The organism is Micromonospora sonchi, from assembly GCF_014646235.1.
In the GTDB taxonomy this organism is placed as follows: domain Bacteria; phylum Actinomycetota; class Actinomycetes; order Mycobacteriales; family Micromonosporaceae; genus Micromonospora; species Micromonospora sonchi.
The window spans coordinates 1-56,575 of sequence record NZ_BMNB01000036.1; the positions used below are offsets into that span (position 1 = coordinate 1).

The window sequence follows — 56,575 nt, forward strand, 5'->3', positions numbered from 1 at the left end:
TTGACCATGCTCGCAGCTCTTCACTAGTGACCATCCGAACTCGACACTCAGATGATCACCGAAGGGCTGCGAGACCTCATCTCCGGGTCGGATCGACCACCGCACCCCGCTCAACTTCGAAGAGCCGGCATTACGTTCAAGCCCGACGACGTTGTGCCGCCCGGAACCCCTGGTTCTGTTCTCTGCATGAGAACCAAGAACGTTCAGTCGGAGTTGGACCTGTCGGATGTGTGGGCCGTCGACTCGTCCCTTGTAAGGCGCCAGAATCAGTTCCTACAGGAAGGCGACATCCTGGTATCCAGCGCCAACAGCTGGAACCTCGTCGGCAAGTGCTGCTGGATACCCCAACTCTCTGAAAAGTCGAGTTTCGGCGGCTTCGTTTCCGTCATCCGGGCGCAGACCAGCAGAGTGAACCCCCGTTACCTTTACCGCTGGTTCTCGTCGCCCCGAGTGCAGACAACAGTCCGAAGCTTCGGACGGCAAACCACCAACATCTCCAACTTGAACGTTGAGCGTTGCCTCAAACTTCCTCTTCCTCTTCCGTCGTTGCAGGAACAGCGGAGGATCGCGGAGGTACTGGATCGGGCGGACGAACTCCGCACCAAGCGCCGCGGAGCCCTCGCACGCCTCGACAACCTCACCCAATCCGTCTTCCTCGACATGTTCGGTGAGCCGTTCACCAACGAGCGGCAGTGGTTCGCGTCTTCTGTGGGCGATGCCGGCAAGGTTCAGCTTGGTCGTCAGCGGGCCCCGCAATACCAGACCGGGAAGTTCACGTCTCCCTATCTTCGAGTAGCTAACGTCCACGAGGACAGGATCGATCTATCCGACGTCCTCGAGATGGATTTCAATGAGGAAGACTTTGATAGATACCAACTTCACGAAGGCGATATCCTCTTGAATGAGGGTCAAAGCACAGAGCTCGTCGGACGCCCTGCCATGTGGCGAGGCGAAGGCGCGGGTTACTGCTACCAGAACACTCTTGTGCGCTTCCAGTCGAAACGTTCGATTGTCAACCCGACTTACGCCTTGGCCGTATTCCTCCGATATTTCCGGACCGGGCAACTCGCGAAGATCAGCAGCAAGACGTCGAACGTTGCTCACCTCGGTGCTGGCCGGTTCGCGAAGATGCCGTTCCCGATCCCGCCAATCAATCTACAAGAGAAGTTCGCCGAACAAGCCGAGGAGATTCGCAACCTGAAGTCCCGCCAACAGGCAAGTGATGCTGAGCTAGGCACCCTATTCGCGTCGTTGCAGGACCGCGCTTTCCGCGGTGCGCTGTGATTAGGTAGCTCGTTTTAAGGTCCCAGCACTGCAGTCGACGCATTCCCACACGTAGAAGCGCTCGGCCCCTATGCCAGGGGGAGCGCTTCTACGTATGCCTACCAATCGGTCAGCCGTGCTTGGCTACGCGGGCGACGAACCCCCGCCAGGCGGCCGGCGTGAAGGCCAGCGCCGGGCCGGTCGGGTCCTTCGAGTCACGGACGCCGACGACGCCCGGAAGGTTGTCGGCTACCTCCACGCAGTCGCCCTGGTTGTTACCGCTCTTCGTGCTCTTGCGCCACCGTGCACCGGTCAGGTCCATGATGCTGCCGCTTCCCTAAGCAGGTCCAGAGAACTCCCACGGGGCAGGGCCTCGCCCCGGATTCGCTCCCACCGTCGATCAAGGGTAGCAAGGTCGGCCGGCTGTTCGATGATCTGCGCAGCGGCCTGACTGTCCACGTACGCCACGCGCGTCCCGTCGCGCATCTCCGCGATGGTGAACGGCCCACCGAGGCCCGGATACATGCCGACCTCTGACGGGACGACATGGACCTGTACCGAGGAAAGCTGGGCGCACTCAACCAGGTAAGCCAGTTGCTCCGCCATCAGAGCGCGGTTGCCGTACGCGTTTCGCCGGAGAACTCCTTCATCGAGGACAGCGATGTACAGCGGACCGCCGTGCCTGCGGAGGATCGCCTGACGTGCGATGCGCCCTGCCGCCATCTCGTCCACCTCATCCGGCGAAAGCCCTTCGCCTTCCACAGTGGCCCGGGCGTACGACTCGGTCTGTAGGAGGCCCGGCACCCACGCGAGTTGGTACGCCCGCAGCGCGACCGCCTCGCGTTCGATCTCGACCCATGGCCGGAACCACACGGGCTGGCGTCGCTTAAGAACGTCCGGCCAAAGGTCCCCTACGTCCTGGCCGAGGATGCTTGCGACCCTTGATCGATGGCGCGGGTGCGGCACGCGTCCAGGACTCATCCATCGCGCGGCGGTCTTCGGATCTACACCGACTTGAGCAGCGAGACTTTCAGCCGTCTCGCCAGCCTCGGCCATGGCTTGAATAAGTCCGTGATTCACCCAGGCTCCTCGATAGACGTTTCTGACGTCTATCAATTCTAGGGCAACGCCGTGTAGGCGTCCCGTCACTGGCGTGAGGGTTGTGTGTAGACGGCGTGATCCGGTGGAGGTCCGCAACCCGCCGGTCGTGCTGTCGGGGCCGCCCCTGGGCGAGCAACCGGGGCGGCGCTCTCCAGACTGCGAAGGAGGTCCCGCCCGTGCGTCTTCGGTTCTGGCGTCGCAAGCCTGTCCCGGCCCCGGGGCAGCGGTTTCGAGCGAACGGGGGCCGCTGGTGAGCGCCGACTCGCTGTCCGCCGTGGCTGTCGAGACGGTGATGATGCTGGTCGGTGCCGTACTGCTAGGGTTTCTGGCCGGGCTGTTTGCGTTCAAGGTGAAGTCGCGGTGGTGTCCGCGCTGCGGCGCGTCCACCGATGCCGTACCTCCGGAGGGCCGGCGGTGACCGCCCCCGACCGGCAGGAGCGTCGTGAGCTGCCGATCGGGCGGCGGGTCGCGCAACTGCGGGTCCGGCGGGGGATGAGTCAGCAGGTCTTCGCCGACCGGATCGGCAAGTCGAAGAGCTGGGTCGACAAGGTCGAACGCGGCGTACGCAACCTCGACCGGCTCTCCGTGATCAACACGGTCGCCGGGGTCCTCGGGGTTGCCCCCGATCTCCTGGTCGGTCGCCGGGCCCGGCAGGCGACCGTCACCGAGATCGCCGCCGCCGTGGAGCGGGTACGCGAGGCCCTGGTCCGCTACGACATTCCCGCCATCTGCGTCGCGGACCTTGGCCGGCAGGTCGCCTACGCGTACACCGCCTATCAGCACGCCCAGCATCCCCAGGTGCTGCGGATGCTGCCCGACCTGCTCGCCGCAGCCCGCCACACCGAAGCGGCCGACGGACCAACACCCACCGCAGACCTGCTGGTACGGGTGTACCAGCTCGCCGCTCAGATCATGGTCAAGCTCGGCGAACCCGACCTGGCGTGGCTCGCCGCCGACCGCGCCATGACCATCGCTGGCGGCGACCCGCAACGCACCGCCACCGCCGTTTTACCTCTCGCGCAGGCCCTACGCGCCCAGCGGCGTGGCCGCCTGGCGTTGGCCGTCACCACGACCGCGCTGCGTCACCTCGACCCGGCACCTTCCCCCGACGCCCCACCGGACCACGCCGCTCTCGCCGGAACCCTGATGGTCGAAGCCGCCCTCGCCGCCGCCAGCTACGGCGACGCGATCACCGCCGGCAACCACACCCACCAGGCCGCCCGACTCGCCAAGGGTCACCACGACAGCGACGGGTTCGGTCCGACCACAGTGGATCTTGCCCGTGCCCTGGCCGCCACCAACCTCGGCGACCACGCTCTCGCCATCGCCATCCACCTGACTGCCACCCGCAGCGACGATTGGCACCGACTCCCCGCCGAACACCGCGCCGCCCACCTCATCGACATGAGCCGCGCGTACCTGGCGATTGGCGACCACCATGCCGCCGCATGTGCCCTGGTCATCGCCGACCAGATCGCCCCCGCTGAGACCCGAATCCGACCAGTCGCCCGCGCTGCGCTGACCGCCGTCCTCCGCGCCGGCCCCACCCCCGCCGACCTCACCCGCCTCGCCACCACGATCGGCCTGACCTCGGGCAGTACGTAGCGTCTACACCCTTGAGCCTGGTGGTCTTCCTGCCTAGCAGCCCGCCTACATGTACTCTGCTGCGACTTCCTCCGCTTCCGCCACGAACTCGTCGAGTTCGGCCGGTGTCAGCTTCTTCTCTTGTAGTAGCTGTCCAAGGACGAAGACCTCGGCAGCGAGCATGGTCTCGGCGGGGATGTTGTCGACCAACTCCGGCTCGCCGAGGGCGGCGCGGATGAGACCTTCCATTTCCAGTCCCGGCAGGCTGTCTCCGTCTGCGTACCTGGCACGGGTGCTGGAGACCCAAGCGGCAACATCGGTGGGAGTGGTGCCGGGGGCGAAGTGCCGGTTGACCGCTAGGGTGAACGCCGCTCCGATGACCTGGAGGCCGCCGACCCAGCCGCTACGACCGAGTTCCGCGACGAGAGTCTCGGCAGTATCCCAGTCAGCTCGGGCCAAAGCCCGGACCAGATCGCTGAGTGCTTGAACCTTCACCTCTTCAACCTCGCTATCGTCTTGCCGATCGCGTTCGCGAACCATCGCGCCCCCATACCTGCCAGCAGGCCGACCACCACAAGGTTTCCTGCCGCCTCCGCGCTGTCAATCTTCGGCCGTGGTGTCGTGCCCGGGATCGTTTGAGTGCCGGTTCCCGATGAGTGTGTCCCGGCAGGCCCCTTGGGATCACGGAAAAGTTTGATCAGCTTTTGGGTGGCCTCGGTCGCGTTGGTTGCGTGGTCTTGAAGTTCGTCAGCCTTCCGTGCGGACCTGTTGAGCACTCCTCGCATCCGTTCTCGGGCGAGGGCGCGTCGGTCGCTGTCGGCCATGAGTTCTTCGCCGGACGGTGGCCCGGATGCGGCGGCTGGTTGCGGCACCGACCCCGGGACGATGACGTTCAGGTACGCGCCGACCTGCCGGGCCGCGTCGCTGCACAACCGGGCGAGCCGGTGGGCCTTGTCGGCGCCGGTACGGCTATGAGTCACCGCCGCGCGTAGCGACGGATGATCGGAGCCCCTGCCCACCGTCGTGTACCGCGCGTTCGCCTCGGCGACATCCGTCGCGGCGCGGGATGCCCGTACCGCGAGTGCATCCAGATCCTCCACGGCGGACCTGAGTTGGGCGACGACCTGGGCGAGCAGGCCGCTCATCCCAGCACTTTCCGGTACGCGCTGCCGCTGTCCTGAGCGGCAGCGATGGTCCGCAGGGTCAGCTTCACCTCGCGTATCGCGTCGGCGATGGCCTTGCGGGCCTGTTCCGCCTCGGTCCGCTGGCTGTCGTGCAGGGTGGCGAGCACGAGCCCGGAGACCTCGTCCAGGGCCGTACCGATTCCTTCGATCGTGGTCTTGCCCTGGTCGAGTAGTTGGTGCGCTTCGTCGAGGGCCGCCTTGACCTCGCTGATGCTCACGGGTCAGCCAAGGATGCTGATGTATTGCCGGGCCGCCTGGGTGCTGCCCTGGAGGACCGTCGCGGCTTCGATCAGCCGCTGCTTGCTCTGCTCGGCCGCCTGGGCAAGTTCGGCCTTGACTTGCTCGATGCTGGCCATGCCGTCCTTCCGGTCCGCTGGCGTGGGGCGCTAACGCCCTTCACGTTCGGTAGCGGCGCAGACACTACCCAACATGAATAGCCTTCCGCAGCCCCGCTCCCAAGGCGAGGGGGTGGCACCTTCAGCGATTCGATCACGAATCACCGGACCAGCAGGGCCTGCGCGGTGAGCCAACGGTACAGCGTCATGGCCAGTTCTACGGGCTGGTCGAGCTGGACCAGGTGGCCTGCCCCATCGATCAGCTTGAGTTGGGCGCCCGGGATGAGTTCGGTCAGGCGGTGGGCACGGTCGACCGGGATCCAGGTGTCGTCCGTGCCCCACACCACTAGGACCGGCAGGTCCAGACGGGGGTAGCGGTCCTGGATCTCGTCGGTGTAGCTCTGGTCCGCCTGGGCGATCTGCCGGTAGAAGGCGGCCTGCCCGGTCGCATCGAGCCACGGAGACACGAGTACCTGCATCTGGTCGGGTGTGAGACCCCGGTGGCTGGCTCCGGCGATGTAGGCCCGGAGCGCTCCTTCGTGGACGGCGGGCGGCATCGCGCTGAAAGCCTCGGCGTTGTCGCGTACCAGCCGGAAGAAATCCGACCCCCAGGGAGCCAGCGCCACCACGTCGACCAGCGCCAACGACGCGAACGAAGAGCCGTGCAGGAGACGAGCCCGCAACGCGACGGCACCGCCGTAGTCGTGCGCCACGACATGCGGGGACGGCAACTCCCAGTGCGAGACGAGGTCGGCCAGCAACTCACCCTGGACATCCAGCGACACCCGGTGCTCTGGCAGCTTCGAGGAGAGCCCGTAACCGGGCATGTCCCAGAGGTAGACCGTGAACTGGTCGCTCAGGGCCTCGGCGTAGGGGCCCCACAACTGGGAGGACCACGGCGTGCCGTGACAGAACACGACGGCGGGCCCAGCACCCGTCCGACCCCATCGGACCGTACGTCCGCGCCACTCGAACTCTTCCGTCAGATCCATCCGGCCAAGGTTGCCAGACGGTCATCGGTGATATCCCTCCATCCCCTATCCCCCACCCGCCAACCGGAGAACGCCTGTAGCTGCCAGGACAACTGGACCTCCGACTTACGGCCCTGAATTCCCCCCATCCGACCGGAGCCGCCCAGCACACCGCGCGATTCGAACGAACACCTCCCCGTTGATCATGAGGTTAGCGGCGTTCTTGATCTCCAAAACTGCCGCTAACCTCATGATCAACGGGGAGGCGGGCGGGGGTGGTGTGAGAACATCGGGGCTGCTGTCGATCGTGGGGGTTGACGCTGGGGATGAGCAACTTTCAGTTCTTGCGGGGTGAGTGGCCCGAGTTGTTCCGGGAGGCGGCCAAGGCCGAGCGCAATACGGTGATTGATCCGCGTACCGCATGTTTTTATGCCCGGCGGACGTTGGAGCACACCCTCACCTGGTTGTTCGAGGTCGACAGCACGCTCGGGCGGCCGTACAAGAAGGACCTGGCGGGGATGATTCACGAGCCCTCGCTGCGGCACCTGGTCGGGCCGGCGCTCAACGCCAAGATGGACATCATCCGCAGGCAGGGCAACTGGGCGGTACACAAGACCGCCCCGGTGAAGTCGACCGACTCGCTGCCGGTCGTACGGGAGCTGTTCCACGTCCTGTACTGGGTGGCCCGCCACTACACCCGCGACCAGGCGCAGGTGCCGCCGAGCGTGCTCACCTTCGACGAGACGCTCATCCCCCGCCCGACCCACGGCAGCCCGCAGCAGGCCAGCCAGGCCGAGATCAAGGCCCTTGCCGAGAAGCTCGCCGCGCAGGACGCCGCGCTCGCCGCCGAACGGGAGAAGAACGCCAGCCTGGACGCGGAGCTGGCGAAGCTACGCGCCCAGATCGCCGCCGCGAAGGCCGCCAACGAGTCCCGGCCCGACGACCACGACTACGACGAGGCGCAGACCCGGGACCTCTTCATCGACGTACTCCTCAAGGAAGCCGGCTGGCCGCTCGACCAGCGCCGCGACCGGGAGTTCCCGGTCACCGGCATGCCCGGCGGCAGCGGCACCGGCGCGGTGGACTACGTGCTCTGGGGCGACGACGGCAAGCCGCTCGCCGTGGTCGAGGCCAAGCGCGCCCGCCGGGCCGCCACCGCCGGCCAGCACCAGGCCAAGCTCTACGCCGACTGCCTGGAGCAGGCGTACGGGCAGCGCCCGGTCATCTTCTACAGCAACGGTTACGAGCACTGGCTCTGGGACGACACCGCCTACCCGCCCCGCCCGGTCCAGGGCTTCTACACGAAGGCCGAGCTGCAGCTGCTGGTGCAGCGACGGGAGAGCCGCCGGCCGTTGTCCGAGTTGGAGATCAACACGCGCATCGTCGAGCGGCACTACCAGAAGCGGGCGATCCGGGCCGTCGGCGAGGCGTTCGAGCTGCACCACCAGCGTCAGGCGCTGCTGGTCATGGCCACCGGGGCGGGCAAGACGCGGACGGTCATCGCCCTGGTCGACCAGCTCATGCGGGCCAACCGGGTCAAGCGGGTGCTCTTCCTCGCCGACCGCAACGCCCTGGTCAGGCAGGCGGTCAACGCCTTCAAGGCGCACCTGCCCGAGGTCGCCACGGTCAACCTGGTCACCGAGAAGAACACCGAGGGCCGGGTGTATGTCAGCACGTACCCGACCATGATGGGCCTGATCAACGAGACCGCGAGTGGCGTGCGGCGCTTCGGCCCCGGCCACTTCGACCTGGTCATCATCGACGAGGCGCACCGGTCGGTCTACCAGAAGTACCGGGCGATTTTCTCCTGGTTCGACGCGCTGCTGCTCGGCCTCACCGCCACCCCGCGCAACGAGATCGACCGCAACACCTACAGCCTGTTCAACCTCGAAGACGGCGTCCCCACCGACCACTACGACCTGGACGAGGCCGTCGAGGAGAAGTACCTGGTGCCGCCGCGGGCGGTGGTGGTGCCGCTGAAGTTCCAGTGGGACGGCATCCGCTACGACGACCTCAGCGAGGAGGAGAAGGAACGCTGGGACGCCCTCGACTGGGGCGAGGACGGCCCGCCGGACGGCGTCGACCCGGACGCGGTCAACAAGTGGCTGTTCAACGCCGACACGGTCGACAAGGTGCTGGAAACCCTGATGACCCACGGGCACAAGGTCGCCGGCGGTGACCGGCTCGGCAAGACAATCATCTTCGCCAAGAACAACGACCACGCGCACTTCATCCAGAAACGGTTCGACGCAAACTATCCCCATCTGGCGGGCCACTTCGCGCAGGTCATCACGCACCAGGTCGACCGCGCGCAGAGCCTCATCGACAACTTCTCGGTCAAGGAGAAGGCCCCGCACATCGCCATCTCGGTGGACATGCTCGACACCGGCATCGACGTACCCGAGGTCGTCAACCTGGTCTTCTTCAAGGTCGTACGGTCGAAGTCGAAGTTCTGGCAGATGATCGGCCGGGGCACCCGGCTCTGCCCGGACCTGTTCGGCCCCGGCCGGGACAAGAAGGACTTCTTTGTCTTCGACTGCTGCGCCAACTTCGCGTACTTCAACCAGGAGGTGCCGGTCAGCGAAGGCTCGCTCGGCGAGTCGCTCACCCAGCGGCTGTTCAAGGCGCGACTCGAACTGCTCTACCGGCTCGACCAGCGACTCCCCTCCGGCAGTTCGCCCGCCGCGGCCGGCGGCGAGCCGGCCTCCGACGGCACCGGCAGTGAGGCCGGTCTGCGCTGGGATCTCGCCCACCACCTGCACGAGCGGGTCAGCGGCATGGACCTGGACAACTTCGTCGTACGCGCCAAGCGGCGGGCGGTGGCGTACTACGCCGACTTCGCCAACTGGCACCGGCTCACGCCGGAAGCGGTCGAGGAGATCGGGCGGGACCTGGCCGGGTTGCCGACGGCGGTCACGGACGACGACGAGACCGCCAAGCGCTTCGACCTGATGCTGTTGCGCCTGCAACTCGGCCAGCTCGACGTGGAGCCGGCGTATGAGCGGCTCCACCGGCAGGTGCAGGAGATCGCCTCCGCCCTGCTGGAGCAGACCAGCATCCCGGCCGTACGCGAGCAGCAGGAACTGCTGGACGAGGTGGCCGGCGACGAGTGGTGGCAGGACGTCACCCTGCTCATGCTGGAGCTGGTGCGCCGCCGGGTCCGGTCGCTGGTCCGACTGATCGAGCGGAACAGGCGCACCATCGTCTACACCGATTTCACCGACCAGCTCGGCGAACTGACCGAGATCGCCATTCCGCAGGCGCGGGTCGGGACCGACCACGAACGGTTCCGGATCAAGGCGCGCGCCTACCTGCGCCAGCACGAGGATCACGTGGCGTTGCAGAAGCTGCGCCGCAACCGGCAGCTCTCCCCCACCGACCTGGCCGAGCTGGAACGGATGCTCGCCGACAGCGGCGCGGGCGCCGCCGAGGACATCGACCGCGCCCGGCGCTCGGCGGACGGACTCGGGCTGTTCATCCGGTCACTGGTCGGCCTTGACCGGGAGGCCGCCACCGAGGCGTTCGACGAGTTCCTCGTCGGGCGGACCCTGACCAGGAACCAGATCCACTTCGTCCACCTGATCATCGGCCACCTGACGCAGAACGGGACGATGGAGATCGGCCGGCTCTACGAATCCCCGTTCACCGAGATCGCCCCACACGGCCCGGAGTCGCTCTTCGCCGCCGACGACGTGGACCGTATCGACGAGATCCTCAAGTCTGTACGCGCCACCGCCGCGCCCGTCAGTGAAGTGGCGTAGCTGCGTGACTAGGCTCGGACCATGCTGACGCGGCTCCAGGTGCAAGGGTTCAAGAACCTGCTCGACGTGGATGTCGAGTTCGGCCCCTTCACCTGTATCGCTGGTGCCAACGGCATGGGAAAGTCGAACATCTTCGACGCCATCGAGTTCCTCTCCTACCTGGCGACCGGCTCGTTGGCCGACGCCGCCCAGCGGGTGCGGGGTACCGCTCGCGGGCGGGGCGGCGACCCGCGTGACCTGTTCTGGGACGGCTACCGCGAGCACGAGCACCGGTTCACCATCGCGGCCGAGATGATCGTGCCCACCGAGGTGGAGGACGAACTCGGCGAGCTGGCCCGCCCGGAGGCCACCTACCTCCGGTACGAAGTGGTCCTGGGCTATGAGCCGTCGCGCGGTGATCACGGTCTCGGTCGACTGCATCTGCTCCGCGAAGATCTGCGCCAGATCCCGAACGCACGGTCTCGACTGGCCTTTCCCGCGAGCCAAGCGTTTCTCGACGCGATGGTGATCGACGATGGCCGGAGCCGCGTTTTCCTCTCCACAGACACCGGCGACAGCGAACAATTGATCAACGAGCACACCCAGTGGAACCGTGTCGAGCGGTCGCGACCAGCCAGTCGGGTGACACGAACAGTGTTGAGCACAAAGATCACGGCGGACAACCCGACCATCTTGGCCGCAAGAAACGAAATGAAAAGCTGGCGTCGGCTGGCTCTGGAACCGTCGGCGTTGCGCACGCCGGACGGCACCACCGGCTCCGATTTACTGTCTGCCAACGGGCGGCATCTTCCTGCGACACTCCACCGAGTTGCGCATGCTCCGGAATGGTCGGCTGAGCCGGACCAGGTCTACGCGAGGGTGGCCGGCAGACTCTCCGATCTGTCAGGTCTCGCGGTCGAGGACCTGGAGGTCGAGTTCGACGAGGCTCGGGAGCTCTTCACGCTCTTCCTCACCGAACGGGGAGGCTTGCGACTTCCGGCGCGTGCATTGTCCGAGGGGACCTTGCGCTTCCTCGCGCTCTGCGTACTCCTTGAGGACACGGAGTTCACCGGTCTGATCTGCATGGAAGAGCCGGAGAACGGGATCCATCCGGCGAACCTGGCGGCCATGGTGCAACTGGTCCGCGACCTCGCCGTCGACCCGACCGACGTGCCCAGCGGCGACAACCCCTTCCGGCAGGTCATCATCAACACCCACTCGCCCGGCGTGGTGCAACTCTGCGACCCCGACGATCTGCTGCTAGCCGACGTGCGCCTGACGGCGGCTCCGGATGGCACAGCGGCGCGTGCCCTGTCCCTGCTGCCCTTCCGTCGAACCTGGCGGGCAAGGCGGGGAGGCCCGACCTTCTCGATGGCCGACATTGTCGCCTACCTCTCCGAGCCACCGCAGGCACACCTACGTCTTCCCTCGGACCTGACTGCATGATCATCCGGACCTACTCTGGCCTGTTCGTACCTGAGGGCACGTCGGACGAACCACTGGCTGCACATATCGAACGCCTGTTCTTCGACAAGGGCTGCCCACTCGCCCTGAGCAAACCAGACTTCGCGCGGCTGCCGAAGGTCGGCAAGGATGTAGCCTCACGGGTGAGGGCGGGGCTCAAACTCGTTGATGGCCCGGTCGACGTGATCGTCGTACACCGCGACGCGGACAACGCCGGCCAGGATGCCCGCCGACAGGAAATTGAATCAGCGGTGCGGTCGTTGAGAACCGCGGCCGATCTCGTCCCGGTCATTCCGATACGTATGACCGAGGCATGGCTGTTGCTGGACGAAGCCGCGATTCGTCATGTGGCGGGCAAGCCAGGAGGACGCGCGAGGTTGAAGCTACCGAAAGCGCATGAAGTGGAGTCGCGTGCCAATCCCAAAGGCATTCTCCGTGACTGCTTGCTGGCGGCGTCCGAGGCATCCGGCCGACGGCGCGCTGCGATGGACCGGCGCTTCGACGAGAACCGCAAGCAACTGCTGGAACGGCTCGACCTGAACGGGCCCGTCCTGCGGTTGGAGAGTTGGTGCAGCCTGATCGCCGACATCGAGGGTGTCGTCAAGCGGTGGAGGTCCGGCGTGGCTCGGTGATGCCGTCGGGTGGGCTTGACTTCGAGTGGGCTCTAAGCGGAACGCTGTCCGGCATGACGATCACACGGGTTCTGGGACGCAGCGGAATCGAGGTCAGCGCGATCGGCCTGGGATGCTGGGCCAAGCGGGTCGACCGGGTCCGCGCAGCGCTCACCGCCGACGGCCGTACCCTCGCCCAGGGCTCGCTCGGCTGGTTGCTGGCCCGCAGCCCGCGTACCGTGCCGATTCCCGGCTTCCGGACGGTGGCCCAGGTCGAGGAGAACCTCGCCACCCTCGCCCTCGGTCCGCTGCCGGACGACGCGTACCTCGAAGTGGAACGCCTCCTGGCGGATCTGCGTCCGGTCGACGCCGGCGCGGAGGCGTAACCGGGTCGGCGCCGCCTGGCTGCCGCGCGTACCCGAAGATGAGAGCATGCGGATCCTCATGGCCGGCGCGTCCGGCTTCCTCGGCACCCGACTGGTCGACCAGCTCGTCGCCGACGGGCACCAGGTGACCCGGCTGGTGCGCCGGCCGCCGCGCACGCCCGACGAGCGGCAGTGGCAGCCGTCGGCGGCGCAGCTCGACCCGGCGGTGGTGGCCGAGGCGGACGCGGTGGTCAACCTGGCCGGCGCCGGGGTGGGTGACCGGCGCTGGAACGACCGGTACCGGCAGGTGATCCGGTCCAGCCGGGTGGACACCACCACCACGCTGGCCATCACCATCGCCGGGTTGCCGACGGCCGACCGGCCCGAGGTGCTGCTGAACGCCTCGGCGATCGGCTGGTACGGCAACACCGGCGACCGGGTGGTCGAGGAGGACGCGCCGGCCGGCGAGGGCTTCCTCGCCGACGTGGCCCGGGTGTGGGAGGCGGCGACGCGGCCGGCCGAGGACGCCGGGGTACGGGTGGTGCGGCTGCGCACCGGGCTGCCGCTGCACCGCGACGGTGGGCTGCTCAAGCCGATGCTCTTGCCGTTCCGGCTGGGCATCGCCGGCCGGCTCGGCAGCGGGCGGCAGTGGATCCCGTGGATCTCGATGGTCGACTGGCTGAACGCCACCACGTTCCTGCTGGCCCGCGCGGACCTGGCCGGGCCGGTGAACGTGGTCGGTCCAGCGCCGGTCACCAACGCCGAGTTCACCCGCGAACTGGCCCGGCAGCTGCACCGTCCCGCCGTCATCCCGATCCCCGCGCTGGCGCTCAAGGTGGCCCTCGGCGGCTTCGCCCAGGAGGCCCTGACCAGCACCCGTGTCCTTCCCGGCGTGCTGACCCGCGCCGCCTTCACCTTCCGCCACCCCGACCTGCCCACCGCCCTCACCGCCGCCCTCCACCCTGATCGATGACCTGCGGTGTCGATCAAGAAGTTTGCGTCTGTCCGGGCCTCGGATCCAGACGCAAACTTCTTGATCAACTGGTCAGCAGCCGATGACCCAGTGGTTGGGGGCGGTCTGGCGCAGGGTGGTGGTGTAGAAGGTGTTGTAAAGGCCCATTCGCTGGTTGGAGCCGTTGGCGTAGGCGTAGCCGCCGGAGTGGTAGGCACGGCCGGCGGTGACGTGGGCGTAGTTGCTGGCGGTGACGCAGGTGGGGGCACCCGTGGGGCTGGGGGACGCGGTGGGGCTGGGGGTCGGGGTCGGCGTCGGGCCGCCGCCGTTCAAACCGAAGAAGAGCGCGTCACGGTACGCCGAGCAGATGGTGTCCAGGAAGTACGCGGCGGCGGTGCCGCACTGGTCCGCGCCGGCGCCCGGGTCGACCGGAGTGCCGTGCCCCATACCGGAGACCCGGTAGACGCGGACCACGTCGTTGCCGTACACCTCCAGGGTGGTGCTCGCCGGCAGCTGCGCGGTGCTGGTCGGGGTCTGCGCCACGCCGAGCACGTTGGTCCACTGGTCGCGAGACTCGGTGGCGTTCGCCGCCGCCACGGTGTAGTCGGAGGTGCCGTGCCAGACGGCCACCTTCGGCCGCGGGCCGGAGTAGCCGGGGTGGGCGTTGCGCACCAGGTCGCCCCACTGCGCCGGGGTCTTGTCGACACCGGGGCTCATGCAGGAGAAGGCGTTGATCATCCCGGTGGCGCACCGGTAGGGAACGCCGGCGATGATCGAGCCCGCCGCGAAGACGTCCGGATAGGTGGCGAGCATGGCCGCGCTCATCGCCCCGCCGGCCGACAGTCCGCTGACGTACACCCGGTTGGCGGCCGTGCCGTAGCTGGACCGGGCGTGGTCGACCATCTGCTTGATGGAGAGTGCCTCGCCCTGCCCCCGACTGGTGTCGCCGGTCTCGAACCAGTTGAAGCAGGAGCTGGAGTTGTTGGCCGACCGCTGCTCGGGCACGATCAGCGTGAACTTCCACTGGTCGGCGTACTTCTGCCAGCCCGAGTTGGCGAAGTAGCCGGTCGCGTTCTGGGCGCAGCCGTGCAGCAGCACGACCGCAGGAGCGCCCGACGGGAGGTTGTCCGGCCGGTAGGCGTACATGGCGAGGTTGCCGGGGTTGGAGCCGAAGCTGGCGACCTGGGTCAGGGACGCGGCCTGGGCGGGAGCGGCGACCGCCACCAGCGCGGCGGCGGCCAGGACCAGGCCGGCCAACATGCCAGCGAGTCGGCCGGTCAGGGTACGAGGACGTCGGCGCACGGGACCTCCTGGGAGTGTGAACTGGGTCACCGATGATTGCCGTGACGTTACGCAGCCATGTCATCCCGGTGACATGTCGACGGCTCACACATTCATCGACGTCCAGATGTGCCCCACCGTCGCGGCGTCGTGTCCCTCCCGGTGTCGTGTTAAGAGGGGGCCCTTTACCTACACCAGGCGTTAATAGGGGGCCCCTCCTTACACCGGGTCTGACCGGCGTGTCCGGGTGCGGTTGGTATCGTCCGCTAGTGCCCACCTCGCCGCCGCGCCGCGACCGTCGCGCCGATCTGATCGTGGCGTTGGTCGCGCTGGCCCTCGCCGTCTGGGTGACCAGCGGGCTGTGGCGGGATCCGAACGGCCGCGCGATCACGGTCAACTCCAGCGACCAGGCGCTCTTCGAATGGCTGCTGGCCTTCGGCGGCCACACGGTGAGCCACGCGCAGAACCCGTTCTTCACGTACCTGATCAACGTTCCGGACGGGGTCAACCTCGCGGTCAACACCTCGATCACCGTGTACGCGGTGGTCTTCGCCCCGCTGACGTACCTGATCGGACCGCCCGCCACCTTCCTGGTGATCCTCACCCTGAACCTGGCCGCGACCGCCGTCGCCTGGTACTGGCTGCTCTCCCGGCACCTGGTCCGCAGCCGGTTCGCCGCCGCGCTCGGCGGCCTGTTCATCGGCTTCTCCCCCGGCATGGTCTCGCACGCCAACGCCCACCTGAACTGGACCGCCGGCTGGCTGGTGCCGCTGCTGATCTGGCGGCTCTTCGCGCTGCGCCGGCCGGGTCACTGGCTACGTGACGGGGTGCTGCTCGGTCTGCTCGTCGCGGTCGCCTTCTCGATCGCCGCCGAGGGCCTGTTCTTCACCGCACTGGCGCTCGGCGTCTTCGTCGCCGTCTGGGCGCTGCACCCGGCCAACCGCGCCGAGGCCAGAGCCGTGCTGCCGTCGTTCCTGCGCGGGCTCGTGGTGACCGCGGTGGTCGCCGGGGCACTCCTGGCGTATCCGCTCTGGCTGCACTTCGCCGGACCGCAGCGGTTCCACGGCACCGGATTCGACGCCGTGATCCATTCCGAGGACATCGCCGCGTACGCCGCGTACCCCCGCCGCTCGCTGGCCGGCGAGGCCGGCTTCGGCACCTCGCTGGCGCCGAACCCCACCGAGGAGAACTCCTTCTTCGGGCTGCCGCTGCTGGTGCTCGCCGTCGGCTGTTTCGTCCTGCTGTGGCGGGGTGGCGACCGGCGCCGCCGGCCCACCCTGTGGGCGTTGGGCATCCTCGGGGTGCTCTTCGCCGCGCTCTCCTTCGGGCCGGTGGCCAAGGTCGACGGCCGGCGGATCGACCTGCCGATGCCGTTCGATCTGTTCGGGCACCTGCCGGTGGTGAACGCCGCGCTGCCCGCCCGGCTCGCGCTGGTGGTGACTCCGGTGATCGGCCTGCTGCTGGCGTACGCCGTGGACCAGTTCCGCCGGCGACCACCGCGCCGGGCGGCGGTGGTGGCCTGGACGGTCGGTTTCGCCGTGGCGCTGGTGCCGCTGTTCCCGACGCCGCTGCTGACCATTGAACGCGAGCCCATCCCGCGCTTCATCACCTCCGGCGTATGGCGGCAGTACGTCTCCCCGGGCGGCACGCTGACCCCGGCACCGCTGGCCCTGGACGTCTACCCCGACGGGCAGCGCTGGCAGGCGTACGCGCTGGCGAACCGGCAGGGTGAGTTCGCCATCCCGTCCGGCTTCTTCCTCGGCCCCGGCGGCCCCGAGGGGCGGGGCCGGATCGGGCCGGTGCCGCGTCCGTTCGGCGCGCTGCTGGACCAGGCCGCCCGCACCGGCCTGCCGCCGATCGTCACCGAGGGCACCCGCGAGGAGGTCCGGGCCGACCTGGCGCACTGGCGGATCGAGACGGTGGTGCTCGCCGACGAGGTGCACGGCGCCAAGTGGCCGGTCGACGAGGAGGCCGTCCGGCGCACGTTGACCATGCTGCTCGGCGAGCCGGAGCGGGTCGAGGACGTCTGGCTCTGGCGGGTCCGACAGCCGTGACCCGGCCGGCTCCCGGAGGGGCCGCCCGCTGGTGAGCCGGCTCACGGGCGGGGGTGACCGGCGGGTACGGGTCTAGGCTGGTTCGCGTGAGCGCGACCACCTCCGGCCTGACGGCCGTGCACGCCGGCGTCCTCGACTACAGCGCCGCCTGGGACGAACAGCGCCGCCTGCACGAGGCGGTGGTCTCCGGCGAGCGTGGCGACACCGTGCTGCTGCTGGAGCACCCGAGTGTCTACACCGCCGGCAAGCGCACCGAGCCGTGGGACCGACCGGTCGACGGCACCCCGGTGATCGACGTCGACCGCGGCGGCAAGATCACCTGGCACGGCCCGGGGCAGCTGGTCGGGTACCCGATCCTGCGCCTGCCCGACCCGATCGACGTGGTCGCGTACGTCCGACGGGTCGAGCAGCTGCTGATCGACGTGTGCGCCGAGTTCGGCCTGACCGCGGGCCGGATCGAGGGACGCAGCGGGGTCTGGGTCCCGGCCGACGACCGGGGGCCGGCCCGCAAGGTCGCCGCCATCGGCATCCGGGTCGCCCGCGAGGTCACCCTGCACGGCTTCTCCATCAACTGCGACTGCGACCTGGCGTACTTCGACCGGATCGTGCCCTGCGGCATCCGCGACGCCGGAGTCACCTCGCTCACCGCCGAGCTGGGCCGCCCGGTCACCGTCGCCGACGTACTCCCCGTCGTCGAGCGTCGGCTGCCCATGCTGCTGGCCTGACCGGTCCGTCCCGTGCGGGTCGACGACTTCGGAGCCAGGGCTGGAGGAGGACGATCGCTCCGCCGATGAGGGCGCCGATCACCGTCTCGGCCCCACGGTCGAAGAGCAGCGACCCGGTCGGGCGGGCCGCGACGAGCTGGCCCATCAGCAGGGCCATCGGCGTGATGAACAACAGCGCCAGCCCGTAGTTGCGTCCGACCAGCAGCTCGGTGACGATCTGCAGCCCCGCCACCACCAGCACGGTGGCGGCTGGTGACAGCCCCGGCGCAAGCAGTGCAGCGCTGGTCAGCAACCCGAGCAGGGTGCCGACGATCCGGTGCCCGGCCCGTACCAGCTGGGCGGTGACGCCCGGGGCACTGAGCGGCGCGACCGCCGCCACCATGGCCCAGTACGGGTGCCCGATCCCGATGGCGGTCGCCGTTGCGCCGGACAGCAGGACGGCGACGGCGTAGCGCGCCGGCTCCCAGGTCCAGACGTGCCGGAGCCGGGCCGGGCGGCTCTTCCGCCGCCGGAAGAAGCTGCCGAGGTTGCCGACCAGCAGCGCGAAGAGGCTGCTGAGCCCGGCCACGGCCACCGCTGCCGGCACGTCGGAGACCGCGTGCGGGACCGAGGCCACGGCACCGAAGCCGAAGACGAGGAAGATCGGCCCCGGCGGGTGCCAGTCCTGCGCGGCGGCGAGCACCGCGCCCAACGCCGCGATGCCCGCCCCGACCGGCACCGCGGCCCAGGCCCGCGATTCCAGGGATCCGACCAGCACCCCGAGGACCACCGACACCGTGAGCGCCGCCCCGGCACTCGCCTGCATCGCCGCCCGGGACAGATGCACGTGGTTGCGCCCGTAGAGCGCGGTGAACGCGCCGAAGGCGGCGTACAGCGACCAGTCGGGACGGTCGACCGCCAACACCGCGAGCAGCGGAACGAGGACGCTGACTCCGGCCCGCAACGCGACCCGGTAGGCGCCCTGCTCCTGGCGGATGTGCAGCAGGCCCCGCAGCGTCGCCCGGAGCTGCTCGCCCATCGCCCTCCTTCATGCCCGGCGCTCCGAGGAATGCTCCGGGTGCATTTCGGGTCGTGCCCGAGGCCCTTGACCAATCCTTCATATCGCGCGGACCGGCACCGGGGTGGTGAACCCCCGCAGCGAGGGCGACCTGGACGCGGCGGTGCTGGCGCGTCGCCGGCCCGCTGGGCCGCGCGGCGGACACGACGATGCCGGCGTACCGGCGAAGATCCGCAGGGTCTAGGGGGTCAGGCGGTGCAAATCGCGGGGGAAGGCGGTGACCTCGCGGACGTTGGCAGCGCCGACCAGCCGGGCCACGAAACGTTCCAGGCCGATGGCGAATCCGCCATGCGGCGGCAGGCCGTGCCGGAAGGCGTCGACATATCCGGCGTACGGCTCGACCGGCTCGCCGCGGGCGGCCAGGGCGGCCAGGTAGTCGGCGTGCCGGTGCAGCCGCTGCCCGCCGGTGACCAGCTCCAGTCCCCGGAACAGCAGGTCGAATCCGTTCGAGTGGCCCGGTCGGGCCGGGTCGGGGTGGGTGTAGAAGGGGCGCTTCGCCATCGGGTACCCGGTGACGAAGACGAAGTCCGACCCATGTTCGCGCCGGGCCCACTCCCCCAGCGCGCGTTCGTGCGCCGGCGCCAGATCCGGCTCGTCGGCGGGCGCCCCGGCGATCCGCAGCGCCTCGGTGAAGTGCACGGCCGGAATCCGCGCCGGCACGGCCGGCAGCTCCACACCGAGGCTGGCCAGCGCGCCACCGGCCCGGTCGCCGACCGCGTCGAGCATCCCGGCGATGGTGTCCCGCAGCACCGCCATCACGTCCCGGTGGTCGGTGACGAAGCCCAGTTCGGCGTCGAGCGAGGTGTACTGCGCCAGGTGCCGTACGGTGTCGTGCGGCTCGGCCCGGAACACCGGCCCGACCTCGTAGACCCGCTCGAAGACGCCAACCATCAACTGCTTGTAAAACTGCGGCGACTGGGCCAGGTACGCCGGCCGGCCGAACCAGTCCAGCGCGAACACGTTCGCTCCGCTCTCGGTGGACGAGGCGACCACCTTCGGTGTGTGGATCTCCACGAACCGTCGGGCGTCGAGCGCGGACCGGAACCCGGCCACCGCCGCCGCCGAGATCCGCAGCGCCGCGGAGCGGGTCGGGTGCCGCAGCGCGACGGGTGCGTTGTCGAGCTGGGTGGGGAGGCTGGCGGTGAGCGCCGGCCGGTACAGGTCGAACGGGGGCGGTACGGCGGGCGGGCCGAGCGGACGTACCGTCGGGTCGGTCAGCTCGACCCCGGCGGGCGCGGTGGCGTTGGCGACCACCGTGCCCACCACCTCGACGACGGTCTCCTCGGACAGCGCCTCGACGGTGGCGCGTACCGCCGGGTCGGTGACCACGACCTGGGCGAGGCCGGCGGCGTCCCGCACGATCAGGAAGGCCACCGACTTGAGCAGCCGGCGGCGGTGCACCCAGCCGGCGATGCGGACGGTGTCACCGATGTGCGGGGTGAGTTGGTCGGACAGGATGCGTTGCACAGTGGGCTGCTCCTCGGTCGATCGCAACGCCTTCGCCACCCTCGGGTTCTACTGGGCACGCAGTGTTAAGAAGGGGCCCCTGCTCTACCGCAGGCGTTAAAAGGGGGCCCTTCCTTACACTGCGGGGCACGCTAACATCGCGCGCCGCCGCTGCGTCACGCATTTTCTCCGGCACTGGTGTCCGGTATCACAGGGTTTTTCCGGGTGACGGCGGTCGCCCGCAGTTCATCGACCACCGCCGTGCGGCGTAGGCTCGTTTTGTGACGATCGAGCACTCCGCGCCGACGACCGGCCCGGCCGCGCGTACCGCGACGCCCGCCCCCGAGGGGCGACGGCTGCTGCGGATCGAGGCGCGCAACGCCGAGACGCCGATCGAGCGCAAGCCGCCGTGGATCAAGGTCAAGGCCAAGATGGGCCCGGAGTACACCCAGCTGCGCGGGCTGGTCGCCCGCGAAGGGTTGCACACCGTGTGCCAGGAGGCCGGCTGCCCGAACATCTACGAGTGCTGGGAGGACCGCGAGGCCACCTTCCTCATCGGCGGTGACCAGTGCACCCGCCGCTGCGACTTCTGCCAGATCGACACCGGCAAGCCGGCCGAGTTCGACGCCGACGAGCCGCGCCGGGTGGCCGAGTCGGTGGTGTCGATGGGCCTGCGGTACGCCACCATCACCGGCGTCGCCCGCGACGACCTGCCCGACGGCGGCGCCTGGCTCTACGCCGAGACCGTCCGGCAGATCCACACCCTGCACCCCGGCTGCGGTGTCGAGCTGCTGATTCCCGACTTCAACGCCGTGCCCGAGCAGCTCGCCGAGGTGTTCGGCGCCCGCCCCGAGGTGCTGGCGCACAACGTCGAGACGGTGCCGCGGATCTTCAAGCGGATCCGGCCGGCGTTCCGCTACGAGCGTTCCCTGGACGTCATCCGGCAGGCCCGCGCGGCCGGCCTGGTCACCAAGAGCAACCTGATCCTGGGCCTGGGCGAGGAGCGCGCCGAGATCTCCCAGGCCCTGCGCGACCTGCACGCGGCCGGCTGCGAACTGATCACCATCACGCAGTACCTTCGCCCCTCCCCCCGACACCACCCGGTCGAGCGCTGGGTCAAGCCGGAGGAGTTCGTCGAGCTGAGCGCCGAGGCCGAGGAGATCGGCTTCGCCGGGGTGCTGAGCGGGCCGCTGGTGCGCTCGTCGTACCGCGCCGGCCGCCTCTACCAGCAGGCCCTGGCCGCCCGCCAACCCGCCCTCTCCTGACCCCCGCCGCCCCGCCCCGCCCGCCTGTCCGCCCCGCCTGTCCGCCCCGCCTGTCCGCCCCGCCTGTCCGCCCCGCCTGTCCGCCCCGCCTGTCCGCCCCGCCTGTCCGCCCCGCCTGTCCGGCGATCATGCACTTGTGGTCGCCGTTCTGCGGCCTTCGTCGCTTATGCGGCGACAGAAACTGCAAGATCGACGACGCGGAGGTTGGTGGCGGTGCGGGCGTCAGGAGGGGTTGGTCAGGAGGTTCAGGCGGTGGGCGACGGCGGCGGCCTCCACCCGGTTGGTCACGTCGAGCTTGGCGATGATCCGGGAGACGTGCACGCTGGCCGTCTTCGGTGAGATGAACAGTTGCTCGGCGATCCGACTGTTGCTGAGCCCTTCGGCCACCAGGCGCAGCACCTCCCGTTCCCGCTCGGTGAGCAGGTCCGCACCCGGCCCGGACCGGCCCGCACCCCGCAGACCGATGCGGCGGGCCAGGGTGGCGGCCTGCTCCGCGAGCAGCGCCGCGCCGAGCCCGTCGGCGAGCGTCACGGCCTCGCGTACTGCCGCCACCACCTCCTCCCGCCCCCGGCCCCGGCCGCCACCTCGGCGAAGAGCAGCAACACCCGGGCCAGCGCCGCGGGTTGGCCGGCGGTCCGCCATGCCGCGACCGCGACCCGGCAGGCGGCGAGCGGATCGTCGCCGGGAGCCACCGTGGCGGCGACCTCGGCGGCGTACGCCCGTTCGGCGGGGAACCGGGCCGGGACGGTGACGGCCAGCGCGGCCACCCGTGCGACGAGTTCGTCGTCGGCGGTGTGCCGGGCGACCCGGGCCTGAGCGGCGAGCACCGGCCAGCCGTAGCGGGGGGACGCGACGATCGCCGGATCATCCAGGCTCGCTGCCACGGCACGGAGCGCCTCGGCCCGGTCGTCGGCGGCGAGCGCCGCCGCGAGCCGCAGTTCCACCAGCGGCAGCCGGTGGTGTGGGTGCAGGTACGGCTTGGTGAGGAAGGCGAGCGCCCGGCCCACCGTCTCGTCGGCGCCCGGATGTCCCTGGGCCAGCCGCAGCCCGGCCCGCAGTTGCAGCCAGTGCACCCCGGTCACCCCGGGCGGGTCGAGCCGGGCCGCCTCGGCACACACCTGGTCGGCCTCCGCCCAGCGGCCCAGCGCCACCAACGCCTCGGCCCGGTTGGAGAGCAGGTACGCGCCGGTGGAGCGGCTGATCCCGACCCGACGCGCCTCGGTCATCCCGTCGGCGGCAGCCCGCGCCGACTCCTCGTACCGGCCCAGCTCGAAGAGCACGTCGGAGATGTGCACCAGGGCGCGGACCAGCGCCGGCGTCTCACCGGCGGTGCGGGCCAGCGCCGCACACCGGCGCAGCTCGGCCAGGCCGAGATCCCCCACGCCGTCGCGGCACCGCAGCACCGCGAGCTGCACCGGCAGCAGGGCATCGTTCACCCCGGCGGCCGCCGCGACCGCCCTCACCTCGGCGGCGATCCGGGCCCCGTCGGCCTGGTCGATGCGAGCCAGATTGTTGGCGAGGTCGGCGAGCAGCCGCAGCCGTTCCGGGCCGTCGGGCACCGTGGACGCCAGCCGGTACGCCTCGCGCAGCTCGGTGGCGCCGTCGCTCTTGCCGAGCATGGCCAGCATCCGACCGCGCTGGTCCAGCAGCTGTGCCGCGCGCAACGGCTGAGCCTCGGTGTCCACTTCGGCCAGCGCCGCCCGGGTCAGGGTCAACGCCCGGTGGTAGTCACCGGCGGTGACGGCGGCCCTCAGGGTCTCCTCCAGCAGCGCCAGGTGATCGATGCCGAGCCGTTCGGCCGCGTCGGGCACCAGCTCCCACAGCTCCAGCACCCGTTCCAGCAGCCGCGCCTGCTCGGCGTACGCGTATCGCTCGGCGGCGGCGCAGGCGGCCGCGCGGGCGGCGACCAGGGCGCGTGGGTGGTCATGGGCGGCGTACCAGTGGTGGGCGATCTCGGCCGGGGCGCGCCCGGCGGCGACGAGATGTGGCTGGGCCTCGACGGCGGCGGCGAACCGGGCGTGCAGCCGGGCATGTTCGCCGGGGAGCAACTCGTCGTGCACCGCCTCGCGGACCAGCGCGTGCCGGAACTCGTAGTCGCCGTCAGGGTCGGCCACCAGCAGTTGGGCGGCGACGGCGGCCCGCAGCGCGTCGTCCAGTTCCGGCTCGGGGAGGCCGGCCACCTCGGCGAGCAGCTGATGGGCCAGGCGGATACCGCCGGCCGCGGCGATCCGCAGCACCCGCTGGGCCGGATCGGGCAACCGGTCCACCCGGGCCAGCAGCAGGTCGCGCAGGGTGTCCGGCAGAGCGGCACAGCCGATCGGGCTGCCGGCGGCGGCCAACTCCTCGATGAAGAGCGGATTGCCCTGGGTACGGTCGTGGATGTCGTCGACCGCGCGGGCGGCCGGCTCGTTACCCAGCAGCCCGGCGAGGACCGCCCCGGTGCCGTCCCGGTCCAGCCGTCCCAGCTCGATCCGGTCGACGTCCCGGGCCCGCTCCAGCTCGGCGAGAAACGGCCGCAGCGGATGGCCCCGGTGCAGCTCGTCGGTGCGGTAGGTGCAGACCAGCAGCATCCGTCCGGTGCGCGCGGCCCGCACCAGAAAGCCGATCAGGTCGCGGGTCGACCGGTCGGCCCAGTGCAGGTCCTCGACCACCAGCACCAGCGGTTGGTCGGCGGCGAGGCGGCCGAACAACTCGGCGACCAGGTCGAAGAGGTAACCGCGGGGTGCCTCCGAGGGCGCGATGGCCACCGGCGACACCAGGCCGGCCGGTACCCGGGCCAGCTCCGGCAGCAGGCGGGCGAACTCGGCCTCGTACCCGTCGAAGACGGCGGCGCCGTCGCGGCGCAGCACCGTGCGCAGCGCCGCGGCGAACGGGGCGAACGGCAGACCGGCCTCGCCGAGTTCGAGACACTGGCCCACCAGCAGGCGGGCATCCTCGCCGACCGACCGGCCGAACTCCTCCAGCAGCCGGGTCTTGCCGACCCCGGCCTCACCGCCGACCAGGACGGTGACCGGCTCGCCGGCGCGAGCATGGCCGAGCGCCTCGCTCAGCCGCGTCATCTCGCGCTGACGGCCGACGAGGACGGTGCTGGTGGCGCGGACGGTCACGGCACCGAGCATGCCATGCCCTCCTTTCCCATCCGCACCTCGTGCACCGTCTGTCTGTTAAGAAGGGGCCCCTCCTCTACCCCAGGCGTTAAGAAGGGGCCCTTCCTTACACCTCGCTGTGGGTCGGGCGTCGTCGGCGCGTGAGCCAGTCGCGTGCCGAGCGGCGGGGCAGCGTACGGGCCAGTCGCTCGCGGGCCGCCTCAGCGCGCAGTTCATTGGCGTGCGTACGGTGCAGGGAGAGGAAGAACTCCGAGTCGGTGACGAACATGTCGGGCTCCTTCGGTCATGGTCAACTGCCTGACTCCGACTCTGCTCGCGAAGGTGGCACCGAAGCATTGGTGCGTTGCCCGATCTCTGCCCGCCGCCCCTCCTTACCTCCGGCGGGCGGTCGCGCCGCCCGGCCGTAAGGTACTCAGCGGGCCGAACACGAGGCGCGGATCAACGGCGCGCGGCCGACCACTAGACTCGATGCCATGGCAAAGCCCCAGGAGAAGGTGTCGTTCGGCCAGCGGCTGAAGCAGATCGGGTTGGTGTTCCGGTTCACCGCCAAGCAGGACAAGTGGTTCGCGCCACTGGCCACCGGCGCGGTGCTGATCCCGCTCGCGCTGACCGTGGTCGCGGTCCTTCGTTGGGGCTGGCTGTGGTTGCCGCTGGGCATCCTGTTCGCCCTGCTCTGCCTGCTTATCGTGCTCAACCTCCGGTCCAACCGGGCGATGATGAACGCGGCCGAGGGCCAGCCGGGCGCGGCCGCGCAGATCATGGAGAGCATGCGCGGTGACTGGCGGGTCAAGCCCGCGGTCAGCTCGACCACCCAGATGGACATGGTGCACCTGGTCGTCGGCCGGCCGGGCGTGATCCTGCTGGCGGAGGGAAACCCGCAGCGGGTCCGCGGCCTGCTCGGCCAGGAGAAGCGCCGGCTGGCCAAGGTGATCGGCAACGCCCCGCTCTACGACTACGTGATCGGCCAGGACGAGGGCGAACTGCCGATCCGCAAGCTGCGGATGACGCTGATGCGGTTGCCGCGCAACCTCAGCGGCAAGGACGTCAACGCCCTCGACAAGCGGCTCAAGGCGCTGACCGCCCGCCCGCAGATGCCCAAGGGTGCCGTCCCCAAGAACCTGCGCCCGCCGCGCGGCGCCTTCCGCCAGATGCGCGGTCGCTGACCCGGCTCAGGTGCGCGGTCGACTCCTCCGCGAGCTAGCGGGCGGGGACGACGACCGAGCCGGCGAGGCGGTCGTGCAGCCCGCGACGGTGCTGGTCCATCAACAGGGCGGGCACGACCAGGGCCAGGAGTACGCCGCGCAGCAGGGCCCGGGGCAGGCCGATCCGACCGCCGTCGGTCCAGTCGACGCAGCGGACCCGGGTCAGGTACATGCCCGGGGTCTGCGCGAACAGCCCGAGGAAGACGGCGTACTCCACGATCAGCACGGCGGGCGGCGCCCAGGCGTCCCGGGCGGGGCTGGCGAACAGGCCCGCCGCGAGCAGGCAGAGCACCCAGTCGATGACCAACGCCCCGAATCGCCGGCCCAGGTCGGCCGGGGTGAAGGCGGGGTCCGCAGCGGGCGGTGTCGGGCGGCGGGGCTCGGTGGTCACAGCGGACAAGCCTAACCAGGCGTGCGTACGGCTCCGGGACCCAGGCCAGACGCGGAGCGCCGAAACGGACCAATAGCACCAATTATCGTTACACTGACGCCGATCGGACTCGTCCCTCGGCCTCGGGGTCCGGCCGGGCCAGCGGGAGTGACGCAGCGCGAGGGACGTAACACGGCAGAAACACTGGAGACATGGCCGGGCAACCGGGCGGTCATAGCGTCGCCAAGGAGCCCAGCCACCCCGTGGACGTGCCAGGAGGACGAGTGTTCGCCAATCCCGAGGAACTCCTGCGTTACCTCAAGAACGAGGACGTGAAGTTCGTCGACGTACGTTTCTGTGACCTGCCCGGCGTGATGCAGCACTTCAACATGCCGGTGGAGTCCGTCGACGACGACTTCTTCACCGACGGTCTCGCCTTCGACGGTTCGTCGATCCGGGGCTTCCAGGCGATCCACGAGTCGGACATGCTCCTGCTCCCGGACGTCGCGACCGCCTTCATCGACCCCTTCCGCGCGCAGGAGACCCTGGCGCTGAACTTCTTCATCCACGACCCGTTCACCCGGGAGGCGTACAGCCGCGACCCGCGCAACGTGGCGAAGAAGGCCGAGGCGTACCTGGCGGCCAGCGGCATCGCCGACACCGCGTACTTCGGCGCCGAGGCGGAGTTCTACATCTTCGACTCGATCCGCCACGAAACCTCGGCGCACCAGTCGTACTACCACATCGACTCGATCGAGGGCGCCTGGAACACCGGTCGCGAGGAGGACGGCGGCAACCGCGGCTACAAGACCGCCTACAAGGGCGGCTACTTCCCGGTACCGCCCGTCGACCACTACGCCGACCTGCGCGACAGTATCGTGCGTCGGCTGGTCGACAACGGCTTCACCGTCGAGCGCTCACACCACGAGGTCGGCACCGCCGGCCAGTCGGAGATCAACTACAGGTTCTCCACCCTGCTGCAGGCGGCCGACCAGCTCCAGCTCTTCAAGTACATCGTGAAGAACGAGGTCTGGGCCAACGGCAAGACCGCCACCTTCATGCCGAAGCCGCTCTTCGGTGACAACGGCTCCGGCATGCACACCCACCAGAGCCTCTGGCTGGGCGGCGAGCCACTGTTCTACGACGAGACCGGCTACGCCGGCCTGTCCGACACCGCCCGCTGGTACATCGGCGGCCTGCTGCACCACGCGCCCTCCCTGCTGGCCTTCACCAACCCGACGGTCAACTCGTACCGCCGCCTGGTGCCGGGCTTCGAGGCGCCGGTCAACCTCGTCTACTCCCAGCGCAACCGGTCCGCCTGCACCCGCATCCCCGTCACCGGCAGCAACCCCAAGGCCAAGCGCGTCGAGTTCCGGGTACCCGACCCCTCGGCCAACGTCTACCTCGCCTTCTCCGCGATGCTCATGGCCGGCCTCGACGGCATCAAGAACAAGATGGAACCACCGGCCCCCATAGACAAGGACCTCTACGACCTTCCGCCGGAGGAGTGGGGCAACGTCAAGCAGGTGCCGGGCACGCTGCCCGAGGTGCTGAACGCGCTGGAGGCCGACCACGACTACCTGCTCGACGGCGGCGTCTTCACCTCCGACCTGATCACCACCTGGGTCGACTGGAAGCGGACCAACGAGGTCGACCCGGTACGCCTGCGCCCGACCCCGCACGAGTTCGCCATGTACTACGACTGCTGACCACGTTCCGCGCATCCCGGGCCGGCTCCGCATTCGCGGGACCGGCCCGAGCGCTGCGCGGGACCGGCCCGAGCGTGTTGGGGCCGCCGCATACCTTCGCGTCCGTTATATTGAGCGCGTGGACACTCCGTTGCGCGAACCCACGTTCCTCATCCTCACCGCGCTGGCCCGCGAGCCGATGCACGGCTACGCGATCATCGGCGAGGTCGCCGCCCTATCGGCCGGACGGCTCTCGCTGCGTCCCGGCACCCTCTACGGCGCGCTGGACCGGCTCACCGACGCCGGCCTGGTCGAGCTCGACCGGGAGGAGACCGTCGACGGACGGCTGCGCCGCTACTACCGTCTCTCCCCCGCCGGGGACGCCACGCTCGCCGCCGAAACCGAACGGCTGCGGCACAACGTCGAGGCTGCCACCGAGCGGCTGCGCGCCCGCCGGGTCCAGCCGCTGGCTCCGCGTACCGCCGGAGGGTTGGCATGACCGAGTTGGAACGCCGCTACCGGCGACTGTTACGGGCATACCCGACGGACTACCGGCGCGACCGCGGCGACGAGATCGTCGGGACGTACCTCGACCTGGCCGGCCCAGGACGGCGCTGGCCCTCCCTCGCGGACGCCGCGGACCTCGGGCGCGGCGGCCTCCGCCAGCGGCTGCGCGCCGCCGGCGCCACCGACCTGATCCCCGGGGTACGCCTCGCCGGCCTGCTCGCCCTGATCACCGCCGCCTTCCTGGCCGGCTTCTGGACCCTCGTCGAGCGCAACGGCCCGGACCCTGAGTTGGGCGTACCGGGCTTCGGCCCGTTCGTCTCGGTAGGCGTGATCGCCTGGCTCGCCTGGCTGGCACCGGCGCTGCTCATGCTCTTCGCACCGGGTCGCCCAACCCGGGTGGCGGTCACCGTGGCGGTGCTGGCGACCGCGATGGTTCCGGTGGTGAGCGGGCTCGCCGACGTGCCCCGACCGCCGCTCTACGCCCTGGCCTCACAGTTCGCGCTCGGGGTGCTGGCGCTCGCAGTGGGCAACCGCCTGCCACTGCCGGCCCGAGCCCTGCCGGGCACAGCGGCGCTCGCCGGTGCCGGGACCGCCCTCTTCCTGGTCGGACCCGCTCACTGGAGCTGGTACGGCTGGAGGCCCGAGGACATCCTGCCGGCCACCGGTGGGATGCTGCTGGCGCTCGCCATCGTGCTGGCGATCGGCCTGGGCATACGGCGCGACGCGCAGGGCGGCTGGACGGTGGCCGCCCTGCTCACGCCGATCGGGCTGCTCAGCGTGCACATCCTGGCCGGGATCGTGGACGCCGTCGCCAGCGGCGCCCCCCGCCCGACCTACCCGACCCTGATCGCCACCGCCGTCGCCGTCGCCCTGCTCGGCCCGGCCCTCCTGCCGGCCGCCGTAGCCCTGCGCGGCCGGTACGGCACCGGTCGCGCCCGGCCGCTCGAGCCCTGCCCCACCTGCGGCGCACCCCGCTGACCAACCGTCCACCGGCCTCACCGGCCGGCCGTCCGGCGGGCAGGCTGAACGGACACCTAGATCGTTGGCGGCCCAACTGCACGACACGCCGGGGCAGCAGCAGCTGAGCCGTCAACGATCGGAGGCCCACCCGGTGGGCGGGCAGCGGAGGCGGCGCAGGGCCCAGAGGACGGCGGCGATCACCAGCACGGTCATCGCCACCGCGCCGGGTGCCTTCACCAGCCGGGCCACGTTGGTGCCGTCCGGCAGGGCGAGGAAGGACGCCGCCGCACACGGGAGCACGAACCAGCCGGCCCGGTTCGCCGACACGGCGAGCACGGCCAGCGGCCAGGTCGCGTACCAGGGGTGGAACACCGGCGCCAGCACCACCGTGGCGGCCAGCGCCACCCCCGCACCGACGAGCCCCGCCTGCACCCCCGGTATGTTGATCATGAGGCTATCGGGCAGCGCTTTCCCATCCGCCAACCTCATGATCGACGATTTTTCGCGGGCGCGTAGCGCGGACCAGGTCCGCCACCAGAGGAGCACCAGCAACGCGGCCAGCAGCACCAGACCGACGGTGCGCGCCATTCGCACCGCGTCGGGCTGTCGGCCGACCAGCTCGCCGGCGTAGTCGACGACCATGCCGACGGCGGTGGGCGGCGACGTCCACTGCACGGTGTCGCCGCTGCGGACCAGCCCGGCGAGCCAACCCGGCCCGAGACCGGACAGCAGCGAGGGCACCAGCAGCCCACCGAGCACCCCGACGGCGAGCGGACCACCGTCGCGCAGCAACGCCGGCCAGGTGTACCGGCCACGCACGGCGGCCAGTGCCGCGAACGGCAGCACCACCACGGCGGTGGCCTTCACCGACACCGCCAGCCCGAGCAGCACCCCTGACCCCACCTGCGGCACCGCGACCAATTGGCTCGGTCGCCGGACCAGGATCAGCAGGGCGGGCAGGAGCAGGCCGAGCATCACCGCGTCGTTGTGCGCCCCGGCCACCAGGTGCACGCCCACCAGCGGGCAGGCCAGCAGCAGCCAAGTCGCCCGCCGGGCCGGCACACCGGCCGCCCGGGCCAGACCGGGCAGGCAGGCCGCCGCCGCCAACAGCCCGGCCACCGCCAGCACCCGCAGCAGCACCACCGTGCCGACCAGGCCGCCGCCGAGCACCACGGCCAGCGCGGCGAGCAGCACGAAGAACGGTCCGTACGGCGCCGGGGTGTCCCGCCAGACCGGCGCGACCGCCGTCAGCCAGGGGCAGCCGGCCGCAGCCACCCCGGTGACGTACGGATCGCCACCGTCGGCGTACACCCAGCCCTGACAGGCGTACGAGTAGACGTCCCGACTGCCCAGCGGCGCGCTGAACAGCAGGGGCAGTGACCACAGCCCGGCGGTGACGTACGCCCACCGGGTCGACGGTGCCCCGTCGCGCAACGCCCACCAGGCCCAGACCATGGCGGCGGTGCCCGCCAGCCAGAGCACCACGGTCAGTGGGCCGTCGCCGGAGTCCCAGACTCGGGTGGTGGACCTCTCGTCCGGTAGCGCACCGCCCAGGAAACCTGCGGTGGTCAGCGGCAGCGCTCCGGCCAGCCCAAGCCAGCGGACGATCCGGTAACGGCCGGTGGCCGACCGGGCATCGGGACCGGTGGCCGACCGGGCGTCACGGCCGGTGGCGGAGGCCGGGCCGGAGCGGGGGGCGCCGGGGTCGGCCACCGGCGGACCTCTCCTCAGTCGGCGAAATCCGGGCGGCGAGCAGCCCGCACCGTCCTCAGTCGGCGGGAACCGGGCGGCGGGCCGCCCGAGCCGACCGTACCAAGCGAACCGCCACCACGATCACGAACAGCGTCATCAGCGGCGCACCGACCGTCTTGGTGTACCGGGGCAGCCCGGTGCCGTCGGCCAGCACGTGGAAGGCGGAGAACACCGCCACCGCGCTGAACCACCAGGTGCGGTGGGCCGTGGCGGCGAGCACGGCCAGCGGCCAGAACCAGTACCACGGGTGGAACAGCGGAGCCAGCGCCACCGTCGCGGTCAGCGCCAGCCCGGCGTGCCACAGCGGCTCCCGGTGGCGGGCCCGGAACCACAGCCACACCAGCAGCGCCGCCAGCACCACCACGGCGATCCCACGGGTCACCGGCAGCGCGTCGACGTGCAGACCGAACGGCAGCAGCAGGTAGCCGATGGTCTGCCCGACGGCGGTCGGCGGCGAGGTCCAGGCGATCACCTCGTTGCCGTGGGACAGCCCGGTGATCCAGCCGAAGTTCAGCCCGGCGGCGGCAGTCACCCCGAGCAGCGTGGCCACCGCCCCGCCGACCACCGGCGTACCGTCGCGCAGCAGCCCGCGCAGGGAGAACCCGCCGGCGATCGCGGCGAGCGCCGCGAACGGGACCACCACCAGGGCGGTCACCTTGATTCCGGCGGCCAGGCCGAGCACCACCCCGCCGGCCAGCAGCGGCCAGCGACGGCCCGGCCGGCTGACCACCACGGCCAGCCCGGCCACCAGCAGCCCGACCATCAGCGCGTCGTTGTGCACCCCGGAGATCAGGTGCACCCCCACGATCGGGCTGGCCAGGGCCAGCCAGAGCGCCCGCTCGACCGGTACGCCGCAACGCCGGGCCAGCACCGGCAGGCAGGCCGCGGTCAGCACCACGCCGGCTACCGCGAGCACCCGGAACAGCGCGATGCTGCCGAGCAGCGAGCCGGTCGCGGCGACCACCGCACCGGAGATCACCACGAACAGCGGCCCGTACGGCGCCGGGGTGTCCCGCCAGATGTACGACATGGTGTCCAGCCAGGGGCAGGGCAGGGTGGAGACCCCGTGCTCGTACGGGTTGATGCCGTTGGAGTAGCTGGCGCCCTGGCAGGCGTACGCGTAGGCGTCCCGGCTGCCCAGCGGCGGCGTGACCAGGAACGGCAGCAGCCACAGCCCGGCGGTGGTCAGGGCCCACCGGACCGACGGCACCCGGTCGCGCAGCACCCACCAGGCGACCGCCATGGCGGCGGTGCCGAACAGCCACAACCCGATGATCGCCGGACCGTTCGTGCCCTGCCAGATCTTCAGCGGGGTGGGTCGCAGATCCGCGTTGGGCAGGGCACCGCCGAGGAACGCGGCCACGGCGAGCATGATCGAGCCGGCAAATCCGATCCAGCGCACGAGGTGATGGGGCACGCCCGTCATGCTGCCAGTACCGTGATCGCGGTACGGAGGTGGGCATGCGGGGCAGTCGGGTGGTGATGCTGGCTGCCGCGTTCGCCGGGGCGCTCGGTGTGGCGTACCTCATCCTGCCGGTGATGGGTTCGGACCTGGCGGCGCAGGTGGCCCGGGCCGACTTCTTCGCCGCGCACGGCCCGGCCCCGATCGACCTGCGTTGGTACGGCGGGGTCCAGCAGTTCGGCTACAGCCTCCTCGCCCAGCCGGTGATGGCCCTGCTCGGGGTACGCCTCACCGGTGTGCTGGCCCTGGTCGCGGCGGCGACCGCGTTCGCCGCGCTGCTGGCGCGTACCCGGGTGCCCCGCCCGCTGCTCGGCAGCCTGGTCGGGGTGGCCACCATCGCCGGCAACCTGGTTGCCGGCCGGGTGACGTACGGCCTCGGGGTGGCCTTCGGCCTCGCCGCTCTGCTCGCCCTCACCTGGTGCCCCCGGCCTGCAAGCGGCTGGGCGCGGCTGGCGCTGGCCGGGGCCGGAGCGCTGCTCGCCTCCGCGACCAGCCCGGTGGCCGGTCTCTTCGTCGGTCTGGCGGGGGTGGCGCTGCTGCTGTCCCGCCGCTACGCCGACGGGCTGACCCTCGCGGTGGCGGCGGCCCTGCCGCTGGGCGCCACGGCGGTGCTCTTCGGTGACGGTGGCTGGATGAACATCAGCCGCACCGACACGGTCCGGGCCACGGCGACCGCCCTGCTGGTGGCGGCGCTGGTCGGCTACCGCCCGGTGCGGATCGGCGCGCTGCTGGCAGCGGGCGGGGTGGTCGCGGCGGCGTTGGTGCACACCCCGGTCGGACTGAACGCCACCCGGCTGGCGGCCATGTTCGCGCTGCCGCTCCTGGCCGCCGCAGCTCACCGCCCCACCTGGCCGGCGCGGCCGGCCCGGCGGGGGGTGGCGGCGGGCGCGCTGGCCGCGCTGCTGGCGGCGGTCTGCTGGTGGCAGCCGCCGGTGGTGCCCGCCGACCTGCGCGGCATCGGCGATCCGACCAGCGATCCCGGCTACTTCGCCCCGCTGCGCGCCGAGTTGGACCGCCGCGGGCTGATCGGCCGGCTGGAGGTGCCGCCAACCCGCAACTACTGGGAGGCCGCCCGGCTCGGCGACCTGCCGCTGGCCCGGGGCTGGCTACGGCAGGCCGACATCGGCCGCAACCCGCTGTTCTTCACCACCGTGCCCGGCGCCGCCGGCACCGGCGTGCCGCTGACCGCGGAGAGCTACCGGAGCTGGCTGGACGAGAACGCGGTGCAGTACGTCGCGGTGCCCGACGCGCCGCTGTCCTGGGTCGGCCGGGCCGAGGCCGAGCTGGTCGTGGCGGGTCTGCCGTACCTGACGGAGGTGTGGTCGGAGCGGCGGTGGCGACTGTACGCGGTAACCGAGCCGAGGCCACTGGTCGGGCCGCCCGGCGAGTTGCTCCGCGCCGACGGCGCTTCGATCACCTTCCGCGCCTCCCGCCCCGGCCCGGTGCCGGTCCGCATCCGGCACAGCCGCTGGCTGACCGCCTCCGGTGGCGCGACGGTCTCCGCCGCCGGTGACTGGACGACGGTGATCGTCCCGCGCGCCGGGACGTACACCCTCGGCAGCTGAACCCGCCCGCCCTTCCTTACATCTCCAGCAGGCGTTGGGTGGCGGCGCGGGAGCGGCGGCCGGTGCGCAGGTACTCGTCGAGGAACTCGCCCGGGTCGTCGCCGCCGAGCAGCCGGGCCACGCCGGCCAGCTCCACGCCGTGCCGGGGCAGTTGGTCGCCGGCGCGGCCCCGGATCAGCATCAGCGCGTTGCGGACCTGTGCCGCGAGGGTCCAGCCGGCCGCCATCGCCTCGGCGTCCGCCGGGTCCACCAGGCCCGCGTCCCGGGCGGCGGTGAGCGCGTCGAGGGTACGCGTACCGCGCAGCTGCGGGTACGCCCCCGCGTGCCGCAGCTGGAGCAGCTGCACCGCCCACTCCACGTCGGCCAGGCCGCCCCGGCCCAGTTTGGTGTGGGTGGCCGGGTCGGCGCCCCGGGGCAGCCGTTCGGTCTCCACCCGCGCCTTGATCCGGCGGATCTCGACGACCTGCTCGCGGGTCAGCCCGTCGGCCGGGTACCGGACCGGATCGACCAGCTGCTCGAAGCGGGTGCCCAGCTCGGCGTCGCCGCAGACGTAGCGGGCCCGCAGCAGGGCCTGAGCCTCCCACACCCGAGACCAGCGGGCGTAGTACTGCCGGTACGCGCCGAGGCTGCGGACCAGTGGACCCTCCCGGCCCTCGGGACGCAGGTCGGCGTCGACGCCGAGCGCCGGATCGGGGGCGGGCATGCCGAGCAGCCGGCGCAGTTCCTCCGCGATGGCCTGGGCGGCGGTGCTGGCCGCGCGCTCGCTGGCACCTTCCAACGGCTGGTAGACGAAGAGCACGTCGGCGTCGGAAAGGTAGTTGGACTCGTAGCCGCCGAGCCGGCCCATCCCGATCACCGCGAACTCCAGTTCCGGCATGGCCGGCCGGGCGGCCCGCGCGGCGCGCAGCGCGGCGGCGAGGGTGGCGTCGGTGACGGCGGCCAGTGCGGAGCCGACCGCCGTGATGTCGGCCAGGCCGGGTGTGGCGCGGTCACCGTCCGGACGCGACGGAGCGAGCGACCCGGCGCGGCTGAGCACGTCGGCGCAGGCGAGGCGGAGCAGTTCCCGCCGGCGCAGCGCGCGTACCGCCCGGATGGCCTCGACCGGGTCGTCGGCGTGCCGGGTCGCGGCGGCGGCGAAACCGTCGCAGAGCACCTCGCGCGGCCGGGGCCTCAGCTCGCTCTCGTCGGCCAGCAGGCGCAGCGCCTCCGGCTCGCGGGCCAGCAGGTCGCTGACGTAGCGGGAGGAGGAGAGCACCCGGGCCAGCCGGCGGGCCACCGGCCCGGAGTCGCGCAGCAGCCGGAGATACCAGGGGCTGCGGCCGAGGGAGTCGGAAACCTGGCGGTAGCTCAGCAGGCCACGGTCCGGTTCGGGGGCGTCGGCGAACTCGCTGAGCAGCACCGGCAGCAGGGTGCGCTGGATTGCCGCGGTGCGGCTCACTCCGCCGGTGAGGGCCTGGAGGTGACGCAGCGCCCCGGCCGGGTCGGCGAAGCCGAGAATCTCCAGCCGGTTGCTTGCCGCCTCCGGGGTCAGCCGCAACCCGTCGGCCGGCACCCGGGCCACCGACTCCAGCAGCGGCCGGTAGAGCAGTTTGGCGTGCAGTCGGCGTACCTCGGTGGCGTGGGTGACCCACTCGGCGCGGAACTCCTCGACGGCGCTGCGCCCCGGGGTGGCGGTGTAGCCGAGCGCGGCGGCGAGCCAGCGCAGCGCCCCCGGTTCGGCCGGCACGGTGTGGGTACGCCGCAGGCCCTGTAGTTGCAGGCGGTGCTCGACGCCGCGCAGGAAGCGGTAGCCGTTCAGCAGCGCCTCCCCGTCGGCCCGGCCGACGTAGCCGCCGGTGACCAGCGCCCGTAGGGCCGGAATGGTGCCGGGGGCGCGCAGCGACTCGTCGCCGCGCCCGTGCACCAGTTGCAGCAGCTGCACCGCGAACTCGATGTCGCGCAGCCCGCCCGGGCCGCGTTTGATCTCGCGTTCCAGCTCCTTCGGCGGGATGTTGTCGATGATTTTCCGCCGCATGGCCCGGACGTCCTCGACCGCCTCCGGGCGCTCGGCCGCCTGCCAGAGCAGGGGTGCCAGGGCGTCGATCCACTCCCGGCCCAGCGCCAGGTCGCCGGCGGCCGGGCGGGCCTTGAGCAGGGCCTGGAACTCCCAGGTACGCGCCCACCGCCGGTAGTACGCCAGGTGGCTGGCGAGCGTACGCACCAGCGGGCCCCGGTTGCCCTCCGGGCGCAGTGCCGCGTCGACCGGCCAGGCAACCAGGCCACAGATGTGGATCAGTCGGGTGGCCACGGTGGTGGCGGTGGTCAGGTCGTCGTCCTCGGCGGCCACGAAGATCACGTCGACGTCGGAGACGTAGTTCAGCTCGCCGCCGCCGCACTTGCCCATCGCCACCACCGCGAGCCGAGGGCGCCGGGTGCCCTCGGGCAGCTCGCCGACGGCGATCGCGTACGCGGCCGAGAGGGTGGCGTCGGCCAGCGTGGAGAGCGCAACCATGGTCTGTTCCAGGCTGCGCCCGCCGGTCAGGTCCGCCGCCGCGATGCGCAGCAGCGCCAGCCGGTACGCGCGGCGCAGCGCGGCGATGGGACTGCCGGCACCAGCCCGACCCGGCCCGGAAGCCGTGGCGCGGTTCGGCCCGGAAACCGTGGCGCGGTTCGGCGGTGCCGCCGACGCCCACCCCGGGTCGAGCCGTCCGTCGGCGACCGGGGCGAGCCCGTCCGGTCCGGTGCGCAGCATCGGCCACTGGTCGGGGTTGGCGACGAGATGGTCCCCCAGCGCGGAAGAGGCGCCCAGCACGGCAATCAGCCGCCGGCGCAGCCCCGGATCGTCGGCCAGGGCGGCGAGCAGCGCGGAGCCCGCGCCGATCCCGGCGGAGTCACCGGTCGCCGTGCCGCCCGTGCCCGCCGAACCGCCCGCCCCGGTGCCACCACCCGCTGTGGCGCCACCACCCGCCCCGGCGCCACCGTTCGCGCCGGCTTCGGCCCGCCGCTCGGCCTCGACGAGCCGGTGCAGCTGGCGCAGCGCCAGATCCGGGTCGGCGGCCCGGGACAGCGCGGTGAGCAGCTCCCCGGCTCGCTCGTCGGTGGGTTCCTGCGGCTGTGGGCGCCACAGGCCGAGCCCGTCGGGGCCGAGCAGGTCGGCGGCCCGGGCGCCGCCGTCGTCGGCGCGGATGCCGAAGCCGTAGCGGGCCAGCCGGCCGCTGGTCGGCCGGCCCATCACTGCCCGAGCAGCGGCAGGCTGCGGCGCGGCGCGGCGTCGTCCAGCTCGCCCAGGGCGAGTGCGGCGAACCGGGCGGCGAACGGCTGCCACACGTCCTCGATGTCGGCCAGCACCGCGTGGCAGGCGGCGACCACCAACTGCGGGTCGTAGCCCAGCTCGGCCAGCAGTGCCGAGTCGGTGGCCCAGTCGACGATCATCGCCGGGTCGCACTCGATGTGGAACTGCAGGCCCCAGGCCCGGTCGCCGAGGCGGAACGCCTGGTGCGGGTAGCGGGAGGAGGCGGCCAGCAGGGTGGCCCCGGCGGGCAGTTCGGTGATCTCGTCGGCGTGCCACTGGAGGACGTCCGGGATCAGCGGCACGTACCGGAAGAGCAGATCGTTCTCGGCGGCGTCGCGCCGGCCGACCACGGCGGGCCCGACCTCCGGCCCGGACGGGCTGCGCTCGACCGTGCCGGCGTGCGCGGTGGCGAGCAGTTGCGCCCCGAGGCAGATGCCCAGCGTCGGCGTGCGGTGCCGGACCGCCTTGCGCAGCAGCCCCTCCACGGCCGGGAACCACGGCGCCCCGGGCGATCCGTCGGGGCGCGGGTACGCCTGCCGGTCGCCGCCGAGCACCACCAGCGCGGCGTACCCGTCGAGGTCGGCGGGAAGTTCGTCGCCCGCGTGCGGACGGGTCACCGACAGGTCGAGGCCGGCTTCGGTCAGCCACTCACCCAACCGGCGTACGTCGTCGTCCGGGTCGTTCTCGATCACCAACGCGGTTGCCACGCCGTCGAGGCTATCCGGTCCCGCCGACGGCAGCGGTGCGCGGGACTAGGCTCTTGCGCTGTGTCCGACCACACCGCCCCCGACCACGTGCTCCGCCCACCGGCGCTGCGTCCGGGCGACACGGTGATGCTGGTCTCGCCCTCGGGGCCGACCCGCCCGGAACGGGTGGCCCGGGGCATCGAACTGCTCACCGGCTGGGGGCTACGGCCGGTGCTGGCACCGAACGTGTACGCCCGCCACGGCTACCTGGCCGGCCCCGACGCGCTGCGGGCGGCCGACCTCAACACCGCCTTCGCCGACCCCGAGGTACGCGGGGTGATCTGCACCCGGGGCGGTTACGGCGCGCAGCGGGTGGTGGACGCCATCGACATGGCAGCGGTCCGCCGCGACCCGAAGGTGGTGGCCGGCTTCTCCGACATCACCGCGCTGCAACTGGCGCTGTGGCGCGGCGCCCGGCTGGCCGGGGTGCACGGACCCGGAGCGGCCTGGCGGGACGAGCGGACCCCGCTGGCCTCGGCGGAGTCGCTGCACGCGGCGCTGACCACCACCGAACCGGTCACCGTCGCCGCCGTGCCGGCCGAGGAGACCTTCGGCGTACGCGTGCCGGGGCGGGCCGTCGGTCGGCTGCTCGGCGGCAACCTCTGTCTGGTCGTGGCCTCGCTCGGCACCCCGGACATGCCCGACCTGACCGGGGCGGTGCTGCTGCTCGAGGACGTGCAGGAGCCGCCGTACAAGATCGATCGGATGCTGACCCAGCTGCGCCGCGCCGGTGCGCTGGACGGGCTGGCCGGGGTGGCGGTCGGCCAGTTCAGCGACTGCTCGGACGGTTGGCCGGTGGGGGTCGCCGACGTACTCACCGAGCGGCTCGGCGACCTGGGTGTGCCGGTGCTCGGCGGTCTGCCGATCGGTCACGGCCCCGGCCAGCTCACCGTCCCGGTGGGCACCCTGGCCACCCTCGACGCCGCCGCCGGCACGCTGACCGTCGCCCCCGCCGTCCGCTGACCGCGCCGTCAGGCGATGCAGGCGCAGACGATGAGGGCGGCGCCGAAGTGGGTGGCGGCGCTGACCCGGGCCGCCGGGTGCGGCTCGTCGGAGCCGAAGACCTCGCCGAGCCGGCCCGGGGTGAGCAGGTCCAGCACGAAGAAGGCCAGCGCCATGATGCCCAGGCCGATCAGCCCGAACAGGACGGTCGAGGCCAGTCCCTTCACGAAGTCGTGGTAACTGGTCAGGATCGCGGTGAACACGATCGCGGCGACCCCGAGCTGGTTGGCGGCGAGCAGCAGGCCCGCGTTGGCGTTGCGGCGTACCCAGATCAGGTCTCGCAGCTTGCCGGGCGTGAGCAGGTCGACCAGCACGAACCCGGCGGCCATCAGGCCGACCCCGACGACTCCGAACACGACGCTCTGCCAGGCTCCGCTGAGCAGGTCCTCCAGCACCGACTGCCTCCCCGACCGTCGTCGACCGCCCCGGCCGGCGGACGCCGGCACGGTGATCGAGACGATAGCGGCCAGGCGCAACGCCGGGCCGACCGGCGGCCTACTACAGCGACAGGTAGTGCTGGCGCTCGTACGGGGTGACCTGGCGGCGGTACTGCTCCCACTCGGCGCGCTTGTTGCGCAGGAAGAAGTCGAAGACGTGCTCGCCGAGCACCTCGGCGACCAGCTCGGAACCGGCCATCACGTCGATCGCCTCGGCGAGGTTCTCCGGCAACGGCTCGTACCCCATCGCCCGCCGCTCGCCGCTGGTCAGTGACCACACGTCGTCCTCGGCGCCGGGCGGCAGCTCGTACCCCTCCTCGATGCCCTTCAGCCCGGCGCCGAGCAGCACCGCGAAGGCCAGATACGGGTTGGCGGCCGAGTCGGGCGAGCGGATCTCCACCCGGGCCGAGTTCGGCTTGCCGTACGCCGGGACGCGGACCAGCGCGGAGCGGTTCAGGTGACCCCAGCAGACGTACGCGGGACTCTCGGTGACCCGGTCCGGCAGCGCCTGCGGGAACAGGCGCTTGTACGAGTTCACCCACTGGTTGGTGACCGCGGTGTACTCGCGGGCGTGGGTGAGCAGACCGGCGATGAACGCCCGGGCCACCTTGGACAGCTTCATCGGGTCGCCTGCGTCGTGGAACGCGTTGCGTTCCCCCTCGAAGAGCGACAGGTGGGTGTGCATCCCGCTGCCCGGCTGGTCGGTGAAGGGCTTGGGCATGAAGGTGGCCTGCACGCCGGTGGAGAGCGCCACCTCCTTGACCACGTGCCGGAAGGTCATGATGTTGTCGGCGGTGGTCAGCGCATCGGCGTAGCGCAGGTCGATCTCCTGCTGGCCGGGGGCGACCTCGTGGTGGCTGTACTCGACCGAGATGCCGATCCGCTCCAGCGCGAGCACCGCCTGCCGGCGGAAGTCGCGGGCCACCGAGTGGGTGGTGTGCTCGAAGTAGCCGCCGGTGTCCACCGGGACCGGCACCGTGCCGTCCGCCGGCCCGTCCTCCAGCAGGAAGAACTCGATCTCCGGGTGGGTGTAGAAGGTGAAGCCCTTCTCGGCCGCCTTGGACAGCGACCGGCGCAGCACGTGTCGCGGGTCGGCCCAGGCCGGGCCCCCGTCGGGGAGCAGGATGTCGCAGAACATCCGGGCGCTCTCGCCGCTGACCCCGCCCTCGAAGGGGAAGACCTGGAAGGTGGTGGGGTCAGGCATGGCCACCATGTCCGACTCGTAGACCCGGGCGAAGCCCTCGATCGCCGAGCCGTCGAACCCGATGCCCTCGTCGAAGGCGGACTCCAGCTCGGCGGGGGCGACGGACACGCTCTTGAGCGTGCCGAGCACGTCGGTGAACCAGAGCCGGACGAAGCGGATGTCCCGCTCTTCCAGCGTACGGAGGACGAACTCCTGCTGACGGTCCACTGTCCCAACCTTCCGCGACTCAAGGTCCGCCTTCGACCGGGCCTTGCCCGACCTGACCGACCAGTCTCCACCGGTGCGGTTACGCAGACGTTACGCGAATCGCCGCCGTCGCGCCCCGCGCAGTCCATCGCCGCCGTCGCGCCCCGCGCAGTCCCGAGCCGCGGTGGCCCGCGGGACGTGTGCCCGCGCCCACGTGTCGGCCTCACCCCGCTGGGGCAAGATGAGGACATGCCCACCCTGCGTCTCGCTCTGTGCCAGGTCAACCCCAGCGTCGGTGACCTCAGCGGCAACGCCGAGCTCGTCCGCGCCTGGGCCCGCCGGGCCGCCGACACCGGCGCCCAGCTGGTGCTCTTCCCGGAGCTGGCGCTGACCGGCTACCCGGTGGAGGACCTGGTCTTCCGGCGGTCCTTCGTCGCCGCGTCGAAGGCGGCGCTCGACCGGCTCGCCGCCGACCTCGCCGCCGACGGGCTGGGCGAGCTGCCGGTCGTGGTCGGTTACCTCGACGCCGACGGCCCGCCGCAGGTCAGCCCGGACGCCGAGCCCGGCCGAGGGGCGCGCAACGCCGCCGCGCTGCTGCACCGGGGCGAGATCGTGGCCACCTACTTCAAGCATCACCTGCCCAACTACGGCGTCTTCGACGAGGACCGCTACTTCGTGCCCGGGGACATGCTCACCGTGGTCCGCCTCGGCGGGGTGGACGTGGCGCTGACCATCTGCGAGGACCTGTGGCAGGCCGGCGGTCCGTTCGCCGCGGCCCGGCAGGCCGGCGTCGGGCTGGTCGTCAACATCAACGGCTCGCCGTACGAGCTGAACAAGGACGACCTGCGGCTGCCAGTGGTCCGCCGCCGGGCCGCCGAGGCCGGGGCCACCATCGCGTACGTCAACATGGTCGGCGGCCAGGACGAGCTGGTCTTCGAGGGCGACTCGATGATCGTCGCGCCGGACGGGACACTGCTGACCCGGGCGCCGCAGTTCGTCGAGCACCTGCTCGTGCACGACCTGGAGCTGCCGACGGCGGACGACGGCGGCAACGCCGCGGACGGCGTGCAGGTCGCCGACGGGCTGCGAGTGGTTCGCCGTACGGTCGAGGGCCTTCCGTCGACGCCGTCCGGCCCGGCGGCCGTCGGCGGGATCATCGAGCCGGTCGCCGACGAGGCGGAGGTGTGGCAGGCGCTGGTGCTCGGGCTGCGCGACTACGTCAACAAGAACCGCTTCCCGTCGGTGGTGCTCGGGCTCTCCGGCGGCATCGACTCGGCGGTCGTCGCGGCCATCGCGGTGGACGCGCTCGGCGCCGACCGGGTGATCGGCGTCTCCATGCCCAGCCAGCACTCCTCGGAGCACAGCCGGGCCGACGCGGCGGAGCTGGCCAAGCGCACCGGGCTGGACTACCGGGTCGAGCCGATCCAGCCGATGGTGGACGCCTTCCTGGCGAACATGTCACTGTCCGGGGTGGCGGTGGAGAACCTTCAGGCCCGGGTACGCGGCGTGATCCTGATGGCCCTGTCAAACCAGGAGGGGCCGCTGGTGCTCACCACCGGCAACAAGAGTGAGCTGGCGGTCGGCTACTCGACCCTCTACGGCGACTCGGTCGGTGGCTTCAACCCGATCAAGGATGTCTGGAAGACGCTGGTCTGGCGGCTCGCCAAGTGGCGCAACGCCGAGGCAGCCCGGTCGGGCGTAACGCCACCGATCCCGGAGAACTCGATCGGTAAGCCGCCCAGCGCCGAGCTGAGCCCGGGTCAGCTCGACAGCGACACGCTGCCCGACTACGACGTGCTCGATCCGGTCCTGATCGGCTACATCGACGGCGACCTGGGCCGCGACGGCCTGGTGGCCTCCGGCCACGATCCGGCGGTGGTGGACAAGGTGCTGCGGATGGTGGATACCGCGGAGTACAAGCGCCGCCAGTCCGCACCGGGCGCGAAAATCTCCATGAAGGCGTTCGGCCGGGACCGGCGCCTGCCGATCACCAACCGGTGGCGGGAGGACGGCTGAGGATCCGCCGAGTGAAATCCTGCACTCCGCCCTGCCGCCGTCCGCCCGAGCGGTGCGACGATCGCGGTGGAGCCCGGGGACCGCGTACGCGGCCTCGAGGAAGGAGATAGACAGTCATGGTGGAATCCACCCCGGCCGAGGTGACCGCCCTCTACGGCGGCCCGGCCACCCGTCGGGTCCGTACCCGCGATCTGATCGCCGCCAAGGAGCGCGGCGAGAAGTGGGCCATGCTCACCTCGTACGACCAGTACACGGCCGCGATCTTCGACCACGCCGGCATCCCGGTGCTGCTGGTCGGCGACTCGGCGGCGAACAACGTCTTCGGCTACGAGACGACCCTGCCGGTGACCGCCGAGGAGCTGCTGCCCCTGGTCCGGGCGGTGGTACGGGCCACCCGGCACACGCTCGTCGTCGGTGACCTGCCGTTCGGCTCGTACGAGGAGGGGCCGACCCAGGCGCTGCGCACCGCCGTCCGGTTCATGAAGGAGGGCGGCTGCCACGCCGTCAAGCTGGAGGGCGGCCGGCGCTGCGCCGACCAGATCGCCGCCATCGTCGGCGCCGGCATCCCGGTGATGGCGCACATCGGCTTCACCCCGCAGAGCGAGCACACCCTCGGCGGCTACCGGGTGCAGGGCCGCGGCGACACCGCCGAGGAGGTGATCGCCGACGCCCGCGCCGTCGCCGAGGCGGGCGCGTTCGCGGTGGTGCTGGAGATGGTGCCCGGCGAGGTCGCCAAGCGGATCACCGCCGAACTCACGATCGCCACGGTGGGCATCGGCGCCGGCCCGGAGACCGACGCCCAGGTGCTGGTCTGGCAGGACATGGCCGGTCTACGCGCCGGCAACACACCGCGCTTCGTGAAGCGCTACGCCGACCTGGCCGGCGCCCTGGGCGAGGCGACCCGACGCTTCGCCGACGAGGTCCGCGACGGCCAGTTCCCCGCCACCGAACACACTTTCTGAGTACGCTCCGGCGGCGGCCCGCCACCCGACGGACCGCCGCCCATGCTCAGCGACAGCAGCCCTCGCGCAGGCAACATCAGCCCCTGAGCAGGCAGAACGGATGCCCGGCGGGGTCGAGGTAGACCCGCCATCGGTCACCGCCCGGCTGAAAGTCGGCCTTGGTAGCGCCCAGCGCCAGCACCATGGCCTCGGCCTCGGCCTCATCGACATTGTCGACGGCGAAATCGAGGTGCAGCTGCTGCGGGCTTCGCTGCGCGGGCCAGCTCGGCGGCTGGTAACCATCGACGCGCTGAAAACCGATGAGTCTGAGCCTAGCCCCAATACCAGCCTTTGGGATCCGACTCGCCACCGCGATCCACCCATCGCGTAAGGGGAGGCCGGCACCGCACATCGCCATCGCCACCACCGCCACCGCCACCGCACATCGCCACCGCACATCGCCACCGCCACCGTCACGGCAATGTGGGCGGCGAGGGTCAGGGCGGTCGAGGGCGGGTCGCCGGCCTGCCACCGGTGGACCCGGCTTTGCGGATTCGCGTGGCCGGCGATCGCGACCCGCTGGCCCTGCTCGCCGCCGCCGCGCCGGGGCGGGCACGCCGGCCACGCCCCACGGCTCGTCGTTGCGCCGTCATCGGAGAGCCGGTGCGGCGCAGTGCGCGGGCATTAGGGACGCCTGGCTCCCTGCCGGGAGGCGCCACCGGGACGCGGTGCAGGTGGTTACGACGGGGACGCTGCTCGGGATCGAGCCAGCGGGGCGGAACGAACTCCGGGTGGCCGTCGGCGGGGGCGAGCCGGACCTGCCAGCCGTGGTGATGCACCTGGCGGTGGTGATGACGGCAGAGCAGCACCGCGTTGGCCAGGCTGGTGGGGCCACCGTCGGACCAGTGCCGCAGGTGGTGGCCCTCGCACCAACGGGGTGGGCGATCGCAGCCGGGGAAGGCGCAGCCGCCGTCGCGCAGCACCAGTGCCCGGCGCAGTGGCCCGGTGAAGAGCCGGCGCTGCCGGCCCACGTCGAGCACCTGGCCCGCGCCGCCGAGCACGGCCGGCAGCACCGCCGCGTCGCAGGCCAGTCGGCGTACCGTCGCGGGCGTCAGGGTCTGGCCGCCGTCCAACGTGCCCGCTCCGAGGCGGCCGGCGAGGACGTCGTACGCAGCGGTGACGACGATCTGAGCGGCATCACCGCCATGCTCGGGCAGCTCATCGGCGCGCAGGGCGAGTCGACAGACGTCACCGAGCGCGTCGTGCCGGCGCTGCCCCGGCGAACGCGAGTCGTCCGGCCCGCTGGGCGCGGTCAGCGGCTCGATGGCGGCCCGCAGCAGCGCGGCGGTCTCGGCGTCGAGGCTGCCAGCCAGTCGGGTCCGGCCGTCGCGTAGATCGGAGAGGGTGAGTTGTCGCTCCCGGGCGGCGCGGGCGGCCTCGGCTTCGAGGGCTCTGGCGGCGGCTGCCTCGGCGACCTGCGGGGCCACGTGGTCGAGGATGCGCGCGCCGAGGCGGCGCAGCACCCTCGGATCGAACTGCCCGGCCCACTCCACCAGGAGGCCAGCTGCCCGCTCGGCCGCCTCGGTGCCCGCCTCCCGCGACACCTCCGCCACGATGTCGATGATCACTCGGGCCTGCTCCTCGTCGAGCTGGCCACCGCCGAGGGCGAGCCGGACCTGGTCGGATCCGGCGTCCAACGCACCGGCGAATTCGACCAGACGGCGAGCCGCCGGCACACCGAGCCGCAGCCGGTCGCGGAGCCAGACCGCAGTGGACGAGGCGCCCTGCGCCGCTGCCACTCCACGGCCGTCCAGCTCACGAACGAGGGTCAACTTCACCGCAGCGAGCCGCTGCTCCAGCCGGTGCACCATGTCGAGGGCATCGACGAGGTGCCCCTCCGACATGGCCCAGGCTGCGGCGTCGACGCACGACCGCATCGCCGCCTCGGCCCGCTCCAGCTCTTCCAACACGCCGCCACGTTAGAACACACGTACGACATTTTGCCGCTCCTCGCCCTGCCGGCACAGCCACCGGGCACGGCCACCGGGCACCGGCTGCATGACCACCGGCACCGGCACCGGGCAGCAGGCAGCGGGGTCAGACGTCGGTGACGCGGATGCCGGCGTGGGCCTTGTAGCGCCGGTTGATGGCGATCAGGTTGGCGGTGAACGCTTCGATCTGGTGGGCGTTGCGCAGCCGTCCGGCGTAGATGCCCCGCATGCCGGGAATGCGGGCGGCGAGCGCGCTGACGACCCCCACCAACTCCCGTTCCTCGGTGCAGATCAGCACGTCGAGTTCGATCCGGTCGATCTCCGGGTCGGCCAGTAGCGGCGCGCTGACATGGTTGAACGCGGCGCAGACACGGGAGTCGGGCAGCAGCGCGGCGGCCTGCTGGGCGGCGCTGCCCTCGGGCACGGGCAGCGCGTACGGGCCCTGCTTGTCGAAGCCGAGCGGGTTGACGCAGTCGATGACGATCTTTCCGGCGAGCGGCTCGGCGAGCGCCTTGACGGTGGCGGCGTGCCCGTCCCAGGGCACCGCCACGATCACCACGTCGCTGCGCCGGGCCACCTCGTCGTTGTCCGCCCCGGTCACGCCGCCGGCCGGCACGCCGGGCAGCGCGGCGATCTCCTCGGCCGACTGGACGGCCCGCTCCGCCGAGCGGGAGCCGATCAGCACCCGCTGACCGGCGCGGGCGAACCTGTAGGCGAGCCCTCGCCCCTGGTCACCGGTGCCGCCGATGATGCCGACAATCAGCCCGGAGACGTCGGGAAGGGCGCTCGCGTCGTATGCCATGCTCGCCATCCTCGCAAATCCGCCCGCTGAGCAGCAGCGAACCGCGCTGTGACAAACCCCGCTGCCGTTCCGGCCGCCGGGTCGACCCGGCCAACGCGCCGTCCGCCCGGCACCCACCGGGATCGTGCCGGTCAGAGGTCGCCGGGCGTACGGCGGGTCTGTCGGTCGCCTTGCGCGCGGCAACTGGAACATCCGGTCGAAGTCGCCACTGTCGTGCGGTCGCCGTTCACCGCGACGGTGCCGAGGAGCACGGCGATCGCAGCCCGCCACATCCCGTGCCTTCCTGGCGGGAGCGGTGTTCCGCGCGTTGGCCGCCTGGCTGGCCGGTGCCTCAGGCGATGGGGACGAGGCGGGCAAGGCAGAGGATGGCGCCGCGCCGGTGTGGCATGGCCGACGACGACGGCGCTGCCAGCCGACGCGCCAAGGGCGCGCGGCAGCACCCCCAGTCCTGTTTGGGGCCTCTCTCAGTGGTCGGACGCCGACCGCCTTGATCGACTCCGTTTCGTCGGTATGGCGGTGTCTGATCGGTCGCGACACCGCCATTACGGCGAAACGGCGCTCGGCGTCGATCAAGGCGGTTGGCGCCAGAAAGTCCAACCATGGGCGGGGAGGGCTCCATGCCTGGTCAGGTTCTGCCCGAGGGTGGTGGGCGACGCGAGTTGCGGCATGTCGGGGTGTTCGGGCCGATCGGGCGGGCACGAGTTGCGGCATGTCGGGGTATCCCGCCCGGTGCGCGGCACGAGTTGCGGCATGCCGGGGTGTCCGGGCCCGCTGAGGCCGCGAGTTGCGGCATCTCGTGCGCAGACCGCGAGTTGCGGCATCTCGTGCGCAGGTGCTGGGTGAGACGGGGTCACCTGGCCCTCAATCCACCGGCACGGGCCAGGACCCACCTCGTCGCCACCGCCTACTGCCGATCTCACTCATTCGCCGGCTCATCACCGCTGCCGGACTGAGCCGCCGCCACGGGTCTGCTACGCCGCAGTCCTGCGGGTTTGTGCCCGGCTCGCCGCCGAGGTCGTCTTTCGCGCCGGCGCCTTCCCCGCAGGCCCACTCTTCCGGGCGGTCGCCTCGGTGGTGGCCTTTCTGGCCGCCGTCGTCTTCGCGGCTGTCTTCGCCGCAGTTGTCTTCTTGGCCGCCGTCGTCTTCGCGGTGGTACCCGCCCGGGTCGTCGCCTTACGGGCCGGCGCCGTCGTCTTCCGCGCGCCGGCCGAGGGTCGCGTCGACGTCGTCTTCTTCGCGGTGGCCCTCTTCGCGGCCGCCTTTGTCGCAGCCGCCTTGGTCGCGGTGGTCTTGGTCGCGGCGGTCTTGGTCGCGGCGGTCTTGGTCGCGGCGGTCTTGCGGGCCGCCGCCGTGGTCTTCCGGGCGGGCATCTGCTTCGTCGCGGCCGTGGCCTTCTTGGCGGGAGCAGCCTTGCGCGCCGCGACCGCTGTACGAGCGGGTGCCTTGGCTGCGGTCTTCTTCACCGACTCAGTCTTCTTCACCGCCGCCGACTTCCTCGCAGGCACGGTCTTCTTCACCGCCGACTTCTTCGCGGGCGCGGTCTTCCTCGCCGGCGCAGTCTTCTTCACCACCGCCGACTTCTTCGCCACCGCCGAATTCTTCGCGGGTGCGGTCTTTTTCGCGGGCGCGGTGCGCTTCGCCGTCGGGGTCCGCCCGGCACCAGCGGGCGTGCTCCGGGCTGCCGGCGCGGTGCCGGTGGCCCGGCGGGTGGACGGGGTACGCGTTACGCCCGCGCTACGTTCCGTCGCGGCGGTTTTCCTCGCGGGCGTACGCTTCGCGGCCGGGCGGGGGGTGGCCTGCTGTGCTTCGGCCATCTCGATTCCCTCCTTGGGGACGTGCCACCGCCCTCGCGGAAGCACGCGATGCTCTCGACGCGGGAGTCGTCCCGCATCGTCTATTCCTCATCCCCGGCCCAACGGGCGTCCTCGGCCTCCCACGCTTCGTTACGCTCCCGCACCTGTTGCAGGGCGTTCTCCGCGTCGGCGACCGAGGCGTACGGCCCGAGAACGTGCCGTGCAGCGCACACGTCGGCATCGCTCTCGACCCGGTGGTGTCGCGTACACCAGTAGTAGCGTCCACGTCCGCTGTCGCTCATGCGTTCACTGTGCACCGGGAACCGCTCGCCCGCCACCGGAACACCGCAAGTCACCAGGCTTTTCCACAGTAGACGTGCAGGTCGCCCGGCGGGTGCGAAACGGTGAGATCCGGGTTCCGGCCCACCGTGACAGGCGCGGCGGGCCGGCCCGATCACCGCCAGGCCGTCGTCGACGACGGCTGGTCATCCGAAAGGACGTTGTCGGGCGGCGTGCGGTCCCCGCCAAGATTGACGCTCGTGACCACCACCTCGGCCGCCACCGGATGCCCGCGCTGCGGCACACCGACCGTTTCCCAGCTCGACGCGACGGCCTGGTGCCCGTCGTGTGAATGGAACCTGGAGGCGTACGACGCCGGCCGGAGCCGGCCGGTGTTCGGTTGGGGCTGGGTCGACCGCCGGGCGCACCGGCTGGCGTACCGGATGACGCGGGAGCACTTCGACCGGTTGGTGAAGCGGCCGATCGGCGCGACCGGAGCCGGGGCGGCGAGGGCGCTGACCGCCGCGGCCTCCGTGCTGCTGCTCGCTGGGGTGGCCGCGCTCGCGGTCACCGGCGCCTGGCTGACCGTGCGGTCGTTCCCGAGCCTGACCCTGCTGCCCGGGCTTGCCCTGCTCGGCGTCGCCTACGTGCTGCGGCCACGGTTCGGCCGGCTCGACCCGAAGCTGGAGGTACTGTCCCGGCAGCGAGCTCCTGAGCTGTTCGCGCTGGTCGACGAGGTCGCCACGGCACTGGGCGCGCCGGCGCCGCAGGTGATCGGTGTGGACGGCGAACTCAACGGGTACGCGGGTCAGATCGGCCTGCGGCAGCGGCGGGTGCTCTGCCTCGGGTTGCCGTACTGGGGCTCGCTCGGCCCGCAGGAGCGGGTGGCGTTGCTCGGCCACGAGTTGGGCCACTTCGTCAACGGCGACCCGCGGCGGATGCTGCTCACCCAACCCGCGTTCCGGACGCTGGGCGAGGCTGCCGACCTGCTCCGCCCGAGAAACACCGGGCACCGTGGCGGCCTCCTGGAGCTGCTCGGCGCCGCGCTGGCGAAGGTCCTGCTCGGCACCCTGTCGCGGCTGCTCGCCGCCGGTCACCTGGTCCTCGTCTGCCTGGCCCTGCGGGAGAGCCAACGCGCCGAGTACCTCGCGGACGAGCTGTCCGCGAAGGTCGCCGGCTCCGACGGGACGACCCGCCTGCTGGACAGCACGCTGCGTCTGGAGTCGATGGCGCTCGCCGTACGCCGGGAGTCGCTGGCCGGGCACGGCCCCGACCGGTGGCGGGCCGCGGCGGCCGAGTCGCTCGCCGCCGCCGCAGATCGGCTGCCGCAGCTCCGGCAACTCTCCGTGCGCGAGGAGGCGTCGCTGTTCGCGTCGCATCCGCCGGCCGGGCTGCGGCGGCAGATGCTGGCCAGCCGGGACTGGCACGACCCGAAGGTGATCCTCACCGAGGCTCGCACGGAGCGCATCGACGCCGAACTGGCCCGGGAGTACGAGCGGGTACGCCGACAGATCAGCCTCCGCTGACCGGGCCTGCCGGCGGCGACCGGTGGCCGGCTAGGGTCGCCCCGACGAGTCCGTGGTGAGCGGGGAGTTCGGGGATGAGTGAGCCGCTGCGGCGGTACCTGACCGACCTGGTCGCGGTCGCCCGCGAGGTGCTCGGCGAGGAGCTGTGCGGGGTGTACGCGGCGGGTTCGGTGGGGCTGGCGGCGTACCAGCCCGGACGCAGCGACGTGGACGTGGCGCTGGTCTGCGCCGGCGCGCTGGACCGGGCGGTCGCGCGGGAGCTGGTGGCGCGGCTGCGGCACGAGGTGCTGCCCTGCCCGGCGCGCGGCCTGGAGCTGGTCGTGTACCGGCGGGAGGTGGCCGCCTCCGGCACCCCCGAGCCGGGGTTCGAGGTCGAGCTGAACACCGGCGCGGAGATGGACTTCCGGGTCTCGTGCGGCCCGGCGGAACGACCCGCCGCCGACGGCCTGTTCTGGTACGGACTGGACCGCAGCATCCTGCACCAGAGCGGGCAGGCCCTGCTCGGCCCGCCCGCCGCCGACGTCTTCGCCGACCTGGCCCGCGACGACCTACACCAACTGATCGTGGCCGCGCTGCGCTGGTGGCTCGATCGGCCGGTCCCACCCGGCGACGTACCCGCGCCCGGCGCCGAGGACGCCGTGCTCGGCGCCTGCCGTTCCTGGCTACGGCTGCATCGCGGGGTGTGGCTGCCCAAGATGGCCGCCGGCCGGCGGTTGCTGGCCGGCGGCGGACCGCTGGTCGACGCCGCCACCATCGACCTGGTCGAGCAGTCGATCGCGGCCCGCACCGGCGGTACCCCGCCGATCGGTTCGCGGGCCCGCGCGTTCCAGCGCCGGGTCCTCGCCGACCTCACCGCCACACCGCCGGCCTGAGGCGGTCCGCCGGCCGGATCAGGAGGCGGGTTCCACCGGGATCCAGAGCTGGGCGTCGGCGTGGGCGCCGTCGGCGGAGATCCGGGTGCGGGAGATCTCCGGGCCGGGACGGGAACGGTACGGGTTGGCCGGGAACCACTGGGTGAAGACGTCCCGCCACAGGTGCTGCACGGCCTCGGGGAACGGCCCGGAGGTCTCGAAGACCGCCCACGCCCCCGCCGACACCGGCAGCACGTCCAGGTCCCCGGGCACCTCGGCGGCGGTGACCGCGCCGTACCAGTAGTCCAGCTCGGTGCCCTCCGCGCGGTTGCCGGCCAGACCGTCGCTGACGTTCACGATCCCCGCCGGTTCCTGGTCGGAGAGCGCCTCGATCCGCTCCCGGGTGGCCGGTTCGATGCTCTTGACGAAGGCCACGATGGCCGGGTTCATCCCCTCGTGCACCAGCGGCACCCGGGCCTTGCGGCCGGCGAGCCGGAACGTGTCCTTCTGCACGATGCGGTATCGCATGCTGTTGCTCCCTTCGATGGTGAGTCGGAAGGAGAGCCGGGGCTGGGCGGACAACGCAGCCCCCGTACGCCGGGCTTCGCCGGGGCCGACCCCGTGGACCGCCTTGAACGCCCGGGCGAACGCCTCGGTCGAGCCGTACCCCCAGCGGACCGCGACGTCGAGCAACGTCCGCTCCCCCGCGAGCACCTCCGCCCCGGCGACGGTGAGCCGCCGACGACGCACGTACTCCGACAGCGGGATGCCGGCCAGCGCGGCGAACAACCGCCGGAAGTGGTACTCCGACGTGACCGCGATCCGCGCCAACTCGGCGACGTCGACCGACCGGTCGAGGTGCCGCTCGATGTGCTCCATGGCCTGGTTGAGCCGCTCCAGCACCCGGTCCTCCTTCCCTTGCGCCGCCCACGCTATGGCCACGCCGACACCCCCGACCCGACATCCTGTGCCCGATCCGATCGGGGCGGTCAGCCTGGGTCAGCCGGGGCGCGGCCTACCCGCGCGGCACGCGACGCAGCCATCCCAGAAACCTGGCGTACGCGACCACGGGGTCGAAAGGCTCGGGGCAGATCCGGGTGGGCAACCCCGTCTGGCCTCCGACCGCACAAGGTTGTCGGCCGCCGCGAGGCCACCCTCGGCCGGTCGAAGCCTTGCTGTCGTACGAGACGCGCGAACGCCCCTCAGCCAACGTCAGGCTTCGGCAGATACGCGGCTATCCAGTCCCTCAGACGTTTCATCACCAGGGGATGCACATCAACCAGGAGTTCAATCCGCTCGGCGACCACATTCGGTTTCACCAGACCCGCTCGAAGCAACGCGTCCGCGAACTTGGTGTCCTTCTCCCTACCGGCCACCAGCTTGGACACCACGCAGTCGTGCGGATCGAGCGCATGGCCACGTCCCGGTTGGGTGTTGTCGGACTCCACCAGCACCAACCGATCGCGCCAGCCGTCGGGCAACACCGCCGTCGACACACTCACGCCCTGGGCGTAGTAGCCGTACGTCTCATGGAACGGCGAGAACTCACCGATGAACGCGTCGACCTGATCGGCCTTCTGATCGTCCGGATCGTCAAAGAAGGCCACATCCACCTCCATCGAAGCGGTGGCCTCCAACGGAAGATCACTTTCCGGAATCGTCGCCAGCACCGACTGGCTACCGATGATGAGGACGTTCCGGTCTTCGACAATCCGACCCGTCGATCTCAGGACATGCTCCAGCTCTGCGCGCTTCACGCCGCCCGGCCCCAACCGCTGCGCTTGAAGGATTCAAGAACCTTCCGACGCTGCGGCTGCGGGAGCACGCCAGCGAAGGGCGAATTCTGCCGCAACTCGACAGCCTCTGGATCTTCCGAGGTCAAAGCCCGCAGGACGGACCCAACCCCTTCGTTGATCTTCTCCTGCCAGCGCCTCAGCCAGACCTCGGTCATGGTCCCGCGATGCTGCCGAAGCAGCCGGTCAAGATTCTCCCCAACCTTTTCCAGCACTTCGTCCGGATCGGCGACCAGGCTGCCCGCCACCGCTTGGTGCAGCCACAGCGACTTGAGCTGATCACGGGTCAACGCCTGCTTGGGCCGCAGCAGCGCGTCGACGTGCTCCCGCCTGACCTTGCGGTGCGCACCCACCCGCACGAACGGCAGGTCCCCCCGTTCGCACAGGTTGACCACCTGCTGGCGCGAAGACCCCAGCAGCTTGGCCGCCTGGCCAGTGGTCAGGAGTTCCCCGCTCATGGTCGCCATACTCGCCAGCATGCGCCGTAAGCACCAAAAACGCAACTCGACGACGGCGTTTGTGCTGCTCAAGCCACCTCTCCAAGAGGAAGAGTTTGAGCCGCTCTTCGTCGACCCGGTCCGGACGAGTTCGACCTGGCGGCACACGCGCAAGTCGCTCGCCCAGCCCTGACGGGGCGCGTCGGGCCGCTTGGCTACACGCGCGGCACGCGGCGCAACCACCCCAGAAACCTGGCGTACGCGGCCACCGGATCGGGAGGCTCGGGGCAGATCCGGGTCAGGTCGGCTGTCGCCTCCCGAAGCAGCTCGGCCAGGTCGACCGCCAGGTCCCGACGCTGGCCGGCATAGTCGGCGAGCAGCTCGACCCGAGCCGGGCCGCAGGGCCACGGATGGGCACACCCGGTGCAGATCCAGATCGGGCGCAGCGGCGCGTGACGTTGACGCATGCGTACCTCCGGAACAAGTCGGCGCGCTTCCGGTCTCGGCCGGCATCCGCCACGATCGCCTCGGGCCGCCTGCCCGCGCCAGGTGTCACCGTGGTGACAGGTCGAAGTCCCCTCGCCATGTCCCCAGCCCAGAGCCGATACTGGTGGCATGGCTGAGGACGCCACCGAGCCCGATCTTCCCGTCTGGGCACGGAGACTGCGGGCCGAGCGCACCGCGCGAGGCTGGTCTCAGGGCCGGGCGGTCCAGGCGATGCGGGCACACGCCGCCGAACGGCTCCCCGCCGACAGCACGCTCCTGCGGAACTGGAAGAGGTGGGAGGCCGGCAGTTGCGAGCCTGACGGCTTCCACAAGTCGTTGATCGCCCGGACGTTCGGCACCGTCACCGCGGCCTTCTTTCCGCCGCCGGTACCGCGTGACGCGGAGGCCGAGGTCATCGCCGCCACGGGCATGGAGACGGTGGAGATTCTCGCTCGGCTGAGAAGCTCCGACGTTTCCGACGCCACCCTGCAAGCACTCCGGATCACGGCTGACCGCCTCTGCTGCGAGTACCCGTACATGCCTTCCGAGCAACTCCGTGTCGAAGGCCGCGCCTGGCTGCGTCGGATCACGACCCTGCTGGACCGCCGGCTCACGCTCGCCCAACATCGGGAGGTGCTGAGCCTCGCTGGCTGGGTCGCGTTGCTCGTCGGCTGCGTGGAGTACGACCTCGGGCTACGCCGCATCGCCGAGGGCACCCGCAAGGCGGCGCTGACCCTCGGCGAAGAGGCAGGTGACGCCGCCGTCACTGGCTGGGCCTACGAGCTGCGGGCCTGGTACGCGCTCACGCAGGGCGACCACCTGGGCGTGGTCGCGGCGGCCGAGGCCGGCGAGGCGATCACGGCCGGCAGCAGTGCAGCCGTGCAACTCGCCGGACAGAGGGCCAAGGCGTGGGCACGGCTGGGCGACCGGCGGCAGGTGGAGACCGCGCTGGACCGGGGCCGGACCCTGCTGGAAGCCTTGCCGTATCCGGAGAACACCGACCACCACTTCGTGGTGGATCCGGCGAAGTTCGACTTCTACGCCATGGACTGCTACCGCCTGGTGGGCGAGGACGGGCTCGCCAAGATGTACGCCGGGCAGGTCATCCGCTCGTCGACCGACCCGGACGGGACCGAACGCAAGCCGATGCGGATCGCCGAAGCACAGCTCACCCTCGGCGTCGTGGCGGCCCGAGCAGGCGACCTCGAAGCTGCGGTCGCTCATGGCCGGCGGGCGCTGCACGGGGAGCGCAAGTCGCTGCCGTCGCTGCTGATGTGCTCCCGGGAACTGGCAACGCTGCTGCGCGAGCGCTACCCGAAGGAACCAGCGGCCACGTCGTACCTGGACGAGGTGCGAGCGCTCACCACAGCCCAGGAAAGGTAGACGCCGGGCGAGTCCACTCGGCCACCCTTCATCTACTTCGCCACACCGGACAGGTACCACAACCCGGCCTGATCACCGTCTCGCAGCCAGCGGACCCGAGGTGTCTCATCGGGTCGGGGCGGCCAGTCGCGGTAGGGCAGGAAGGCCAGCCGCCAAGCAATCACCACGTAGACGTAGAGGCCAAAAGGACCGATGAGCCACCACAGTGCATCGCGACGGCGGTAGGAAGCACGCGGCGCGAGCCAGGCCGTGGCCGCCATGGGAACCGCGATCCAGCCGAAGTCCGCGAGTGGGCCGGCGCCCATCCTGCCCTCGATCAGCTCACGGATGATGATGGACGGCACCACCACCCCGACCACCAGCAACGCGACGATCAACGTCCGTGACGCTCGTCCGAGTGGTGGGCGCGAGCTGAGCGGATCATCGGGCATGTCCCGAAGGCTAGGAGCCAGCAGCAATCGTCGACCACCAGGGGCGGAACTCGACACCGGCCATGGGTCGTTTCTGGCTACCCAGGCCAACCTCCAACCTCCTGATGGCAGCCCTGCCGTCGAACGGGAACGGTGGGTAGCCGCCCGCACGGGAGCGGAACGGTCAGCGCACCCCGGTCACGGCGAGCGGCAACCCGTTCGGAAGCATCGAGGCCAGGGCCAGTGCTCTGGCCTCGATGATTTTCATGCGGCCTTCGTACTCGACGGGTTCGCGGTGGGCGGCTTGCCTGGTGAGCTGGCCGGGCCATTTGCGGTAGAGCAGGCCGTGCTCGCGGGTGAAGTAGCCCTCGCTGACCGTGCTCGCCGCCAGGAGTAGGCCGGTGTCCTCGGAGGCAGGCAGCGCCATCCAACCGCCGAGGGCCAGGAGCAGGTCCCGACGGATGCAGAGGGTGGCGGGGTGGGCCTGGGCGCGGTAGCCGTTGGCTTGCCAGAAGGCCAGAACGGCACCGCGGCCGATCAGTCCGCCGTCAGGGTCCTTGTCCCATCCGACGGTTGACCCGTCAGGCATCAGATCCAGGACGCGCGAGGTCGTCCAACCAATGTGCGGGTGAGCATCGAAGGCAGCAATGTCCCGGGCGAGGGCGCCAGCCGTGAGCTGGTCATCCGCGTCGAGCACCTTGACGTATTGCCCGGCGACACGGGAAAGCGCGAGGGTGCGGGCAACACCCGGCCCGCCGGGACGACCGCCGCCGATGCTGATACGCGGATCGTCCGGCAGCACCCCGGCCAGTACGCCGGTCTGCCCGTCCTCCTGGACGAGCCACTGCCAGCCCCACCCGTCGGGCAGGTCCTGCTTGACCAACGAGTCGTACGCGCCAGCCAGGTACTCGACGCTGGGGGCATGGACGGGGGTGATGACCGAGACGAGGTGCGTCACGTCTTCCACCGTTGCAGTTTGTGGGAGAAGCCGCGGTATCCAGGCTTTCGGC

53 protein-coding genes and 1 pseudogene are annotated in these 56,575 nt (G+C 71.3%); 23 read left to right on the forward strand and 31 right to left on the reverse strand.

Going from position 1 to position 56,575, the window contains the following annotated elements; translation table 11 throughout:
• The first annotated feature begins 186 nt into the window (after positions 1-186).
• Positions 187-1,284: a restriction endonuclease subunit S gene (locus IEY61_RS26755; RefSeq protein WP_189049217.1), complete on the forward strand. Its 1,098-nt coding sequence runs from the start codon at positions 187-189 to the stop codon at positions 1,282-1,284.
• A 109-nt stretch (positions 1,285-1,393) separates the two neighbouring features.
• Here the strand turns inward: IEY61_RS26755 and IEY61_RS26760 are convergent, their stop codons facing one another.
• Both IEY61_RS26760 and IEY61_RS26765 read right to left on the reverse strand, forming a co-directional pair.
• Positions 1,394-1,585, reverse strand: a complete 192-nt coding sequence (locus tag IEY61_RS26760) for a DUF397 domain-containing protein (RefSeq protein WP_189049220.1) — start codon at positions 1,583-1,585, stop codon at positions 1,394-1,396.
• Entirely contained in the window at positions 1,576-2,343 is a 768-nt protein-coding gene (locus IEY61_RS26765) for a DUF5753 domain-containing protein (protein WP_189049222.1), read from the reverse strand. Before IEY61_RS26765 ends, IEY61_RS26760 begins: the two co-directional genes overlap by 10 nt.
• Positions 2,344-2,614: 271 nt before the next feature.
• On the opposite strand from IEY61_RS26765, the gene IEY61_RS26770 reads away from it, so the two are divergent.
• Together IEY61_RS26770 and IEY61_RS26775 are read left to right on the forward strand one after the other, a co-directional pair.
• Positions 2,615-2,782: a hypothetical protein gene (locus tag IEY61_RS26770; protein WP_189049321.1), complete on the forward strand. Its 168-nt coding sequence runs from the start codon at positions 2,615-2,617 to the stop codon at positions 2,780-2,782.
• 74 nt (positions 2,783-2,856) lie between these two features.
• Complete coding sequence (locus IEY61_RS26775; RefSeq protein WP_189049303.1) at positions 2,857-3,969, forward strand: helix-turn-helix domain-containing protein; 1,113 nt, start codon at positions 2,857-2,859, stop codon at positions 3,967-3,969.
• Between the two features lie 45 nt (positions 3,970-4,014).
• Here IEY61_RS26775 and IEY61_RS26780 read toward each other — a convergent pair whose 3' ends face one another.
• The 5 genes from IEY61_RS26780 to IEY61_RS26795 form a co-directional block, all read right to left on the reverse strand.
• The gene (locus IEY61_RS26780) at positions 4,015-4,443 is read right to left on the reverse strand and encodes a hypothetical protein (RefSeq protein WP_229706466.1); all 429 of its coding nucleotides are present in this window, start codon (positions 4,441-4,443) and stop codon (positions 4,015-4,017) included.
• Positions 4,440-5,093 (reverse strand): hypothetical protein, encoded by a 654-nt coding sequence (locus IEY61_RS26785; protein ID WP_189049226.1) that lies wholly within the window; start codon positions 5,091-5,093, stop codon positions 4,440-4,442. Before IEY61_RS26785 ends, IEY61_RS26780 begins: the two co-directional genes overlap by 4 nt.
• The gene (locus IEY61_RS26790) at positions 5,090-5,350 is read right to left on the reverse strand and encodes a hypothetical protein (protein WP_189049228.1); all 261 of its coding nucleotides are present in this window, start codon (positions 5,348-5,350) and stop codon (positions 5,090-5,092) included. The genes IEY61_RS26785 and IEY61_RS26790 overlap by 4 nt, the downstream gene beginning before the upstream one ends.
• A gap of 3 nt (positions 5,351-5,353) precedes the next feature.
• A complete protein-coding gene (locus tag IEY61_RS31885) occupies positions 5,354-5,488 on the reverse strand; it encodes a hypothetical protein (RefSeq protein ID WP_268240693.1) in 135 nt (44 codons plus the stop codon).
• Positions 5,489-5,628: 140 nt separating this feature from the next.
• Positions 5,629-6,459: an alpha/beta fold hydrolase gene (locus tag IEY61_RS26795; protein WP_189049230.1), complete on the reverse strand. Its 831-nt coding sequence runs from the start codon at positions 6,457-6,459 to the stop codon at positions 5,629-5,631.
• Positions 6,460-6,764: 305 nt separating this feature from the next.
• On the opposite strand from IEY61_RS26795, the gene IEY61_RS26800 reads away from it, so the two are divergent.
• From IEY61_RS26800 to IEY61_RS26820, 5 genes and pseudogenes are all read left to right on the forward strand, one after another.
• Entirely contained in the window at positions 6,765-10,199 is a 3,435-nt protein-coding gene (locus IEY61_RS26800; protein WP_189049232.1) for a DEAD/DEAH box helicase family protein, read from the forward strand.
• Between the two features lie 21 nt (positions 10,200-10,220).
• Positions 10,221-11,624: an AAA family ATPase gene (locus IEY61_RS26805; protein WP_189049234.1), complete on the forward strand. Its 1,404-nt coding sequence runs from the start codon at positions 10,221-10,223 to the stop codon at positions 11,622-11,624.
• Entirely contained in the window at positions 11,621-12,274 is a 654-nt protein-coding gene (locus IEY61_RS26810) for a DUF4276 family protein (RefSeq protein WP_189049236.1), read from the forward strand. The genes IEY61_RS26805 and IEY61_RS26810 overlap by 4 nt, the downstream gene beginning before the upstream one ends.
• A 116-nt stretch (positions 12,275-12,390) precedes the next feature.
• A pseudogene (locus IEY61_RS26815) lies at positions 12,391-12,639 on the forward strand (aldo/keto reductase); the annotation flags it as partial.
• Between the two features lie 46 nt (positions 12,640-12,685).
• Entirely contained in the window at positions 12,686-13,591 is a 906-nt protein-coding gene (locus IEY61_RS26820; RefSeq protein WP_189049238.1) for a TIGR01777 family oxidoreductase, read from the forward strand.
• A gap of 72 nt (positions 13,592-13,663) precedes the next feature.
• Here IEY61_RS26820 and IEY61_RS26825 read toward each other — a convergent pair whose 3' ends face one another.
• A complete protein-coding gene (locus IEY61_RS26825) occupies positions 13,664-14,830 on the reverse strand; it encodes an extracellular catalytic domain type 1 short-chain-length polyhydroxyalkanoate depolymerase (RefSeq protein ID WP_189049305.1) in 1,167 nt (388 codons plus the stop codon).
• Positions 14,831-15,120: 290 nt separating this feature from the next.
• Between IEY61_RS26825 and IEY61_RS26830 the strand changes: the two genes are divergently transcribed.
• Both IEY61_RS26830 and lipB read left to right on the forward strand, forming a co-directional pair.
• Positions 15,121-16,905, forward strand: coding sequence for a DUF6311 domain-containing protein (locus tag IEY61_RS26830; protein WP_229706467.1), 1,785 nt, complete (start codon positions 15,121-15,123; stop codon positions 16,903-16,905).
• Between the two features lie 86 nt (positions 16,906-16,991).
• Positions 16,992-17,630 carry a lipoyl(octanoyl) transferase LipB gene (lipB, locus tag IEY61_RS26835; RefSeq protein WP_189049243.1) on the forward strand — a complete coding sequence of 213 codons (639 nt, stop codon included), beginning with the start codon at positions 16,992-16,994 and terminating at the stop codon, positions 17,628-17,630.
• On the opposite strand, the gene IEY61_RS26840 is transcribed toward lipB, so the two are convergent.
• Positions 17,572-18,648: an FUSC family protein gene (locus tag IEY61_RS26840; protein WP_189049246.1), complete on the reverse strand. Its 1,077-nt coding sequence runs from the start codon at positions 18,646-18,648 to the stop codon at positions 17,572-17,574. The two genes, lipB and IEY61_RS26840, sit on opposite strands and share 59 nt — an antisense overlap.
• 219 nt (positions 18,649-18,867) lie before the next feature.
• Positions 18,868-20,154 carry an aspartate--tRNA(Asn) ligase gene (gene aspS / locus IEY61_RS26845; RefSeq protein WP_189049307.1) on the reverse strand — a complete coding sequence of 429 codons (1,287 nt, stop codon included), beginning with the start codon at positions 20,152-20,154 and terminating at the stop codon, positions 18,868-18,870.
• A gap of 260 nt (positions 20,155-20,414) precedes the next feature.
• Here aspS and lipA point away from each other — a divergent pair, with 260 nt between their 5' ends.
• Complete coding sequence (gene lipA, locus IEY61_RS26850) at positions 20,415-21,398, forward strand: lipoyl synthase (RefSeq protein ID WP_189049248.1); 984 nt, start codon at positions 20,415-20,417, stop codon at positions 21,396-21,398.
• Between the two features lie 222 nt (positions 21,399-21,620).
• On the opposite strand, the gene IEY61_RS31555 is transcribed toward lipA, so the two are convergent.
• The 3 genes from IEY61_RS31555 to IEY61_RS26860 form a co-directional block, all read right to left on the reverse strand.
• Entirely contained in the window at positions 21,621-21,950 is a 330-nt protein-coding gene (locus IEY61_RS31555) for a helix-turn-helix domain-containing protein (protein ID WP_229706468.1), read from the reverse strand.
• Positions 21,926-24,517: an ATP-binding protein gene (locus IEY61_RS26855; protein WP_229706469.1), complete on the reverse strand. Its 2,592-nt coding sequence runs from the start codon at positions 24,515-24,517 to the stop codon at positions 21,926-21,928. The genes IEY61_RS31555 and IEY61_RS26855 overlap by 25 nt, the downstream gene beginning before the upstream one ends.
• 94 nt (positions 24,518-24,611) lie before the next feature.
• A complete protein-coding gene (locus tag IEY61_RS26860) occupies positions 24,612-24,773 on the reverse strand; it encodes a hypothetical protein (RefSeq protein ID WP_189049250.1) in 162 nt (53 codons plus the stop codon).
• A gap of 205 nt (positions 24,774-24,978) precedes the next feature.
• Here IEY61_RS26860 and IEY61_RS26865 point away from each other — a divergent pair, with 205 nt between their 5' ends.
• Positions 24,979-25,668 carry a DUF4191 domain-containing protein gene (locus IEY61_RS26865; protein WP_189049252.1) on the forward strand — a complete coding sequence of 230 codons (690 nt, stop codon included), beginning with the start codon at positions 24,979-24,981 and terminating at the stop codon, positions 25,666-25,668.
• A gap of 34 nt (positions 25,669-25,702) precedes the next feature.
• Here IEY61_RS26865 and IEY61_RS26870 read toward each other — a convergent pair whose 3' ends face one another.
• Complete coding sequence (locus tag IEY61_RS26870) at positions 25,703-26,035, reverse strand: RDD family protein (protein WP_229706476.1); 333 nt, start codon at positions 26,033-26,035, stop codon at positions 25,703-25,705.
• 326 nt (positions 26,036-26,361) lie between these two features.
• Here IEY61_RS26870 and glnA (IEY61_RS26875) point away from each other — a divergent pair, with 326 nt between their 5' ends.
• The 3 genes from glnA (IEY61_RS26875) to IEY61_RS26885 all read left to right on the forward strand — a co-directional run bounded on the left by glnA (IEY61_RS26875) (position 26,362) and on the right by IEY61_RS26885 (position 29,250).
• Positions 26,362-27,786, forward strand: a complete 1,425-nt coding sequence (gene glnA, locus IEY61_RS26875) for a type I glutamate--ammonia ligase (protein ID WP_189049256.1) — start codon at positions 26,362-26,364, stop codon at positions 27,784-27,786.
• 118 nt (positions 27,787-27,904) lie between these two features.
• Positions 27,905-28,264, forward strand: a complete 360-nt coding sequence (locus tag IEY61_RS26880) for a PadR family transcriptional regulator (RefSeq protein WP_189049258.1) — start codon at positions 27,905-27,907, stop codon at positions 28,262-28,264.
• Positions 28,261-29,250, forward strand: coding sequence for a hypothetical protein (locus tag IEY61_RS26885; RefSeq protein ID WP_189049260.1), 990 nt, complete (start codon positions 28,261-28,263; stop codon positions 29,248-29,250). The genes IEY61_RS26880 and IEY61_RS26885 overlap by 4 nt, the downstream gene beginning before the upstream one ends.
• A gap of 111 nt (positions 29,251-29,361) precedes the next feature.
• Here IEY61_RS26885 and mptB (IEY61_RS26890) read toward each other — a convergent pair whose 3' ends face one another.
• Together mptB (IEY61_RS26890) and mptB (IEY61_RS26895) are read right to left on the reverse strand one after the other, a co-directional pair.
• Positions 29,362-30,945, reverse strand: a complete 1,584-nt coding sequence (gene mptB, locus IEY61_RS26890; protein WP_189049263.1) for a polyprenol phosphomannose-dependent alpha 1,6 mannosyltransferase MptB — start codon at positions 30,943-30,945, stop codon at positions 29,362-29,364.
• A 55-nt stretch (positions 30,946-31,000) separates the two neighbouring features.
• Positions 31,001-32,401 carry a polyprenol phosphomannose-dependent alpha 1,6 mannosyltransferase MptB gene (mptB, locus tag IEY61_RS26895; RefSeq protein ID WP_189049265.1) on the reverse strand — a complete coding sequence of 467 codons (1,401 nt, stop codon included), beginning with the start codon at positions 32,399-32,401 and terminating at the stop codon, positions 31,001-31,003.
• Positions 32,402-32,445: 44 nt separating this feature from the next.
• Here mptB (IEY61_RS26895) and IEY61_RS26900 point away from each other — a divergent pair, with 44 nt between their 5' ends.
• Positions 32,446-34,011, forward strand: a complete 1,566-nt coding sequence (locus tag IEY61_RS26900) for a hypothetical protein (protein ID WP_189049267.1) — start codon at positions 32,446-32,448, stop codon at positions 34,009-34,011.
• A gap of 16 nt (positions 34,012-34,027) precedes the next feature.
• Here the strand turns inward: IEY61_RS26900 and IEY61_RS26905 are convergent, their stop codons facing one another.
• Positions 34,028-37,222 (reverse strand): bifunctional [glutamine synthetase] adenylyltransferase/[glutamine synthetase]-adenylyl-L-tyrosine phosphorylase, encoded by a 3,195-nt coding sequence (locus IEY61_RS26905; RefSeq protein WP_189049269.1) that lies wholly within the window; start codon positions 37,220-37,222, stop codon positions 34,028-34,030.
• A complete protein-coding gene (locus IEY61_RS26910) occupies positions 37,222-37,989 on the reverse strand; it encodes a type 1 glutamine amidotransferase (protein WP_189049271.1) in 768 nt (255 codons plus the stop codon). Before IEY61_RS26910 ends, IEY61_RS26905 begins: the two co-directional genes overlap by 1 nt.
• A gap of 126 nt (positions 37,990-38,115) precedes the next feature.
• Between IEY61_RS26910 and IEY61_RS26915 the strand changes: the two genes are divergently transcribed.
• Positions 38,116-38,991, forward strand: a complete 876-nt coding sequence (locus tag IEY61_RS26915) for a S66 peptidase family protein (protein ID WP_189049309.1) — start codon at positions 38,116-38,118, stop codon at positions 38,989-38,991.
• Positions 38,992-38,999: 8 nt separating this feature from the next.
• On the opposite strand, the gene IEY61_RS26920 is transcribed toward IEY61_RS26915, so the two are convergent.
• Together IEY61_RS26920 and glnA (IEY61_RS26925) are read right to left on the reverse strand one after the other, a co-directional pair.
• Complete coding sequence (locus IEY61_RS26920) at positions 39,000-39,425, reverse strand: DUF350 domain-containing protein (protein WP_189049273.1); 426 nt, start codon at positions 39,423-39,425, stop codon at positions 39,000-39,002.
• Between the two features lie 103 nt (positions 39,426-39,528).
• Complete coding sequence (gene glnA, locus IEY61_RS26925) at positions 39,529-40,878, reverse strand: type I glutamate--ammonia ligase (protein ID WP_189049275.1); 1,350 nt, start codon at positions 40,876-40,878, stop codon at positions 39,529-39,531.
• Between the two features lie 228 nt (positions 40,879-41,106).
• Here glnA (IEY61_RS26925) and IEY61_RS26930 point away from each other — a divergent pair, with 228 nt between their 5' ends.
• Both IEY61_RS26930 and panB read left to right on the forward strand, forming a co-directional pair.
• Positions 41,107-42,873 carry an NAD+ synthase gene (locus IEY61_RS26930; RefSeq protein ID WP_189049277.1) on the forward strand — a complete coding sequence of 589 codons (1,767 nt, stop codon included), beginning with the start codon at positions 41,107-41,109 and terminating at the stop codon, positions 42,871-42,873.
• A 116-nt stretch (positions 42,874-42,989) separates the two neighbouring features.
• Positions 42,990-43,835 carry a 3-methyl-2-oxobutanoate hydroxymethyltransferase gene (gene panB / locus IEY61_RS26935; protein WP_189049279.1) on the forward strand — a complete coding sequence of 282 codons (846 nt, stop codon included), beginning with the start codon at positions 42,990-42,992 and terminating at the stop codon, positions 43,833-43,835.
• Between the two features lie 76 nt (positions 43,836-43,911).
• Here the strand turns inward: panB and IEY61_RS26940 are convergent, their stop codons facing one another.
• The 5 genes from IEY61_RS26940 to IEY61_RS26960 all read right to left on the reverse strand — a co-directional run bounded on the left by IEY61_RS26940 (position 43,912) and on the right by IEY61_RS26960 (position 48,702).
• Positions 43,912-44,253: a VOC family protein gene (locus tag IEY61_RS26940; protein WP_229706470.1), complete on the reverse strand. Its 342-nt coding sequence runs from the start codon at positions 44,251-44,253 to the stop codon at positions 43,912-43,914.
• A 58-nt stretch (positions 44,254-44,311) separates the two neighbouring features.
• A complete protein-coding gene (locus tag IEY61_RS26945; RefSeq protein WP_189049281.1) occupies positions 44,312-45,784 on the reverse strand; it encodes an HNH endonuclease signature motif containing protein in 1,473 nt (490 codons plus the stop codon).
• Positions 45,785-45,911: 127 nt separating this feature from the next.
• Complete coding sequence (gene npdG / locus IEY61_RS26950) at positions 45,912-46,607, reverse strand: NADPH-dependent F420 reductase (protein ID WP_189049283.1); 696 nt, start codon at positions 46,605-46,607, stop codon at positions 45,912-45,914.
• A gap of 971 nt (positions 46,608-47,578) precedes the next feature.
• A complete protein-coding gene (locus tag IEY61_RS31890) occupies positions 47,579-48,196 on the reverse strand; it encodes a hypothetical protein (RefSeq protein WP_268240694.1) in 618 nt (205 codons plus the stop codon).
• Positions 48,197-48,501: 305 nt separating this feature from the next.
• The gene (locus IEY61_RS26960; protein WP_229706471.1) at positions 48,502-48,702 is read right to left on the reverse strand and encodes a hypothetical protein; all 201 of its coding nucleotides are present in this window, start codon (positions 48,700-48,702) and stop codon (positions 48,502-48,504) included.
• A 237-nt stretch (positions 48,703-48,939) separates the two neighbouring features.
• Here IEY61_RS26960 and IEY61_RS26965 point away from each other — a divergent pair, with 237 nt between their 5' ends.
• Entirely contained in the window at positions 48,940-50,205 is a 1,266-nt protein-coding gene (locus IEY61_RS26965; protein WP_229706472.1) for a M48 family metallopeptidase, read from the forward strand.
• 74 nt (positions 50,206-50,279) lie between these two features.
• Complete coding sequence (locus tag IEY61_RS26970) at positions 50,280-51,077, forward strand: nucleotidyltransferase domain-containing protein (protein ID WP_189049290.1); 798 nt, start codon at positions 50,280-50,282, stop codon at positions 51,075-51,077.
• A gap of 18 nt (positions 51,078-51,095) precedes the next feature.
• On the opposite strand, the gene IEY61_RS26975 is transcribed toward IEY61_RS26970, so the two are convergent.
• The 3 genes from IEY61_RS26975 to IEY61_RS26985 all read right to left on the reverse strand — a co-directional run bounded on the left by IEY61_RS26975 (position 51,096) and on the right by IEY61_RS26985 (position 53,307).
• Positions 51,096-51,959 (reverse strand): AraC family transcriptional regulator, encoded by an 864-nt coding sequence (locus IEY61_RS26975; RefSeq protein WP_189049315.1) that lies wholly within the window; start codon positions 51,957-51,959, stop codon positions 51,096-51,098.
• Between the two features lie 299 nt (positions 51,960-52,258).
• Entirely contained in the window at positions 52,259-52,813 is a 555-nt protein-coding gene (locus IEY61_RS26980) for a DUF6036 family nucleotidyltransferase (RefSeq protein WP_189049292.1), read from the reverse strand.
• Positions 52,810-53,307, reverse strand: coding sequence for a helix-turn-helix domain-containing protein (locus IEY61_RS26985; protein ID WP_229706473.1), 498 nt, complete (start codon positions 53,305-53,307; stop codon positions 52,810-52,812). Before IEY61_RS26985 ends, IEY61_RS26980 begins: the two co-directional genes overlap by 4 nt.
• A 19-nt stretch (positions 53,308-53,326) precedes the next feature.
• Between IEY61_RS26985 and IEY61_RS26990 the strand changes: the two genes are divergently transcribed.
• Positions 53,327-53,479, forward strand: coding sequence for a hypothetical protein (locus IEY61_RS26990; RefSeq protein ID WP_189049296.1), 153 nt, complete (start codon positions 53,327-53,329; stop codon positions 53,477-53,479).
• Between the two features lie 22 nt (positions 53,480-53,501).
• Here IEY61_RS26990 and IEY61_RS26995 read toward each other — a convergent pair whose 3' ends face one another.
• Positions 53,502-53,753, reverse strand: a complete 252-nt coding sequence (locus IEY61_RS26995; RefSeq protein ID WP_189049298.1) for a flavin reductase — start codon at positions 53,751-53,753, stop codon at positions 53,502-53,504.
• Positions 53,754-53,901: 148 nt separating this feature from the next.
• Here IEY61_RS26995 and IEY61_RS27000 point away from each other — a divergent pair, with 148 nt between their 5' ends.
• A complete protein-coding gene (locus IEY61_RS27000) occupies positions 53,902-55,155 on the forward strand; it encodes a helix-turn-helix domain-containing protein (protein WP_229706474.1) in 1,254 nt (417 codons plus the stop codon).
• 32 nt (positions 55,156-55,187) lie between these two features.
• Here IEY61_RS27000 and IEY61_RS27005 read toward each other — a convergent pair whose 3' ends face one another.
• Together IEY61_RS27005 and IEY61_RS27010 are read right to left on the reverse strand one after the other, a co-directional pair.
• Positions 55,188-55,586 (reverse strand): hypothetical protein, encoded by a 399-nt coding sequence (locus tag IEY61_RS27005; RefSeq protein WP_189049299.1) that lies wholly within the window; start codon positions 55,584-55,586, stop codon positions 55,188-55,190.
• Positions 55,587-55,749: 163 nt separating this feature from the next.
• Positions 55,750-56,532, reverse strand: a complete 783-nt coding sequence (locus tag IEY61_RS27010; RefSeq protein ID WP_229706475.1) for a glycosyltransferase family 2 protein — start codon at positions 56,530-56,532, stop codon at positions 55,750-55,752.
• Positions 56,533-56,575 lie beyond the last annotated feature (43 nt).

Excerpts from the sequence above, each read along its gene's own strand:
- IEY61_RS26755 (WP_189049217.1), top strand. The coding sequence starts at position 187 with ATGAGAACCAAGAACGTTCAGTCGGAGTTGGACCTGTCGGATGTGTGG.
- IEY61_RS26760 (WP_189049220.1), bottom strand. The coding sequence starts at position 1,585 with ATGGACCTGACCGGTGCACGGTGGCGCAAGAGCACGAAGAGCGGTAAC.
- IEY61_RS26775 (WP_189049303.1), top strand. The coding sequence starts at position 2,857 with ATGAGTCAGCAGGTCTTCGCCGACCGGATCGGCAAGTCGAAGAGCTGG.
- IEY61_RS26785 (WP_189049226.1), bottom strand. The coding sequence starts at position 5,093 with ATGAGCGGCCTGCTCGCCCAGGTCGTCGCCCAACTCAGGTCCGCCGTG.
- IEY61_RS31885 (WP_268240693.1), bottom strand. The coding sequence starts at position 5,488 with ATGGCCAGCATCGAGCAAGTCAAGGCCGAACTTGCCCAGGCGGCCGAG.
- IEY61_RS26795 (WP_189049230.1), bottom strand. The coding sequence starts at position 6,459 with ATGGATCTGACGGAAGAGTTCGAGTGGCGCGGACGTACGGTCCGATGG.
- IEY61_RS26800 (WP_189049232.1), top strand. The coding sequence starts at position 6,765 with ATGAGCAACTTTCAGTTCTTGCGGGGTGAGTGGCCCGAGTTGTTCCGG.
- IEY61_RS26805 (WP_189049234.1), top strand. The coding sequence starts at position 10,221 with ATGCTGACGCGGCTCCAGGTGCAAGGGTTCAAGAACCTGCTCGACGTG.
- IEY61_RS26810 (WP_189049236.1), top strand. The coding sequence starts at position 11,621 with ATGATCATCCGGACCTACTCTGGCCTGTTCGTACCTGAGGGCACGTCG.
- IEY61_RS26820 (WP_189049238.1), top strand. The coding sequence starts at position 12,686 with ATGCGGATCCTCATGGCCGGCGCGTCCGGCTTCCTCGGCACCCGACTG.
- IEY61_RS26825 (WP_189049305.1), bottom strand. The coding sequence starts at position 14,830 with ATGTTGGCCGGCCTGGTCCTGGCCGCCGCCGCGCTGGTGGCGGTCGCC.
- IEY61_RS26840 (WP_189049246.1), bottom strand. The coding sequence starts at position 18,648 with ATGGGCGAGCAGCTCCGGGCGACGCTGCGGGGCCTGCTGCACATCCGC.
- IEY61_RS26855 (WP_229706469.1), bottom strand. The coding sequence starts at position 24,517 with ATGCTCGGTGCCGTGACCGTCCGCGCCACCAGCACCGTCCTCGTCGGC.
- IEY61_RS26860 (WP_189049250.1), bottom strand. The coding sequence starts at position 24,773 with ATGTTCGTCACCGACTCGGAGTTCTTCCTCTCCCTGCACCGTACGCAC.
- IEY61_RS26865 (WP_189049252.1), top strand. The coding sequence starts at position 24,979 with ATGGCAAAGCCCCAGGAGAAGGTGTCGTTCGGCCAGCGGCTGAAGCAG.
- IEY61_RS26885 (WP_189049260.1), top strand. The coding sequence starts at position 28,261 with ATGACCGAGTTGGAACGCCGCTACCGGCGACTGTTACGGGCATACCCG.
- IEY61_RS26900 (WP_189049267.1), top strand. The coding sequence starts at position 32,446 with ATGCGGGGCAGTCGGGTGGTGATGCTGGCTGCCGCGTTCGCCGGGGCG.
- IEY61_RS26905 (WP_189049269.1), bottom strand. The coding sequence starts at position 37,222 with ATGGGCCGGCCGACCAGCGGCCGGCTGGCCCGCTACGGCTTCGGCATC.
- IEY61_RS26915 (WP_189049309.1), top strand. The coding sequence starts at position 38,116 with ATGCTGGTCTCGCCCTCGGGGCCGACCCGCCCGGAACGGGTGGCCCGG.
- IEY61_RS26930 (WP_189049277.1), top strand. The coding sequence starts at position 41,107 with ATGCCCACCCTGCGTCTCGCTCTGTGCCAGGTCAACCCCAGCGTCGGT.
- panB (WP_189049279.1), top strand. The coding sequence starts at position 42,990 with ATGGTGGAATCCACCCCGGCCGAGGTGACCGCCCTCTACGGCGGCCCG.
- npdG (WP_189049283.1), bottom strand. The coding sequence starts at position 46,607 with ATGGCATACGACGCGAGCGCCCTTCCCGACGTCTCCGGGCTGATTGTC.
- IEY61_RS26960 (WP_229706471.1), bottom strand. The coding sequence starts at position 48,702 with ATGAGCGACAGCGGACGTGGACGCTACTACTGGTGTACGCGACACCAC.
- IEY61_RS26970 (WP_189049290.1), top strand. The coding sequence starts at position 50,280 with ATGAGTGAGCCGCTGCGGCGGTACCTGACCGACCTGGTCGCGGTCGCC.
- IEY61_RS26985 (WP_229706473.1), bottom strand. The coding sequence starts at position 53,307 with ATGAGCGGGGAACTCCTGACCACTGGCCAGGCGGCCAAGCTGCTGGGG.
- IEY61_RS26990 (WP_189049296.1), top strand. The coding sequence starts at position 53,327 with ATGCGCCGTAAGCACCAAAAACGCAACTCGACGACGGCGTTTGTGCTG.
- IEY61_RS26995 (WP_189049298.1), bottom strand. The coding sequence starts at position 53,753 with ATGCGTCAACGTCACGCGCCGCTGCGCCCGATCTGGATCTGCACCGGG.
- IEY61_RS27000 (WP_229706474.1), top strand. The coding sequence starts at position 53,902 with ATGGCTGAGGACGCCACCGAGCCCGATCTTCCCGTCTGGGCACGGAGA.
- IEY61_RS27005 (WP_189049299.1), bottom strand. The coding sequence starts at position 55,586 with ATGCCCGATGATCCGCTCAGCTCGCGCCCACCACTCGGACGAGCGTCA.